The sequence below is a fragment of the uncultured Ruegeria sp. genome (assembly GCF_947504215.1).
GTDB lineage: Bacteria > Pseudomonadota > Alphaproteobacteria > Rhodobacterales > Rhodobacteraceae > Ruegeria.
On sequence record NZ_CANNGO010000008.1, the window covers coordinates 115,344 to 171,884 of the forward strand.

Here is a 56,541-nt window from a genome sequence, read left to right on the forward strand (position 1 = left end):
CTGTTGCCCCTGATCGAGGGCACGACTGTATCCACCAAACACGGCGCGGTGAAAACTGACCACATCCTGTTTATTGCGTCGGGCGCGTTTCACATCGCCAAGCCGTCGGACCTGTTGCCAGAACTTCAGGGCCGTTTGCCTATCCGGGTCGAGCTTCGGGCGCTGACTGAAGAGGATTTCGTGCGTATCCTGACGGAGACCGACAATGCCCTGACCCGTCAATATACGGCCCTGATGGGCACCGAAAAGGTCACCGTTGATTTCACCAAGGATGGCATCGCCGCGCTGGCACGCATTGCGGCCGACGTAAACCAAAGCGTTGAAAACATCGGCGCACGTCGACTGTACACGGTGATGGAGCGTGTTTTCGAAGACCTGTCCTTTGCTGCACCCGACAAAGCAGGGGCGGAAATCACCGTCGATGCGCAGTTTGTTAGTGACAATCTGGGTGAATTGACCAAATCCGCTGACCTGAGTCGTTACGTTCTGTAACCAAACCAGCCAGAATTCGCTGCTTTATCGCAAGCGTTCACGTGTTGTCACTGGACGCGGTGCAGGAAATCAATAGCGTAGCGCAACGACACTCCGAGGTCTGATTGTGCTGCGCTATTTTATTATTCTCCTGACTGCTGTTACCTTGACTGCTTGTGTGGATCGCTCGATTTCCGAAACCGTCCCAAGCGCGCTACGGGTTGGAACACCCGAAACGGTCTTTGCCGTGACGTCGCGCGCGCGCGAACCGGATGGGTCATACGGGTATCGCAGGGCAGAGCAGCTGCGGTATCTGGAGATGACAGTGTCAATTCCGCCGTCTCATACCCCGGGGACCCTGAAATTCTCTTACGCCGACCCGAATCCAGACAAACAATTTGTCTTGGCCGATGTTAACGAGTTTTCCGGCCCGCAAGATCTCCGGAAACGGCTGACAGGTGTGAAAGAAGTCACCATTTTTGTTCACGGGTACAATGCAACTCAGACCGAAACCGCGTTTCGGGCTGCTCAGTTGGCTCATGACATCGGAATTCCCGGGTCGATCCTGATTTATTCCTGGCCAAGTCAGGCGCGCGGAATTGGCTATGCTTATGATCTGGACAGCATGTTGTTTGCGCGGGACGGGTTAGAGCGCACGATCCGCGAGCTAAAAGCGATGGGGGTGACCCATGTGAACGTTCTGGCGCATTCCATGGGTGGCGCCCTGACAATGGAAATGATGCGTCAAGCAGAGCTGCGGAAACCTGGCTGGTCCAAACGTAACATTGAAGGCGTCATTCTGATTTCGCCGGATCTGGACGTAGATCTGTTTCGAACGCAGATGGACAGCATCAAAAACCCTCCGGATCCGTTTGTTGTGATGGTGTCAAAAAAGGACAAGGTCCTGAATATCTCGGCCCGGCTGCGCGGCACTGCTGACAGCAAAAGGTTGGGCAACATAGACTCGATTGAGCAACTGGAAGACTACCCGATCAGCGTGATCGACACGACCGCGTTCAACAGCGATGCTGGGTCATCGCATTTCGTTGCAGCGACGTCGCCTGCGCTTTTGTCCATCCTCAGCTCTGTTCGGCGCGTCAACAACACCTTCGGACGCGACCGACCGGGGGTGAAAGCCCTGGTTCCAGCGACCGAAATCAATACTGACGGCGCCACAGAAGTCGTATTGACCGAGACGGGAGCGGCACAGGTCACCTCTCCGTGACACAGTTTCACCTGCGCCAATACCTGCGCCAAAATGCAACCTGGCTTGGCGCAGGGGTTTTGCTGACCTTTCTGTCCAGCTTTGGTCAGACGTTCTTTATCTCGATCTTCGCGGGTGAAATCCGGTCAGGGTTTGGGCTAAGCCATGGCGCGTGGGGTGGGCTTTATACGTTAGGTACAACCGTTTCGGCCATTGTCATGATCTGGGCCGGCGGGTTGACCGATGTCTTTCGTGTACGTGTCCTGGGGCCGATTGTTTTGGCCGGTCTGGCGCTGGCAGCCGTTGCCATGGCGCTGAATTCCTGGGTGGTTCTGCTGCCTGTTGTCATCTTCTTATTGCGTCTTTTTGGCCAGGGGATGAGCACACATCTGGCCCTCGTCGCAATGGCGCGCTGGTTCACAGCCACGCGCGGCAAAGCCCTTTCGATTGCGGCAATCGGATTTGCGATTGGTGAGGCGCTGCTGCCGCTCGCCTTTGTGGCTGCAATGGTTTTTCTGGATTGGCGCTGGCTGTGGATGTTTGCTGCCGGCATCACCCTTCTGGGTATCCCTGTATTGATGCGTTTACTGCGACAGGAAAGAACACCGCAAAGTCTGGCCGACAAATACTCGTCCACCGGCATGCAGGGCCGTCACTGGACCCGGCGTGAGGCTTTGTCCCATCCGCTGTTCTGGTTCATTGCGCCCTCAGTGCTGGCGCCATCCGCCTTCACCACCGCGTTCTTTTTCCACCAAGTCTATCTAGCCGAAGTTAAAGGCTGGCAACATATCCAGCTGGTCGCCCTGTTCCCCATCTTCACCGCCGTGTCACTGCTTTCGATGTTCGCCGCGGGATGGGCTTTGGACAAATGGGGCACTGCACGCATAATGCCGTTCTATCAGCTGCCCTTTGCCATGGGCTTTGTCACTCTGGCGATGTCGACCACGATCAGCGGCGCCATGGTCGGGTTGGTGTTTCTGGGCCTGACCGTCGGGGCAAACAACACGTTACCCAGCGCCTTTTGGGCCGAGTTCTACGGTACGCGGCATATTGGGTCGATAAAGGCGCTGATCACGGCGGTCATGGTACTTGGGTCAGCCATCGGGCCGGGCCTGACCGGTATTCTGATTGATTATGGCGTTTCGCTCGACACCCAGTTCCTGTGGATCGGGGCATTCTTTCTGCTGGTGTGCCTGTTAGTGTGGATCGGGGTGACCCGTGCCGCACGTACTCTCTAACGAGTGCGCCGCAAATAGACGTAGTAAGCGCCGTCGCCGCCATGGCTGATATGGGCAGGCGAAACCTGCATCACCGCCTGCGCCAATGGGTGCAGAGACAGCCATTTCGGCACCTGATTGCGCAAGACGCCACGCGGCGTTGGAATCGGCCCGGGCTCATCCCGGTCTTTTCCCTTCCCGGTCACCACCAGAACCAAGCGCTTGCCCTGTGCCTGCGCATTCAAGATGAAGCGGATCAGCGCCGGATGGGCCGTATCAACCCGCATACCATGTAGGTCAAGCTTGCCTTCGGGCTTCAGCTTGCCGCGTTTCATCCGATTGAACGCCTTGACATCCATCTGAACCGGCGCCGCTCTGAGCGTTTCGGTTACTGAAGGCTTGAGGCTGTTCCCGGATGGTTTTGCGCGGTGGTTTTGCCCCAGTTCGAATGCGTCAATCCGGGGTTTCGGACTTTTCTTTGGCTTTGGCTTGGGTAGGGGTGTTGGATGAACAGCCTGCGGGATTTCAGGGTGCAACCGTTCCGCCTTTTGCGCGACCTTCCGCCAAAGCTCCACCTCTTCAACCGTCAGTTTGCGCCGGGTCATCAGAATTCATCCGGCAACAAGGCGTAAGCGCGTTGTATCGGCAACAAAACCACCATTCGGCCCGGATCTTTCAATTGTCCAGCGGCCTGACCCGCTTCATCTCCAGTACCGAAAAAGATATCGGCCCGCTGGGCGCCCTTGATGGCCGATCCTGTATCCTGGGCGATCATCAACCGGCGGATCGGGTCTTTGCCATCCTTTTCCACCCAGACCGGTGCGCCAAGTGGCGTAAAAGCCGGGTCGGCGGCAATGCTGCGCATCGTGGTCACGGATCGGTTCATCGCCCCCAACGGCCCGAATTCCGGCGCCACCCATGTGACTTCGCGGAAAAACACATAGGACGGGTTGTGAAATAGCAGCTCTGCGCCGGCCTCGGGGTTCTTGCGCACCCACGCGCGGATCATCTGGGCGCTGACCTCATGCGCGCCTAAGATACCACGCCGAACCAGCTCGACCCCGATTGAGCGATAGGGGTGTCCATTTGCGCCGCCATATCCGACGCGCAAAGCGCCGCCATCTGGCAAGCGCACACGGCCCGAGCCCTGAATTTGCAGAAAGAACAGTTCGACCGGATCATCGACCCACGCAATCTCTAACCCGCGGCCCTGCATCGCATCGCCAGTCAGAATGTCACGGCGGCTGAGCCATTGCCCGGCTTCGCGGGCCTCGGGTGGCATCTTGTAGATCGGGTATCTGAACTGATCCGAACGCGATCTGGACCCATCAAGTTCTGGTTCGAAATATCCGGTAAACAGCGCGTCATTCCCGTCCTCAACCAGAACAGGCCGGAAAAACAATTCGAAAAATGAACGGGCGGCATCGGCTTCATACGACCGGGCCGCACCACAAAGCGCCCGCCAATCTGGCCCAGCCAGATCACCACATGTGTTCAAAAAAACCGAAAGGGCTGCCCCGTGATCGTCGGCAGCCCAGCCATCAAGATCTTCGAATGACAGGATAGAGCGCGTCGCCTCTGCTCCGGCGGCGCTGGCAGAGGTCATGACACCCACCAATAGTAGCGACCGGAGCGTTGCAATCATGCGTCCGTGGCAACAAGCAGCCAGTTTGGATCGTCCTTGCCCATTACTCGGGCAAAGGTCCAGCTGTCCTTTTGGCGTTTGATCGTATTGGGGTTGCCTTCGATGATATCACCACCGCGATCACGCACGACCGATGTCAGTTCGCCCACAAAGCGCATGGTGATTTCCGCCTGATTGGTGTCCTTGTCGAATTTTGCATCCGACAGTGTGGTTTCGCGCACACCCACAAATTCAGCTTCGATTGTCAGGCCCTGATCTTCGCGCGCGGAAACAACCGATACGAAGGTGTCGAACACCTCTTCTGACAGGAACGGCTGAATCTCGTCAAGATTTCCCTTCTCGAAGCCCATCACGATCATCTCATAAGCGCCGCGCGCGCCCTGCACGAATTCTGTGACGGAAAAACTGGGCTCGACGCGCTTCATCGCAGCCAAAGTCTGGGCCTGATCGCTGTCTTCGGGCACATGATCCGTAATGTCATGATCCGGACCACCTTCAATGACTTCGAAATCGCCACGGGATTTGCTTGCATTGGGCTGCTGTTGCAACGGTGGTTTTTCGAAACCTTCGCGCGTGCCCAAAACGCTTCTCAGGCGGAGGATCAGGAAAACAGCAATGCCAAGTAGCACCAAAAGCTGGATCATGGGGTGGTTGCTCATTTCATTCTCTTTTCAGCGCCGAGACTTTGTGTACACGGCCTCATGCCACTATGTAGGTGACAGTTGGTGGCAAGTCCACAGCCCCAGCTATGAGAAAGGATAGCGCAAATGTACCTGTTCTTGGCATTTTTGTTGGTGCCTATCATCGAAATCGCTCTGTTCATTCAGGTTGGCGGGTTGATCGGTCTTTGGCCTACGCTTGCGATTGTAGTCCTGACAGCGGTTTTGGGCACCGTTCTGGTTCGGACACAAGGTCGCATGGCACTGGGACAATTGCAGCGTTCATTTGCCGAACTTGATGATCCGACCGAGCCGCTTGCCCACGGCGCCATGATCCTGCTGTCGGGGGCATTGCTGCTGACGCCGGGCTTTTTCACAGACGCAGTTGGGTTTGCCCTGTTGATCCCGGGCTTCAGGATGGCGGTTTTTCGCTATCTGAAATCCAAAGTCAAAGTCACTCAGTTTCAGATGGGTCCAGGCCCTGGCTTTCAAAACACCAAGGCCCCGTTTGATCGGGATGGCGTGATTGACGGAGAATTCACCGAGGTTCGGCCCAGAAAAAACCCTTCAAAGCCGTCCAAATGGGTAGAAGGCCCGCCCGAGCATTGAGGTGTCGCGCCCAACTTGCTAAGCAGTGGCGATTTTTACATTTGGAGTAGATCCATGGCCGAAGAAAACGCTGCAGAAAACACTGCGGCACCATCCGCCCCGCAGGTTCAGATGCGTGTTTTGGGGCAGTTCATCCGGGATATGTCGTTTGAGAACGTGATGGCTCAAAAAGGCGTGTCCGGCGATGTTCAGCCCGAAATCGCCGTTCAGGTGAACCTTGATGCCAAGAAGCGCCCGACCGATAATCAATACGAAGTGTCGATCAAGCTGAACCTGAAATCTAAGGCCAAAGGTCTGGAAGACGTGCTGTTCCTTTGCGAGCTTGACTACTGCGGTCTGTTCCACATCGAAGGTGTGCCAGAGGATCAACTGCATCCGTTCCTGATGATCGAATGCCCGCGGATGTTGTTCCCATTCCTGCGCCGCATCGTCAGCGATATTACCCGTGACGGTGGCTATCCGCCGGTCAATCTGGACAATATCGACTTTGTCAGCCTGTATCGCAATGAGCTGGCGCGCCGCCAGGCGCAGCAGGCGCAAAGCGCTGACGCTTAAGGTTTTGACCCGCGCCTGACCGGATCAGGCGCGGGTCCAAAGGGCGTTTTCGCCCAGCTTCTCAACAAAAGTCTCATGCGCTGCTTGCTCATCTTCGGTAATTCGGGATGGCAGTGCCGTTGCGCGTGGGGATGGTCGCCAGTCATCACCGCCACCTGCGGCCGTCGAGCCCGATGCAGACAGGCCAAAATCGGGTTGCCGCCCGCCGATCAGCTCCAGATACACCTCGGCCAGAATTTCAGAGTCGAGCAAAGCGCCATGCAATACCCGGTTCGAGTTATCGATGTTGAACCGTCGGCACAGAGCATCCAGCGACGCGGGCGAGCCCGGAAAGCGTTTGCGCGCAATCGCCAGCGTGTCGAGCGCCTGATCCATCGGCAGCGGCGGCAGGCCCATCCAGCCAAGTTCGGCGTTCAGGAACTTCATATCGAACGACGCATTGTGGATCACCAGTTTCGCGTCGCCAACAAAATCGCGGAATCCCTGACCCACTTTGGCGAAGACTGGCTTGTCTTTCAGGGTCACCTGACCTTTTTCAATCGGGCGCGGTGGCTCCAGAAGGTCGGGTCCAATGCCGTGAACACCAAACGCCTCCTCGGGCATGGATCGTTCCGGGTTGATATAGACATGATAAGTTTCGCCGGTGGCCACGTGGTTCCACAGCTCAACCGCGCCGATCTCTACAATCCGATCACCGCTTTCGGGGTCAAATCCCGTGGTTTCGGTATCGAGTACAATCTCACGCATCTGCCAATCCCGCCCGTATCTGCCTGACCACATCCTGCACCTGTGCGCGGGCATGGTCCAGCGTGTCGGTGACAATCACATAATCCGACCGCGCAGATTTTTCGTCATTTGGCATCTGTTTGGCTCGGATCTGTTCAAACTGTGCCTCGGTCATCGTTCCACGCTCCATCACACGGCGCGTCTGCTCCTCGGCTGGGATCGACACGCAAGCCACGGCGTCCATTGCCGCGTCACCCCCAGTTTCAAACAACAGTGGGATGTCAAACACCAGAATATCTGCGGTCGTGCTGTCGCGAAATGCGGCCCGATCTGCAGCAACCAGTGGATGCACAATCGTTTCAATGGTTTTCAAGGCTGTCGGATCACCTGAAATAATCTGCTTTAGCGCGTCCCGGTTCACGGCACCATCCGCGACCGCAGACGGAAAGGCGGTTCTCATGGGCTCAACCGCTGCGCCACCTTTTGAATACAGCCGGTGAACGGCATCATCCGCATCCCAAAGCGCACATCCTTCGTCGACAAACATTTGTGCTGTGGTGCTTTTGCCCATTCCAATGGACCCAGTCAGACCCAAGGCGAAGCTCATGCTAAAGCAGCAGCGCGGGTGTCTGCGTCTACGTCAGGGCGAATTCCAAACCAGCGCTCGAATCCAGGTACGGCTTGGTGCAACAGCATTCCCAATCCGTCGACCGTGGTGCATCCAGCATCGTCAGCTGTTTGCAAAAGACGCGTTTTCAAAGGGGTGTAGACCAAATCGGTGACCACAGCACCGGGCTGCAATCCATCCAACGGCACCCGCAATTCCGGCTGGCCCTGCATGCCCAAAGATGTTGTGTTGACCACCAGCTCTGCGTTTTCAATCACATTACCTGCCTGAACCCAATCGACCACTCTAATGCGCTGGCCGAACTCCTCTTTCAAATGATCCGCTCGGGCCCGAGTTCGATTGGTCAGCAGTATTTCCGGAACTCCGGCATCCGCAAGGGCCTGCAAGACAGCACGCGCCGCGCCTCCGGCGCCAAACACAACGGCCGGGCCGTCCGAGGCGCTCCAGTCGGGCGCACCGCTGCACAGGTTTTCCATGAATCCGTATCCATCCGTGTTGTCGGCATGAATTGACCCGTCGTCACGAAACACCAGCGTGTTCGCAGCGCCGATGACCGTCGCCCTGTCCGACGCGTGATCGGCCAGCCGCAACGCAGCCTCTTTATGTGGAACCGTAACGTTTGCGCCGACAAAGCCCGCCTTTGGCAATGTTCGCAAAACGGTCTCGAGATCTACCGGAACCACGTCCATTGGAACATAATGCCCCGGCAAACCATAGGTTTTCAGCCAATGACCATGCAGCTTGGGTGAGCGCGAGTGCCCAATGGGATGCCCAATCACACCAGCCAGCGGAACCCGAGTGTCCGTCATTGATCAATCACCCCTTTGACAGCCAGAAAATTTAGCAGCTCCAGTAAAGGCATACCCAAGACGTTAAAATAGTCCCCGTCAATGGTGGCGAACAGGCGCACGCCTTCTTCCTCCAGCTTGTAGGCCCCGACAGCATGGCGGATGCTGTCCCAATTCCGCGCGACATAATCGTTCAGATATGCATCGGAACTGGCGCGCATGCGAAGACGTACCTGGCCAACATGCCGCCAGACCGGTTCACCATCCTGATAGATCACCGCAGCTGATAGCAGCATGTGCCGCTTGCCCCGCATCATCTTAAGCTGCGCCAACGCCTCTTCTCGCGTATCGGGCTTTGACAACAATCGGCCCTCAAAATCCAGAACCTGATCGCACCCAAGAACCATTGGCCCCGGGTTCTTGTCACTGATCCTGCGCGCCTTCATTTCTGCCAGCGCGTCCGCAACATCGCGGGGCGGGGCATCCTCTGCCAACAGCGCGCGTTTCATGGTATCCTCATCTACGCGCGCGATCTGAACGGTATGAGGCACCCCTGCGTTTTCCAGCAGCTGCGTTCGGATTGAAGACCCTGATGCCAGGATGATGGGGACAGACATGTGGACAACCCCGTGCGCAAATCATTGAGAGTTCTGGGGTGCTTTTTATGGTTTTCCGGTTGACACGCAACCCTGGGAGTCTCGCGTCAGACTTCCCCGAGTCGCCCTAAAAAAGTCCAGCAGGGACAAGAATAACTGTGACAAAAGGAACAACTCAAGTTTCCGGAATTACCCAGAGAGTTATCCCCACTAGAGTGATGATATTTTCGTTATAAGTACTTGTTTTAATTGTGTTAAATTTTGTATTAACAGAATCACTTATGATGGAAAAGATTCTGTCCACCTGGGGAAAATATAGGTGTAAAAAAGTAATCCACTGATTCCGGCCTCCCTACAAAACCATCATCCTTTTTCTTTTCTTATATTTTTATTAGGTAGGTCCCGAACAAAGCCGAGAACCAAAATGACCGATCTTCTTTTCACGCTGTACCCATGGGTGAAGTCGCTTCATATCATGGCCGTCATCTCGTGGATGGCTGGTCTGTTCTATCTTCCCAGATTGTTCGTCTATCACGTCGAAAAAGCGCAGTCCGTCGATGGGGCGCAAGAGATTTTCTTCGAAATGGAGCACAAGCTGCTGCGCGTGATTATGGGACCCGCAAGTATCGTGGCCTGGGTGTGCGGATTGATCATGGTCTTTACTCCCGGCATCGTCGGCTGGGACTATAGCTGGCCCTGGGTCAAGGGCGCAGCTGTGATCGGCATGACGTGGTTTCATCATTGGCTGATGGCACGGCGTAAAGACTTCTTAGAGGGGCGTAACACGCTCACAGGGCGTCAGTACCGCATGATGAACGAGGTTCCGACCGTCTTGATGGTAGTGATCGTTCTGGCCGTGATATTGAAATTCTGAGGCCTGTTTGACTCCGACCGCTTTGGCGCTTATGAAAGGCGCAACACGCCCGTCCGGGCGGCGTATCTTCCAAGTTGAAATTCCATTCTGGTGCCGCGATCCCTGCGGCCGAGGTCCGTATCATAATGACTACTGAATCCCTGAATCTGGCTGATCTGAAAGCCAAAAGCCCCAAAGACCTTCTGGCCATGGCCGAAGAGCTGGAAATCGAAAACGCCTCGACCATGCGAAAAGGCGAGATGATGTTCCAGATCCTCCGCGAACGCGCGGATGAGGGCTGGGTCGTGGGCGGCGACGGTGTGCTTGAGGTTCTGCAGGATGGGTTCGGCTTTCTGCGGTCGCCCGAGGCGAACTATCTGCCCGGCCCGGATGATATCTATGTCTCTCCGGATATGATCCGCCTGCACTCGCTGCGCACCGGTGACACGGTCGAGGGTGATATCAAAGCACCTGATGAGAGTGAGCGCTATTTCGCGCTAACCAAAGTTACCAAGATCAACTTTGAAGAGCCCGAGAAAGCCAAGCACAAAGTCGCTTTTGACAACCTGACACCGCTGTATCCGGATGAGCGTCTGAAGATGGAGATCGAAGATCCGACCATCAAGGACAAATCGGCCCGCGTGATTGACTTGGTCTCACCCATCGGGAAAGGCCAGCGGTCGCTGATCGTGGCACCTCCACGGACCGGTAAAACGGTCATCCTGCAAAATATCGCTCATTCGATCGAACAGAACCATCCGGAGTGCTACCTGATCGTTCTGCTGATCGACGAACGCCCGGAAGAGGTGACCGACATGCAGCGTTCGGTGAAGGGTGAGGTTGTTTCTTCTACCTTCGACGAACCGGCGACGCGCCACGTGGCCGTGTCTGAGATGGTGATCGAAAAAGCCAAGCGTTTGGTCGAACATAAACGAGATGTTGTTATTCTTCTCGATTCGATCACAAGACTTGGTAGAGCTTTTAACACAGTAGTCCCATCTTCGGGTAAAGTTCTGACCGGTGGTGTGGATGCAAACGCCCTGCAACGACCCAAGCGTTTCTTTGGTGCGGCACGGAATATCGAAGAGGGTGGTTCGCTGACCATCATCGCCACCGCTCTGATCGACACTGGTAGCCGGATGGACGAAGTGATCTTTGAAGAATTCAAAGGCACCGGTAACTCGGAAATCGTGCTGGATCGCAAGATCGCAGACAAGCGCGTGTTCCCTGCGATCGACATCCTTAAATCCGGTACCCGGAAAGAGGACCTGCTGGTCGATAAGGGCGATCTGGCCAAGACCTTTGTCCTACGCCGTATCCTGAACCCGATGGGCACCACCGACGCGATTGAGTTCCTGTTGTCCAAGTTGAAACAGACCAAGACGAACGGTGAGTTCTTCGATTCGATGAATACCTGACATAGGTCTTAACCGACGCGAGGCCTTCGAATGGATACGATCTTCGCCTTGGCCAGCGCGCAAGGCAAAGCCGGAGTGGCTGTCATTCGCTTGTCTGGCCCGCGCGCGCATCATGCTGCAGCCACCCTTACTGGCGGAGAGTTGTCTGCCAGAGGTATGAAACTGTGTACGCTTCGTGACCCGTCTGGGTCACGTTTAGATGATGGGCTGGTTCTGACCTTCCAGGCACCCGCAAGCTTTACCGGCGAAGATGTGGCCGAACTGCAGATCCACGGAAGTACGGCTTCAGTAAACGCGGTGCTGCGGTGTCTGTCCGAGGCGGATGGCCTGCGCTTGGCAGACCCCGGTGAGTTCACACGTCGGGCCTTGGAAAACGGGAAGATGGATCTGACGCAGGTCGAAGGACTTGCGGATCTGATTGACGCCGAAACTGAGGCGCAGCGGAAGCAGGCCCAGACCATTCTTGCCGGTAAGCTGGGCGGGCTGGCGGAACGATGGCGACGCGATTTGATACGTGCAGCCTCTCTGTTGGAAGCGGTCATCGACTTTGCTGATGAGGAGGTTCCAGCAGATGTGACACCCGAAGTACATGATCTTGTATCGCGTGTCATGACCGATCTGAAACGCGAGGCGGCCGGTGTTAAGATAGCCGAACGGATCCGAACCGGGTTTGAAGTTGCCATTGTTGGTTTGCCGAATGCAGGAAAATCCACATTGTTGAATGCATTGGCCGGGCGTGAAGCGGCGATTACATCTGAATACGCGGGAACGACCCGGGATGTCATCGAAGTTCGAATGGATCTGGCGGGATTGCCGGTGACTTTGTTGGACACGGCAGGATTGCGGGACACCCAGGACTATGTAGAAAACCTGGGAATCGAGCTGGCCAGAAAGCGCGCCGAGGCGGCAGACCTTCGGGTGTTCTTGACGGAATCACCAAAGGAACTGGGTGTTCCAATGCAAGACGGTGACATCCAGGTTTTGCCCAAAGCAGACCTGCGAGCAGAGTCAGACGGTGGCATCTCTGGTAAGACGGGGCAGGGTATCGATACGCTGATATCCCAGATTTCGTATATACTTGGTCATAGATATACTAGCCATGGTATCGCCACACGCGAACGTCATCGTGTTGCGATTGTTAAAGCTGTGGATGCTCTTGGATCAGCAATGGCGGTTCTGGAATCAGGCCCAGACTTGTATGATATCGCAGCGGAAGAGCTGCGAACTGCGATCCGGGCCCTTGAATCTCTGGTCGGAAGAATAGATGTCGAAACCCTGTTGGATGAAATCTTCTCCAGCTTTTGTCTCGGTAAGTGAGGAGTGTTTCACGTGAAACATTCGAATTTCGATGTGGTCGTGATTGGTGCAGGTCATGCGGGCACCGAAGCTGCGCATGCGGCCGCGAGAATGGGTGCGGCCACCGCTCTGGTAACGCTGTCGGCGGCAGATATCGGTGTTATGTCCTGTAACCCGGCGATTGGCGGACTGGGAAAAGGGCACCTGGTGCGAGAGATTGATGCACTGGATGGTGTCATGGGCCGAGTTGCGGATCGTGCGGGTATCCAATTTCGCTTATTGAATCGCCGGAAGGGACCTGCCGTTCAAGGACCGCGCACGCAAGCGGACCGGTCGTTGTACAAGGCAGCGATGCAAAAGGAAACGCAGGGCCAGGAACATCTTTCGGTGATCACTGGCGAAGTCGTTGATTTTCTGATGGATAGTGATCGCGTTGTAGGAGTGAAGCTAGGCGACGACTCAGAGATTCCGGCACGTGCTGTCATCCTGACATCCGGCACCTTTCTGCGCGGCGTTATCCATATCGGCGACATTTCTCGCCCGGGTGGCCGTATGGGGGACCGCCCCTCTGTCAAGCTGGCCGAGCGTCTGGACAGCTATAAACTTCCCATGGGGCGGCTCAAAACTGGTACTCCACCGCGTCTGGACGGCCGAACAATTGACTGGTCCGATCTGGCTCGTCAGGACGGTGACGACGAACCGACACTGTTCTCGTTCCTTTCCACATCGGTTATTGCGCCGCAAATCGCTTGCGGAATCACACACACGAACGAACGCACACACGAAATCATCGAAAAGAACCTGGCCAAATCTGCGATGTATGGCGGTCATATCGATGGCGTAGGGCCAAGATATTGTCCTTCGATCGAAGACAAGATCGTTCGGTTTGCCGACAAGGACTCTCATCAAGTCTTCCTCGAACCCGAAGGTGTCAACGATCATACGATTTACCCAAACGGTATTTCGACCTCTTTGCCACAGGATGTTCAGCTAGATTATGTGCGCTCGATCAAAGGGCTTGAAAAAGCTGATATTCTGCAACCAGGATATGCCATTGAGTACGATTATGTAGACCCGCGCGTGCTGACCGCGTCCTTGTCGCTGCCAGAGATCCCGGGACTATATCTTGCGGGTCAAATCAACGGAACAACAGGATATGAGGAGGCGGCGGCCCAAGGTATGGTAGCTGGCCTGAATGCGGCGCTCGAAGTCCGTGTCCGCGAGCCTGCTCACTTCACCCGGGCGGACAGCTATATTGGCGTTATGATCGATGATCTGACGACACGTGGTGTTGCTGAACCTTACCGCATGTTCACCTCTCGGGCCGAGTTCCGCCTGTCGTTGCGCGCGGACAATGCCGATCAACGCCTAACACCACTTGGCCTGAATCTGGGGTGCGTAGGCGCGACCCGACGATCTCATTTTGAAAAGAAAATGCACCAACTTGATGCAGTAAAATCAAGACTGACCGACCGAACTTACACACCAAAAGAGGTGCGGTCCGCAGGTATTAATATCAATCAGGATGGGAATCGTCGCGACGGTATGGCGATCCTGGCATTCCCGGATGTTTCTTTTGATGGGTTGCTGCCTTTGATTCCTGATCTTCACGATGTTGAACCAGGAATCCGCCTGCAAGTCGAGCGTGATGCATTGTATGCGAATTATATTGCCCGACAACAAAGGGATGTCGACGCAATGAAACGCGACGAAGCTTATGTAATCCCGCGAGCATTTGACTATTTCGCGCTGGATGGATTGTCATCCGAGATGAAGCAAAAGCTTTCTCAGGCCAAGCCAGAGAACATCGCGCAGGCCAGTCGGGTGGAGGGGGTTACGCCAGCCGCCCTGACGCTGGTTCTTGCCAAGCTTCGCAAAGAAGCCAGGCGCGCATGACACCTGAGCATTCTCTTTTTGAGGATTTGAATGTTTCACGTGAAACATTTTCCCGGCTTATAACATATGTCGATTTGATAAATCGCTGGAATCCGAAGATCAATTTGGTCTCTCGAAACAGCTTGTCTGATATCTGGGAGCGTCACATCCTTGATTCCGTTCAGGTTTACAGATGTGCTGATGAATTTCGAAGTTGGGTGGACCTTGGCAGTGGCGGCGGTTTCCCGGGTATGGTTTGCGCCATAATGGCAGCTGATGAATCGCCGCAAGCCCGTTTTTCGCTTGTAGAAAGCGATCAAAGAAAATCCGCGTTCCTACGCAGTGTTGCGCGGGAATGTGGCCTTGATTGCAAAGTCATCTCCAAGCGAATCGAGGCCGTTGATGGGCTGGACGCAGATATCATATCAGCCCGGGCTTTGGCAGATCTGCGCACGTTATTGTCTTTTTGTGACAGGCATTTAAGTAAAAATGGGACAGCTTTGTTGCCGAAAGGCGCAAACTGGAAAAAAGAGCTAGGTGAAGCGCGCGAGGAATGGAATTTCGACGCGGAGCCGATTACAAGTTTAACTGAACCCCAGGCCGTTATCCTTAAGATCAAAGGAGTATCACGTGGTTGATCTGTCTCGTCCTTCAGGGCCTCGTATTATTGCGGTAGCCAATCAGAAGGGCGGGGTTGGAAAAACGACGACGGCGATCAATCTGGCAGCCGGTTTGGCTGAAGCTGGCTGCAGGGTTTTGGTGGTTGATCTTGATCCACAGGGAAACGCATCAACCGGCTTGGGTGTAGAGGATCGGGATTGGACCACTTATGATCTGATCCTTGATGACGCGCCGCTTGAGGCGGTTGTACAGGAAACGGAAATCGGCGGCTTATATGTTGTTCCGGCGACTGTGGATCTGAGCTCGGCTGATATTGAGCTCATTTCGAATGAAAAACGCAGCTATCTTTTGCATGATGCATTGCGCCAAACCGCAATCGATCCATTTGAGCTGGATTTTGTCCTGATTGATTGCCCGCCATCGCTGAACCTGTTGACCGTGAACGCAATGGTCGCGGCCCATTCCATACTGGTTCCGCTGCAAAGTGAATTCTTTGCTTTGGAAGGGCTTTCGCAACTCATGCTCACGATTCGAGAGGTGCGGCAGACCGCAAATCCGGACCTGAGAATCGAAGGTGTTGTGTTGACCATGTATGACAACCGCAACAACTTGTCCCGCCAGGTCGAAAAGGATGCACGTGACAATCTGGGAGAGATGGTCTTTAAGACCAAGATACCCAGAAATGTGCGGGTCAGCGAAGCGCCGTCTTATGCGCTGCCAGTTTTGCAATATGACTCGGGCTCGCTTGGAGCGATGGCTTATCGGCATCTGGCACGCGAGGTCATGCACAAGAACAATAAAGCCGCCGCCTGAGCGGTAGTGAGGAGGGCGACGTGAGCGCCAAAAAGACAAAACCAAGGGGCTTGGGGCGCGGGTTGTCTGCCCTAATGGCCGATGTCACGCAGGATTCCGAGGGGCGCTTGCCGACGACGTCGCGGCGCCCTGACCTGAATGTTCCGATTGAAAAGCTGCGCGCCAACCCAAACCAGCCACGCCGGACCTTTATGCCCGAGCAGCTAGATGAACTGGCTGCATCGGTGAAGGAAAAAGGCATCATTCAGCCTTTGATCGTCCGTTCAGTGGGTGGTGGCGCGTACGAGATCGTAGCGGGCGAACGGCGCTGGCGCGCTGCGCAAATGGCACAACTGCATGAAATCCCTGTAATTGTTCGTGAATTTGACGACACCGAGGTTCTGGAAGTCGCGATTATCGAAAACATTCAGCGGGCAGATCTGAACGCGGTGGAAGAAGCGGCAGGCTACAAACAGCTTATGGACCGCTTTGGCCACACTCAAGAAAAGCTTGCCGAAGCGCTGGGAAAAAGCCGAAGCCATATCGCCAACCTTCTGCGCCTGCTTTCGCTGCCAATGGATGTGCAGTCGTTCGTGATCCAAGGGAAATTATCTGCCGGGCATGCAAGGGCTTTGATCACCGCAGAGAATCCGTCAGAGCTGGCCAAGATCATCGTTCGCGATGGTTTGTCGGTGCGTGCGACGGAAAGCCTGGTTAAAAAACAGCAGCAAGGCGAAGTAAAGGGCCCAACACCTCGGCCCAGAAACCTGGATTCGGGGAAAGATGCGGATACGCGCGCCTTGGAAAAGGATTTGTCAGCCATCCTGGCGATGAAAGTGACAATCAATCACAAGCCCGGTACGGAAACGGGGCAGGTGGTGCTGACCTATGAAAACCTGGACCAGCTTGACGATCTTTGCGCCAAGCTCAGCCGTTAGGGCGGGTCCAGATAAAGACCATAACGCCCGACAAGACGATGGCCTGAATGATCAGTACGTGATTTGGCGCCGACATCACGACGGATAATCCAAACACGGCGGCAACGGAAACAGTTGCCGCTTTTTTTGCACCGGGTCGAATTGCGCCCGAGTTTTGCCAATCCTGGATCATTGGGCCAAATACCCGGTGGCTGAGCAGCCAATTGTGCAGCCTGGACGAAGAGCGGGCGAAAAAGAACGCGGCCAGTAAAAGAAAAGGGACCGTTGGCAACAGTGGTAGCACGATTCCGATCACGGCCAGTGCGACACACAGCAATCCCAGCGCGGCCCAAAGATAATGCATGCGCTACCCTAATAGCTCTCGGATGACAGCGTTCAGAAGAGCGCGCCCGTTCTTGGTTGCAATAAGCCTGCCGTCTTGATGCGTGATCATGCCCATTTCAGAAAGCTCATCAATTTTTGAAGCAGATAAAGAATCTCCTGATAGCTGCTCGAATCTATCTATATATAGACCTTCGGATAACCTCATACACATCATAAGGTATTCATTGGCCTGGTCCTGAGAAGAAAGTACGCTGCGTTCCTTTTCACCCGACCCTGAAGCAGCGGCAGTCAGCCACCCATTCGGAGACAGGTAGGTCTCGGTTGCAAATTTGCGATCATCTAACGTGATCCGGCCGTGTGCACCCGGCCCAATGCCGACGTAATCGCCATAGCGCCAATAGATCAGATTGTGCTGCGACTCGGCCCCGGGGCGCGCATGATTGGAGACTTCGTAAGCCGGTAACCCATGGGCTTCGCAAATATCTTGTGTGGCTAGATACATGTCAGCTGCACTGTCGTCTTCTGGCAGGCCGCGCAGTTTGCCAACGGCGTAGCGGTCTCCAAAGGCTGTCCCATCCTCAATCGTCAGCTGATACAGCGACAGGTGATCCACCGCCATGGACAGAGCTTCTGTCAACTCAGAGCACCAGGCATCCAGTGTTTGGTGCTGTCGTGCGTAGATCAGGTCAAAGCTGACGCGATCAAAGCAGTTGCGGGCAATGTCAAAGGCCGATCGTGCTTCGGCCACTGTATGAATGCGCCCCAACCGACGCAGATCATCGTCGTTCAACGCCTGAACGCCCATCGAAATCCGATTGACACCGGCGTCGCGATAGGCGGCAAACCGGCTGGCTTCGACGGACCCGGGGTTGGCCTCGAGAGTGATTTCCATGTTATTGGAGGGGCGCCAGAGTGCGCGGGCTTCATCAATTACCGCAGCCACGGTTTCCGGTGCCATCAACGACGGCGTACCTCCGCCAAAGAAGATTGTGTTCAATACCCGGTCCGGCGTTTCCGCTGCAGATCTCTTTAGCTCACTCAGATAGGATGTAAGCCATTGTTTTTGATTAATATTACGTGATACATGGCTGTTGAAGTCGCAATAGGGGCACTTGGCCTCGCAAAAGGGCCAGTGCACGTACAGGCCAAAGCCCCCGTTGCGCCAATCATCTGCCAAAACAGCCTTTCACGAACATCTCCATTGCGCGACCGCGATGGCTGATCTTGTTCTTTTCCCAGCGATCCATCTCGGCAAAGGTAATGTCGTGACCGTCGGGGACAAACATTGGGTCATAGCCAAACCCATCTTTACCGCGAATAGGCCAGACGAGGTGGCCGGGGGCGATGCCCTCGAACACTTCGTCATGGCCGTCGGGCCATGCTAAAACCAATGTGCTACGGAACTGTGCGGTACGCGGATGCGCTGCGTTCCTGGCTTCAAGTTCGTTGTGGGCACGGGTCATCGCCATCAGGAAATCCCGGCCATTGCCGGTTTCGGCCCAGTCAGCGGTGTAAACGCCCGGCGCGCCGTTCAGCGCATCGATGGTGATCCCGGAATCGTCCGACAGGGCAGGCAGGCCGGTGGCCTTCGCAGCGGCATGTGCCTTGATCCGGGCATTGCCGACGAAAGTATCCTCGGTTTCCTCCGGCTCGGGCAAGTTCATATCACCAGCACCAACAACACTTACGCCAAAAGGCTCAAGCAGATGCGCCACTTCCTCAAGCTTGCCGTTGTTATGCGTGGCCACCAACAGCCTGTCCCCGTCGAACTTGCGGGTCATGCGGCGGCGGCCTTTTGCGCGGCAACCAATTCGCCGACGCCTTTTTCAGCCAGATCCATCAGTTGATTCATCTGATCACGGCTAAAGACCGAGCCTTCGGCGCTCATCTGCACTTCGATCAGCTTTTTTGTGCCGGTCATGATGAAGTTACCATCAACACCCGCTTCACTGTCTTCGGGATAGTCCAAGTCGAGCACTGGCTGACCGGCATAGATACCGCAGGACACGGCAGCCACCGGATCGACCAGCGGGTCCGAAATCACATCACCTGTTTTCATCAATTTGTTCACCGCCAGACGCAGCGCGACCCAGCCGCCGGTGATCGAGGCACAACGGGTGCCGCCGTCGGCCTGGATCACATCGCAATCCACGGTGATCTGACGCTCACCCAGCGCAACCCGGTCCACGCCCGCGCGCAAGGACCGGCCGATCAGTCGTTGGATTTCCACAGTGCGACCACCTTGCTTGCCACTGGCTGCTTCGCGCCGCATTCGCGTGTTGGTTGCGCGGGGCAGCATGCCGTATTCGGCAGTGACCCAACCTAGCCCTGACCCCTTGATGAACGGTGGTACGCGATCCTCGATTGTGGCGGTGCACAGCACATGAGTGTCACCCATTTTGATCAGGCAGGAACCTTCGGCATGTTTGGTGAAACCGGTCTCAATTGAAACCGCGCGCATTTCGTTTAGATCACGTCCTGAGGGTCGCATTGGAAATCCTTTGTTTGCTGGGTTGGGGATAACGCCCCGTAGCGTTACGATGCAACCCCGATTGACCTTTCGTATGCCTGCTATTTAATGACAATCCAGCAAGGGATTGCCGATGAGCGAAGCGAGCAAAATTCTGGACGAGATGAATGACCGGTCCCGCGAGGTGTTCCGGCTGATCGTCGAAAGCTATCTGGACAGCGGCGAACCGGTCGGCAGCCGCACCTTGACGCGCACCCTGTCGGAAAAGGTCAGCGCCGCGACCGTGCGCAATGTCATGCAAGATCTGGAGTTTCTGGGGCTGCTCGACAGCCCTCATATCAGCGCCGGCCGAATACCAACCCAGCAGGGACTGCGGATGTTCGTGGATGGGTTGCTGGAAGTCGGAGATCTGGGCGCGGACGATCGTCAAAAGCTGGACGACACGCTTGGCGGCAATGCCGGTGATGTTGGCGGAATGCTGGATCGGGTTGGATCGGCCCTGTCACACGTGACACATGGGGCGTCCCTTGTTCTCACGCCCAAGCAAGAATCCGAGATTAAGCATATCGAGTTTGTTGCACTTGCTCATGATCGCGCTTTGGTGGTTTTGGTTTTTGCTGACGGGCACGTGGAAAACCGCCTGTTCACCCCGCCACCCGGCCAAACGCCAAGTTCCATGCGCGAGGCGGCGAATTTCCTGAACGCGCTGATCGAGGGTCGGACCCTCAGCGAAGTACGTCGTCAGATGCAAACCCAGATAACAGCCCGCCGCCAAGAGATCGATGTCCTGGCCCGCGAAATGGTTGATAGCGGAATGGCGGCCTGGGACGGAGATGGATCAGATTCCGCTCGCCTGATCGTCCGGGGGCGGGCGAATCTGCTGGGTGATCCGGGTGAAGCAGAGGAGTTGGACCGTATTCGTACGTTGTTTGACGACCTAGAACGCAAGCGTGACATTGCCGAATTCCTTGAATTGACCGAAGAAGGTGAAGGTGTGCGCATTTTTATTGGGTCTGAGAACAAACTTTTCTCACTTTCGGGTTCCTCTTTGGTGGTGTCTCCATATATGAACGCTGATCGTAAGATAATCGGTGCGGTCGGGGTCATCGGGCCCACACGTCTGAATTACGGACGGATCGTGCCGATCGTGGATTATACGGCGCAACTGGTTGGCAAGCTGATATCCGACCGGAGCTAGAGGTTAAGAAATGGCAGAGCCCAAGAACGAAGATTTTCTGGACGACATCGCAACCGCCGAGGCGGAAGAGCTGGCGGATGAATTTGCAGAAATCAGCGATGACGCGCTGGAGCTTGATGAGCTGCGCGCCGAGCGCGATGAATATAAAGACAGATTCATGCGCGCGCTGGCGGACGCTGAAAACGCCCGAAAGCGGGGCGACAAGGCGCGTCGGGATGCTGAGCAATATGGCGGATCGAAACTGGCGCGCGACATGTTGCCGGTTTACGACAACATGAAACGCGCCCTGGAAGCCGCGACCGACGAGCAGAAAGAAGTCGCTGGCGCCCTGCTGGAAGGCGTTGAACTGACCATGCGCGCCCTTAAGGACGTGTTCCAAAAACATGGGATCGAAGTGATCACACCCCAGGTCGGCGATCGGTTTGATCCAAATATGCACGAAGCGATGTTCGAAGCGCCTTTGCCCGGTACCCGTGCCGGAGACATTATTCAAGTGTCGGCCGAAGGCTTCATGTTGTACGACCGTCTGCTGCGCCCGGCGCAGGTTGGCGTGTCATCCATGCCTGCAAGCTGATTGGCTTCTTGAAGCCAAGCCTTCGGCGAGAGTATTTTTGAAAAGATGAAGGGGCGGTCAGGGTTTGGCCGCCTCTTTCAATTTGTAGATCAGGTCGAGCGCTTCGCGTGGGGACAGCTCATCCGGTAAAATGTCATCCAGCATATCCGTGACGGGTGACGATTTAGGTGTCGGGGGCGGTGGAGGCGCTGCGGCCGAAAACAGGGGCAGGTCATCGATCAATGCCTTTTGCTTGCCGCCCTCTCGTTCGGTTTTTTCCAACTGGTCGAGAACAATGCGGGCGCGGTCGACCACGGAAGCAGGAAGGCCAGCCAATTGGGCCACCTGAACCCCATAGGACCGATCAGCGGCCCCTTTGTGGACTTCATGTAGGAAGATGACCTCGCCTTCCCACTCCTTAACGGTAACGGTGGCGTTTTCGACGCCCTCCAGCTTTCCGGCTAGCGCTGTCAGTTCGTGGTAGTGGGTGGCAAATAGGGCACGGCATTGGTTTGCCGCGTGTAGATGTTCCAGCGTGGCCCAGGCGATTGACAGGCCGTCATAAGTGGCCGTTCCGCGACCGATTTCATCCAATATGACCAAAGCGTGCTTATCAGCCTGATTTAGGATCGCGGCTGTCTCGACCATTTCAACCATGAAGGTTGAGCGTCCCCGTGCCAGGTCATCCGATGCGCCGACACGGCTGAATAACTGGCTGACAACACCGATATGCGCCTGCTCTGCAGGAACGTAGCTGCCCATTTGGGCGAGCAGTGCGATCAGTGCATTTTGGCGCAGGAAGGTTGATTTACCGGCCATGTTCGGCCCGGTTAGAAGCCAGACGGCAGATCCTGCGTCCGTACTTAGATCACAGTCGTTGGCGACGAAGGCATCACCGCTTTGCTGGCGCAGCGCGTGTTCGACGACCGGATGGCGCCCACCCCGTACGTCAAATGCACGCGAAGCGTCGACATGCGGACGGCACCAGTTTTCACCCCGCGCCAGATCGGCCAGTGCAGCGGTCAGGTCCAGCTCAGCTAACCCGCGGGCGGCTTGGTTCAGATGTGCTGCTCTGGCTAAAATCTCGCCAGAAAGCCTTTGGTAGAGCCGTTTTTCGATTTCTAACGCCAGATTTCCTGCATTCAGGATACGCGTTTCGATCTCAGACAGTTCTACCGTTGTGAACCGCACTTGATTGGCGGTTGTTTGGCGGTGGATATAGGTTTCACTGAACGGTAGGTTCAGCATTTTTTGCGCATGCGTTGCCGTGGTTTCGATAAAATAGCCCAGCACATTGTTGTGCTTGATTTTCAGCGAAGTGATGCCGGTGTCTGCTGCGTATTTCTGTTGGAAGCCAGCGATGACCGAACGGCCCTCGTCGCGCAATGTGCGGGCCTCGTCCAGTTCGGCGTCAAGGCCGGGGGCAATGAAACCGCCATCGCGGGTCAGCAAAGGGGGTTCGGCCACGAGCGCTTCGTCCAGCAGAGCCAGAAGATCATCGAATCCAACTAGCTTTTGCACGGCGGTCGCGAGCAAGACCGGCAGATCGTGATCAGAGCAAAGCGCCGCAATGGCAGAAGCCTGCGTCAGGCCATTGCGAATGGCGGCCAGATCACGCGGGCCGCCGCGGTCCAGCGAAAGGCGGGACAGGGCGCGGTCTAAGTCAGGGGTTCTGCGCAAGGCTTCGCGCAGGTCCGACGAAATCAGGCTGTCTTCGGCGGCAAATGCAACCGCGTCCAGTCGCCCGTTGATGATATCCAGACTGCGCGATGGGCTGGATAAGCGCTGCTCCAGCAAGCGTGCGCCGCCCGGTGTGACAGTGCGATCCACCACAGACAGCAGCGACCCAGCGCGACCGCCTGATAGCGACCGGGTCAGTTCCAGATTGCGCCGTGTGGCGGCATCGATCTGGACAACGCGGTCCTCGGATTCTTTCAGTGGCGTTTGCAGCAGGGGCAGTTTGCCTTTCTGCGTAATCTCGAGATAGTCGATCAGCGCGCCCATTGCGGATACTTCGGCGCGACTGAAATTCCCGAATGCGTCCAGAGCGCCCACGTGAAACAGCCCGCAAATGCGTTTTTCTGCCGCCGTGCTGTCGAAGCTGGCGCGTCCCACTGGAGTCAGCGAAATGCCGAGATCGCGAACTGGTTCCTGCAAGGTTTGCTCGGACCCATCGGCCACAATCAACTCGGATGGCGCCAACCGTGCCAACTCAGGGCTTAGCCGAACCGAGGTCAATGACATCACGTGAAACGCTCCGGTTGAGATATCGGCCCAGGCCAGCGCGGCGTCCTCCCGAACTTCGGAATACGCGGCCAGAAAGTTATGCCGCCGCGCCTCTAGCAGAGCGTCTTCGGTCAGTGTGCCAGGGGTGACCAAACGCACAACATCCCGCTTTACGACCGATTTAGAGCCTCTTTTTTTTGCTTCAGCGGGGCTTTCCATCTGCTCACAAACAGCCACACGAAACCCTTTGCGGATCAGCGTCAGCAAATAGCCTTCGGCGGCATGAACCGGCACGCCGCACATCGGAATGTCGTCACCATTGTGCTTGCCGCGCTTGGTGAGGGCGATGTCGAGCGCCTCGGCGGCGTTGACCGCGTCTTCAAAAAACATCTCGTAGAAATCGCCCATACGGTAGAACAGCAGGGCGTCTGCATGGGCTTCTTTGATCGCGAGATATTGCGCCATCATCGGCGTGACTGTGGACAAGGCTTATCCCTTCAGGCGTATTCCGGTCGCGACCTTACAAACCCACTATCCGCTGTGAAAGGTGAAAACGTATTGTCGTTGAGGCGCGCACCGGCCTGCGCTATGACGCATCAGCCCCGAAGTCATGGAAACGACCTGTCAAATGCCCAAAGCGAAGATAACCAAAGAAGAGGCGCTGGCCTTTCACCTGGACCCAACCCCCGGCAAGTGGGAGGTGCAGGCCACCGTTCCGATGACCACGCAGCGGGATCTGTCGCTGGCCTACAGCCCCGGTGTCGCTGTTCCATGTGAAGCAATCGCGGAAAACCCCGAAACGGCGTATGACTACACCAACAAAGGCAATCTGGTCGCCGTGATCTCAAACGGGACGGCGGTTCTGGGCCTTGGCAACCTAGGGGCGCTGGGCTCGAAACCGGTGATGGAAGGTAAATCGGTTCTGTTCAAGCGGTTCGCTGATGTGAACTCGATCGATATCGAGCTCGACACCGAAGACCCGGATGAGTTTTGCCGCGCCGTGCGGCTGATGGGACCCACGTTCGGCGGTATCAACCTCGAAGACATCAAGGCGCCTGAGTGCTTCATTATCGAACAGCGCCTGAAGGAAGAGATGGATATTCCCGTCTTCCACGATGATCAGCACGGTACGGCGGTGATCTGTGCGGCCGGATTGCTGAATGCGCTGCAGATCTCGGGCAAGAAGATTGAAGATGTGAAAATCGTTCTCAACGGTGCGGGCGCTGCTGGGATTGCGTGTATCGAACTTCTCAAGGCGATGGGCGCGCGGCATGAAAACTGCATCGTTTGTGACACCAAGGGTGTGATCTATCAGGGCCGAACCGAGGGAATGAACCAGTGGAAATCGGCCCACGCTATCTCCACTGAATTGCGCACCCTGGAAGAGGCAATGAAGGACGCGGATGTGTTCCTAGGCGTGTCGGTCAAGGGGGCCGTAACGCAGGATATGGTTGTCTCGATGGCCGACAACCCGGTCATTTTTGCGATGGCCAACCCTGATCCGGAAATTACGCCAGAGGAGGCGCACGAGGTCCGCGTTGATGCGATCGTCGCCACGGGCCGCAGTGATTACCCCAACCAGGTGAACAACGTGCTGGGCTTTCCGTACCTGTTCCGGGGTGCGTTGGATATCCATGCCCGGGCCATCAATGATGAAATGAAAATCGCCTGTGCCCATGCGCTTGCGCGGCTTGCGCGCGAGGATGTGCCGGATGAGGTGGCTATGGCCTATGGCAAATCGCTGACTTTTGGTCGCGACTATATCATTCCGACGCCGTTTGATCCGCGCTTGATCCACCGTATTCCACCCGCAGTGGCTAAGGCTGGTATGGATACCGGGGCCGCGCGGCGTCCGATTATCGATATGGATGCCTATGAGCTGAGCCTCAAATCCCGCATGGATCCAACCGCCAGCATCCTGCGCGGCCTGAACGCCCGTGCCCGCGCGGCACAAAGCCGGATGGTCTTTGCCGAGGGCGATGATCCCCGCGTGCTGCGTGCAGCGGTGATGTACCAGCGCTCGGGTTTCGGGAAAGCTTTGGTTGTGGGCCGTGCCGATGACGTCAAAGAAAAGCTTCAGGCAGCGGGGCTGGGCGATGCCGTGCGCGAACTTGAAGTTGTGAATGCGGCAAACACCACGCATCTCGAGACGTATAAGGAATTTCTATATAAACGGTTGCAGCGTAAGGGCTTTGACCACAAAGATATCCATCGGCTGGCAGCCCGTGACCGGCACGTGTTTTCGTCCCTGATGTTGGCCCATGGGCATGCAGACGGGCTGGTGACCGGCGCCACCCGCAAATCGGCACATGTTCTGGATCGAATCAATCATGTGTTTGACGCAGACGCGGTCCATGGCGCCGCAGGTGTAACGGCGTTGCTGCACAAGGGCCGGATCGTTTTGATCGGCGACACGCTGGTGCACGAATGGCCGGATGAAAATGATCTGGCCAATATCGCCGAACGCGCCGCCGCCGTTGCACGCCATATGGGGATCGAGCCGCGCGTCGCCTTTGTCAGCTTCTCGACTTTTGGCTACCCGGTCTCCGAACGGGCCGAGAAGATGCACGTTGCACCGACGGTCCTGGACGCCCGGGGTGTTGATTTTGAATATGAGGGTGAGATGACGGTGGATGTGGCGCTGAATGTCGATCAGCAAGAAGCCTATCCTTTCTCGCGCCTGACCGGTCCTGCAAACATCCTGATCGTGCCCGCGCGGCATTCGGCATCGATTTCAACGAAACTGATGCAGGAAATGGGCGGGGCCACGGTCATCGGGCCGATCCTGTCGGGGATCGACAAGCAGATCCAGATTTGTTCGACCGGTTCGACGGCAAATGACATTCTGAACATGGCCATCCTGGCCTCCTGCGATATTGAGTAAGCCATGACGATCTGGAACCTCGGCTCGATCAATGCGGATATGGTTTATGCTTTGCCGCACTTACCTGCACCCGGAGAAACCCTGGCGGCCAGTGGGCTGGACCGGTTTTTGGGGGGCAAAGGCGCCAATATGTCGGTCGCCGCTGCACGGGCGGGGTCCCGGGTCAGCCATATCGGAGCCGTGGGTACGGATGGGCGCTGGGCAAAGGATCGCCTGACAGAATATGGCGTCGACACACGGTACATTGCCGAGGTTGAGGTTCCCACAGGCCACGCAATCATTGCCGTAGACGCACATGGTGAAAACCTGATCATCCTTTTCCCGGGCGCCAATCACGCGCTGGACACAGCGCAGTTGGGGCAGGCGCTGGCCTCAGCCAATACCGGCGATCTGTTGGTTTTGCAGAACGAAACCAATGCGCAGGTCGAAGCGGCGCGATTGGGGCGCGAGATGGGTTTGACAGTCTGTTACGCCGCAGCGCCGTTTCAGGCGCAGTCGGTTCAGGCCGTTCTGCCTTATCTGGATTTTCTAATCCTAAATGAGGTTGAGGCTGAGCAGCTGCATCAGGACACTGGCCTGGACGCAAAGGATCTGCCCGTTCGGCATGTGATTGTGACCCTGGGCTCCAAGGGCGCACGGTATCTGCAACAGGGATGCGATCCGCTCGAATTTGCCGCACATAAAGTGCAAGCCGTGGATACGACTGGCGCGGGCGACACCTTCACGGGATACGTTCTGGCTGGCATGGACCGGGGTATGCCAATGGAACATGCAATTGCACAGGCGAACCGTGCTGCGGCCCTGATGGTCACGCGGCACGGCACCGCTGATGTCATTCCGGATTTACGAGAGGTGCGCGACGCGCAGTTCGACTAGGACCCGGCGAAAGGCGCAGCGTTTCCCCAAAGCTGTTTGACCCGTGCATCCCGTCCGCAAGCCTGGCGATAGGCTTTATAGGCTTTTTTCTGACGTTTTGGACCAAACCGGGTAAACACCAGTTTTTCACCTTTGTAGTAATCCTGATGGTAAGCCTCGGCCGGGTAAAAGGTCGATTGCTGCAGGATCGGGGTCACGACGGTCTGGTTCAAAGCCGCTTGCGCATTGGCTTTTGCTGCCTCTGCCTGGGCTTTTTCGCCTGTGTTAGAGACGAAAACAGCAGTGCGGTAGCTGTCGCCCCGATCGCAGAATTGGCCGCCTGCATCGGTGGGATCGACCGACCGGAAGAACATGTTCAGCAGCGTTTCACGTGACACACGGGCCGGATCGAACGAGATCTGGACGGCTTCATAGTGGCCCGTGCCCCCTTTGGTCACTTGGTCGTAGGTTGGGCTGGCGGTTGTGCCGCCCGTATAACCGGATACCGCCCCGATTACGCCGGGGACGGATTCGAAATCGGATTCAACACACCAAAAGCACCCGCCCGCCACGGTCAGCGTTTCTGTTCCCGCAGCTGGCGCTGGTTGGGCACGCAACAGGGCAACAAAGACAATCAGTGCAAACAACAGGGTGGGTTTGATGCAGTCGTGATACACAGTCCGTGTCATGGCAAGTCTCCTTCCTGGATCAGCGTGGCCCGACTCCGATCGACTTGCAATTGGCTGAAATGGTTTGTCACGCGCTGGTGAGACGAGTTTATCGCCAGCGCAGCGGTGATGGATTTTAACCCAGCAACTGTCCCAGTTTCATCGCAACACCCATGTTGCCCGAAACCTTAAGTTTGCCCAGCGCCACGCCGGTCATCGGGTTCAGCTTGCCTGTCAACAGCTTGGTGAGGTTGTCTTTGGAGAGGCGAATGGTGCAGTCTGCATCCCGATCCTGTGTCGAGGCCTGATTATCCGCCAAAACGATCACGCCATCCTCACCACAATCGAATTTCAACGACCCGTCAAAGGTCTTGCCATCCAGCCCCTTTTGAATGCCGTTGGCGATGTCCTGAAGCATGATCTTTGTCCTTTCGCTGTTGACGCATGCGTAAAGACAAAATCTCGGCTGCGGCAAGAGTGACCCAACGGGAACTTGCATGTCACCTAACTGAAAAAGAAAACCCCGGCAGCGTATCCGCGTGCCGAGGCAGTGTTTTGGTCTAAAGCGTTGACTACTTGGCCAGACGCTTGTCCCGTGCCGCCAGCAGCTTCAGGCGCAGTGCGTTCAGCTGGATGAACCCGGCGGCGTCTTTCTGATCATAGGCGCCGGCGTCTTCCTCAAAGGTCACATGCGCCTCGGAATACAACGAATGATCAGACCAGCGACCCACGGTCGAGGCCAGACCTTTGTACAGTTTCACGCGGACGGTGCCGGTGACGTGCTCCTGAGACTTATCGATGGCGGCTTGCAACATCTCACGCTCGGGCGAGTACCAGAAACCGTTATAGATAATTTCGGCATATTGCGGCATCAGCTGGTCTTTCAGATGCATTGCGCCGCGGTCCATGGTGATGGATTCGATGCCACGGTGCGCTTCCAGCAGGACTGTACCGCCAGGTGTCTCGTAGATACCGCGCGACTTCATGCCCACAAACCGGCCTTCGACCAGATCCAGACGGCCAATGCCGTGCTTGCCGCCGTATTCGTTCAGCTTGGTCAGAATGGTCGCGGGGCTCATTGCTTCGCCGTTGATGCTGACCGCGTCGCCTTTCTCGAAACCGATTTCAATGAATTCGGGTTCGTTCGGCGCATCCTCGGGGTGGACGGTGCGCTGATAGACGTAATCGGGCGCCATATCGGCTGGGTCTTCCAGAACCTTACCCTCGGACGAGGTGTGCAGCAGGTTGGCATCGACCGAGAACGGCGCTTCGCCGCGTTTGTCTTTTGCAATTGGGATCTGGTTGGCTTCGGCAAACTCCAGCAGACGGGTGCGGCTGGTCAGATCCCATTCGCGCCACGGCGCAATCACCTTGATGTCGGGGTTCAGCGCATAAGCGGCCAGTTCGAAACGCACCTGGTCGTTGCCTTTACCTGTCGCGCCATGGGCCACGGCGTCCGCGCCGGTGGCTTCGGCAATCTCGACCAGACGCTTTGAGATCAGAGGGCGGGCGATCGATGTGCCCAGCAGGTACAGACCCTCATACTGCGCGTTGGCGCGGAACATGGGGAAGACGAAGTCGCGGACAAACTCTTCGCGGATGTCCTCAATATAGATGTTCTCGGGCTTTATCCCCAGCAGTTCGGCCTTCTTGCGGGCAGGGTCAAGCTCTTCGCCCTGACCAAGATCGGCGGTGAAGGTCACGACCTCACAACCATACTCGGTCTGCAGCCATTTCAGGATGATCGAGGTATCAAGGCCACCGGAATAGGCCAGAACAACTTTCTTGGGCGCGGACATCTGACTTCCCCTTATTCGTAAGACGATTGGCCCCTAACGGGTTTTGTTTCCGGGGGCAAGTTGTGTGGATTGACGCAGGGCAGGAATTGGGGTGAAACGGACGGATAGAGAACAAAGAATACCTGAGGGCGGGTTAAATGCTGGGCTGGAAGATTTTCGCGCATTCGGTGCGCATCGTATTTCGTAATCTGCGTGAGGCGCTTCAAATCGGTCTTGTGCCCAGTGTAGCAGCAGCTGTCTTTAGCGCAGTTGTTTCGAGCTTTACTGACCAAGGCACCGCCACAGAGACTGGGTCATTGTTGTCCACGTCGCCAGAAGACGCATTTCTTCTGTTTGGAACAGCAGTAATGAGTTTCATTGTCACGCTTTGGATTTTCGTCGCTTGGCATCGATTTGTGCTGCTTGAAGAGTATCCGACCGGCTGGATTCCTGGGTTCAAGGCCGATCGTTTTTTCGACTATGTTGGATACACTTTTCTGTTGATCGTGATTTGCGTGATTTCTGCGGTAGGGTTTTCGATGCCTGTTGTGCTGATCGTCAGCTTACTTTCCACGACAATCCCTGTTCTGGGCAGTCTCGCGCAGTTTCTGCCGCTGATCATAGTTATTCTTGTCTATGTCACGTTCCTAAGGCTTGGTACGGTTTTACCCGCGGCGGCGATTGGTGCGCCATTCGGATTAAAGGCTGCAAAAAATGCCACGTCTGGAACCAATGGCACATTGATTGTCACCGCAACTACCATGCTGATCGTCCAGGGTGTTTTTGGGGTGATCCTCTTTCAGTCGTCTCAGCTTTTACCGATTGTCGGCATTGCGAGCCAAACGATTATCGGCCTGATCATATCGCTGGTGAATGTCAGTGTCCTGACCACGGTGTATGGAATCTATGTCGAAAAACGCGAGCTGACCTGATCCTCGTACACATATGTATTCCTTGCCCTTTCGGCGGGGATACGACAGTGAGACCGATATGACCGATTTCATGACCCGCGCCCGTGCCGCTGAACAGGCGATGCGTTCTGTTTTTCCTGCAACTCCAATGCAGCGGAATGCACATTTGTCCGAGCGCTACGGGGCCGATATCTGGCTGAAGCGTGAAGATCTGAGCCCGGTTCGGTCTTACAAGATTCGCGGTGCCTTCAACGCTATGCGCAAGCAGACAGGGCAGGATCTGTTCGTTTGCGCCAGTGCGGGTAACCACGCCCAGGGCGTCGCGTTCATGTGCAAGCATATGAACGTCCGGGGTGTGATCTTCATGCCCGTTACGACACCACAACAGAAAATCCAAAAAACCCGCATCTTTGGCGGCGACAGTATCGAGATCCACCTGACTGGCGACTATTTCGATGATACGCTTGCCGCCGCTCAGACATGGTGCGCCGAACAGGGTGGGCACTTTCTGTCTCCGTTTGATGATGCAGATGTGATTGAAGGGCAGGCCTCGTTGGCTGTCGAACTTGAGGCGCAACTGGGCGCGGCTCCTGATCATATCGTGTTGCCGGTCGGAGGAGGGGGTATGTCCGCGGGCGTTGCGACATGGTTTGGTGATCGCAGTCATTGCCTGTTCGTGGAACCTGCTGGTGGCGCGTGTTTGCGCGCGGCCTTGGCCGCCGGGCATCCCGTAGCACTGGATCATGTCGACACTTTTGTTGATGGTGCTGCGGTGGGTCGGATCGGCGAAAAGCCCTTTGAGTTGCTGCGCGATCGCCATTTGTCGGATGTGTTGACCCTGTCCGAGGACCGTATCTGTACCACCATGATCGAAATGCTGAACGTCGAAGGCGTTGTACTGGAACCCGCAGGCGCGCTGGCGATTGAGGCGGTGGGCGATGTTCAAAGCTTTGTGCGCGGTAAAACCGTGGTTTGCGTTACCTCGGGCGGCAATTTTGATTTTGAGCGGTTGCCGGAAGTGAAAGAACGGGCTCAGCGCTATTCGGGCGTTAAGAAATACTTCATCCTGCGCCTGCCACAGCGCCCCGGCGCCTTGAAAGAGTTTCTGGGCATTCTGGGCCCCGAGGATGACATCGCCCGGTTCGAATACATGAAGAAGTCAGCGCGCAATTTCGGGTCGGTCCTGATTGGGATCGAAACCCGCAAGCCCGAAAACTTCATGCGCCTGTTTGCTCATCTAGATGATGCGGGCTTTACCTATACTGACATCACCGAGGATGAGACACTGGCGCAGTTCGTGATCTGAGATCAGGTCAGGTTTGCGGCAAGATTAGCCTGGAACACTGACTTTGACGCATCATACGCGGCCAGAATTGCGGACAAATCGACGTCCATGCTTTTGCCTGCGGCAGCGCTGCGTTCTCCATCCTGACACAGTTTCGAGAACTGATCGAACCCAAGGCTCAGCGCGCTGCCTTTAAGGAAATGCAGGTTTTGCTCAAGCTCGCGCCGCTCAGTATCCGTGTGCAGGCGTGTGATCACTTCCTGAACTTCGTCCAGAAATATCTCGACGACCTCACCGAACTCATCCGCGCCAACTTCGTCCCGCAATTGTTTGACTCTGGGCCAGTGGATCATGGCCATTCTCCTGAATCGGATTGCGCATATCCGTTGGTACTGTGCGCCCGGTAAATAGCTGGTTAAGCGTAGTGAATTTCTTTAGCTGCGGGCTTTCACCGGATGTTAAACTCCACAGGACTAGGCTCGTCATGTTCGCGAAAATGACACAGCGTAGGGGTTGTTGGGTGCAAGGGGTGAGGCTCGAGCAGGCCAATTCAGATTTGGACTTCGGCGCAATCCGAAAGGTGCTGGTCGTCGATGACAGTCGCCTTCAGCGTCGTATTTTGGTCGCATCCCTCAAGAAATGGGGATTTGAGGTGATCGAAGCGGACAGCGGCGACGTCGCGCTTTCCATGTGTTCCGATGATCCGCCCGACCTGGTCCTGAGTGACTGGGTGATGCCGGGGATGAGTGGGCTGGAATTCTGCCGGTCGTTTCGGGCCTTGGATACAAAGCAATACAGCTATTTCATCCTCCTGACATCAAAGAGCGAAAAGCAAGAGGTCGCACGCGGGCTGGATGCTGGCGCGGATGACTTTCTGATAAAACCGCTTGAGGCGGACGAGCTGCGCGCGCGCATTGCGGCAGGCGCCCGCATTCTGGATATGCAGCGCGAGCTTTCTGAAAAGAACCGGATCATCGAATCCGCGCTTGAAGACCTCAAGCTGGCCCATGATGCGATCGACAAAGATCTGATGCAGGCCCGAAAGATCCAGGAATCACTGGTGCCCGAGTTGACAAGACAGTTCGGAAAATCGCAGGTCAGTTTGTTGCTGAAGCCTTGCGGGCATATTGGCGGTGATTTGGTGGGCATGTTCTCTCCGGGTGAAAACCGGTTGGGGTTCTACAGCATCGATGTGTCTGGTCACGGCATCACATCAGCAATGATGACGGCGCGCTTGGGCGGGTACCTGTCGAGCAGTCATTTTGATCAGAACGTGGCGATGGAACGGCGGTTCAGCAAATTCTACGCACTTTTGCCGCCCGAAGATGTCGCTGACACACTCAACTCGCGACTAATGGCTGATGAGGGGATCGAAGAGTATTTCACGATGGTCTATGCCATCGTCGATTTGCGCAACGGGCATTTGAAAATGGTCCAAGCCGGGCACCCGCATCCTTTGGTGATGCGTCAGGATGGCAACGCTGAGTTTTTGGGCGATGGCGGGTTGCCCGTCGGGCTGTTGCCGGATGTCTCTTTTCAGCAGGTACAAACACAGCTGCGTCCCGGCGACAAGCTCTTGCTATACTCGGATGGATTCACGGAATGCCACCTTGAGGGCGGCGGGATGTTGGACGAAGACGGGCTGCGCGAAATGGCATTGGAATGCGCAGCGGGCCCGGGTGGGCCTGAGTTTCTCGATGATATGTTCTGGCGATTAACGCAGGTGATGTCCCCTGATGATGGCATGGGCGATGATGTGTCTGCCGTGTTGTTTGAATATAACGGGCCCTAAAGCCCTGTAAGGTGAAGACCGGCGAAATGCCGGTCACCGTCATTGCCCAACAGCTCGACCGCGTCGGCGCTATGCATCCAAAGCGCCTCGTGAAACGCCTCGGTCGGTGGGCCCATGCTGCGAACCGGGCGCGCGCGATAGATCAGGCAGATCTTCTCGGCCCACAGGTCGTATTCCGGCATATAGGTAAAGCGGCGAAATGCGCCGACACGGCGGGGTGCTGCAACCGACCACCCGGTTTCCTCAAAAACTTCGCGATGTAGGGCCGCAACAGGCGATTCGCCCGGATCAATACCTCCGCCGGGCAGTTGTAGATCGGGGCCTGGTTCGGTCTGGCACGTCAGCAAAAGATGACGTCCGCGCGGCAGCAAAGCGTAAACTCCGACCCTTCGTTTGTATGTCCGCCCCGGCTCTGGGGTTTCACCGAACCGCCTGATCATGTATGGCCCCTTAAAACCAAATCTGTTCGACCTATATGGTTGCGGTATGCCAACCCGTGGCGTGTAAGGAAACCCCATGTCTCTTGGAACGAAAATCGCGTGGGACGATACCGTCCTGCCCTTTCAACTTGATGTACCGGATATGCGTGGCCGCGTGGCCCGGCTGGATGGTGTGCTCGACGGCATTCTGAAGCAGCATGATTATCCGGAAAAAGTCGAAGCGTTGGTGGCCGAGATGGCCCTGCTGACTGCATTGATTGGCCAGACCGTATCATTGCGCTGGAAGCTGTCGTTGCAGGTGCAGTCCAAGGGCGCCGTGCGCATGATCGCAACCGATTACTACGCGCCGCAGGCCGAGGGCGAGCCCGCCCGCATTCGCGCCTATGCCAGTTTCGACCCCGACCGCTTGACGGACGGCGCGCCGTTCGATCAAGTCGGCGAAGGGTATTTCGCCATCATGATTGATCAAGGCGAAGGCACGCAGCCGTATCAGGGGATCACACCTTTGGCCGGTGGGTCGCTGAGCGCCTGTGCCGAAGCGTATTTTGCGCAATCCGAACAATTGCCGACACGATTCTCACTGAGTTTCGGCAAATCCACCGAGCCCGATGTCGGAGAGCATTGGCGCGCCGGCGGGATCATGCTGCAGCACATGCCAAAGGCCTCGCCTTTTGTGGCGTCAAATGAGGGTGAGGGCGAAATCCTGTCTGCCGAAGATCTGGTTGATGGCGAAGAAGGCGAAAACTGGGGCCGGGTCAACATCTTGCTGGACACGGTGGAGGATTTGGAGCTGATCGGGCCGTCGATTGCGCCGACCGATCTGCTTGTGCGCTTGTTTCACGAAGAACAGCCGCGGGTCTACGACGCCCAATCGGTGCAGTTTGGCTGTACCTGTTCAGAAGATCGGGTGCGCCAAAGCCTGTCGATTTACTCGGCCAAGGACATCGAAAAGATGACCACGCCCGAAGGCGAAGTCACCGCCGATTGCCAGTTCTGCGGGTCACATTACGTGCTGGATCCTGCGACTGTTGGGTTTGATGCCGAAGACGCCGAAGGTGCATGACCCGTCTGAACAGATCCGGGCGGCCCTGCGCCGCCCCGGTCACGGCTCCAGCGATTTTGACCTGAACCTGGAAACCGTTCTTCCGCTCGGACGCAAACTGCGTCCGGCAGGTGTGCTGGTACCAATTTCCGTCGTCGATGACGTGCCACGACTGATCCTGACCAAACGGTCTTCGGCCCTGAAACATCATCCCGGTCAGATCGCCTTTCCCGGCGGCAAGCAGGATGAGGGCGATGTTGATGTCACCGCAGCAGCATTGCGTGAAGCACAGGAAGAAATTGGCCTGCCGAGCGATCTGCCCGAGGTACTGGGATTCCTGCCGACGCATGAGACAGTGACGTCGTTTTCCGTAACACCAGTGGTGGCCATTCTGCGCCACTCATTCCAGGCGATACCTGAGCCCGGCGAGGTGGACGAGGTGTTTTCGGTTCCACTCAAGCATATCCTGGACCCGTCCAATTATGTGGTAGAGTCGCGCAGATGGCGTGGCCAGCGGCGAAAGTACTTCACAGTGCCATTCGGCCCCTATTACATCTGGGGCGCAACGGCCCGCATATTGCGGGGATTGGCGGCGCGGGTGAGTGAATGAAGCAGATTGATGAGCCCTGGGTCTCGGAGCAGTCCACTCAAAAGGTATGTGCCGCCCTGACTGCGGCGGGCAGCCAGGCCTTGTTTGTCGGTGGCTGCGTGCGCAATGCGCTGCTGGGTGTGCCGGTCCGAGACATCGATATTGCCACAGATGCGCTGCCGGATCAGGTGGTTGCGTTGGCAAAAGACGCAGGGCTTAAGGCGATTCCAACCGGAATTGAACACGGCACGGTCACGATTGTCAGCCACGGTATCCCGCATGAAATCACCACTTTCCGCCGCGATGTGGAAACCGATGGCCGCCGAGCCGTCGTAGCCTTTTCTGACAAGGTCGAAGAAGATGCGGCGCGTCGCGATTTCACCATGAACGCGATCTATGCGCAGCCCGATGGGGCAATTCTGGACCCGTTAAACGGCTTACCGGATCTCGAAAAACGCCATGTGCGGTTCATCGGCACCGCTGCGCATCGTATTCGCGAAGACTATCTGCGGTCGCTGCGTTACTTCCGCTTTCACGCCTGGTATGGCGATCCGGATGCCGGGTTTGATCCTGATGCGATGGCCGCAATTTCCAAAAACCTGGACGGGTTGGCGTTGCTGTCACGCGAACGCGTTGGGGCAGAGCTGTTGAAACTTTTGGCCGCACCTGATCCTGCGCCATCTGTTGCCGCAATGCGCAGCACCGGGGTTTTGGCGCAACTGCTTCCGGGTGCGGATGATCGGGCCTTGGGCCCATTGATCCATCTTGAACAGGCGTCCTCGACCGAACCCGATCCTGTGCGCCGGCTGGCCGCGATGGTGACGTCTGAGGACGCAACAACGCTTCGACTTAGCCGGTCGCAATTGCAACGCCTTACCCGCATGCGGGATGAGGCGCAGGCGACAACAAGCGTTGCTGAACTGGGATACCGCTACGGCGACGAGGGCGGGTTGCACGAAACCTTGCTGCGTTGCGCGTTCTTTGAGCAACCCTGGACCGAAGACCTGAGGCAGGCCTTGCATTCAGGCGCGTCAGCCCGTTTTCCGATCAAGGCCAAAGACTTGATTCCTGAGTTTTCCGGTCCGGCGCTGGGCAAGAAACTGGCCGAGCTGGAAGGGCGTTGGATTGCATCGGGCTTTACCCTGACCCGCAAAGATTTGCTGGGCGGTTAGCACGAAGTCTCAAAAGGGGATGACAAATCAAATCGAGTATGGTTACTTGCGCCTGTCACTTGATTTGGAGGGAGGCATGCGAATGTATTACGGGATCTGGTTCGGCTAAAGCCGGAACGCTCGACCCGTAGGGGTGGTGTTCTGGCGCCATCTTTCTTCGCACGTCCTATTTATCTTGCTCAATTGGAGCATCCTCCATGTTTCGCTATTTCGAAAACCTTGTAGACCCTTTTGTCGCCTATACGGAATCTGACACACCACCAACGCGGCTGTGGCCGTTCATGCTGGATTACTCACAGCCCTTCATGAAGGTCTTTTTCTGGGCCGGGCTTATTTCCATCATCGTGGCAGGCGTTGAGATCGGACTGATCTATTACATGGGCCGCGTTGTCGATCTGCTGGGCGGCACGCCGACCGAAGTCTGGCAAAACCACGGAACCGAACTGCTGTGGATGGCCGCATTTATTCTATTGTTGCGACCCATCCTTCATCTGGTCGACGTCCTGTTGTTGAACAACACGATCCTGCCGAACTTTGGCACGCTGATCCGCTGGCGCGCGCATAAACACGTGCTGCGTCAATCGGTTGGTTGGTTCGAAAACGACTTTGCAGGCCGTATCGCCAACCGGATTATGCAGACGCCACCAGCTGCGGGCGAAGTGGTGTTTCAGGTCTTTGACGCGATTTCATTCTCGCTTGCTTACCTGATCGGCGCGGCGATTCTGCTGTACGCGGCAGATGCGCGCCTGCTTATTCCGCTGCTGATTTGGTTCGCGTTTTATGCTGCGCTGGTGCGGTGGACCGTAAAACGTGTTGGACCGGCCTCGCAGGCGGCCTCTGATGCACGCTCGACCGTGACGGGTCGTGTAGTGGACAGCTATACCAACATTCATTCGGTTAAGATGTTCGCCCATAACGCGCAAGAATTGGACTATGCGCGCGAAGCGATCGAGGAAACGCGCCGCACATTTCAGGTCGAAATGCGGATCTTCACTGTCATGGATGCTGTTCTGGTCACCCTGAACGGCCTGCTGATAGTTGGTGTTGTGGGTTGGGCGATTTATCTGTGGATGCAGGGCAGCGCGACCGTAGGTGTGGTCGCCGCTGCAACTGCGCTGACGCTGAGGCTGAACGCCATGACCGGCTGGATCATGTGGGCGCTGACCAGCTTCTTCCGTCAGCTCGGTATTGTGGCTGAAGGGATGCAGACGATTGCGCAACCTGTCGATTTGCTGGACGCCCCGGCTGCCAAGCCTCTGCGCCTGACAAACGGCCAGATCGAAATCCGCGATTTGTCGCATCATTACGGGCGCGAAACCGGTGGTCTGGATCATATCAACATGATCGTTCAGCCGGGCGAAAAGATTGGCCTGATCGGTCGGTCTGGTGCTGGTAAATCGACCCTCGTGAAACTGCTCTTACGGTTTTACGACGTTGAACGCGGCGCTATCCTGATTGACGATCAGAACATCGCACAGGTCACTCAGGACAGTCTGCGCAGTCATATCGGTATGGTTCAGCAGGACAGCGCATTGTTGCATCGCTCGGTTCGGGACAACATTCTATATGGCCGTCCTGATGCCACTGAATTGCAGATGATCACAGCGGCGAAACAGGCCGAGGCGCATGAGTTCATCCTTGACCTGCAGGATCCTGAAGGGCGCACCGGCTACGACGCGCATGTGGGGGAACGCGGCGTAAAGCTCAGCGGTGGTCAAAGGCAGCGGGTGACGCTGGCGCGGGTGATCTTGAAAGACGCCCCGATATTGTTGTTGGACGAGGCAACATCCGCCCTAGATTCCGAGGTTGAAGCGTCAATTCAGGAAACCCTCTACGGCATGATGCAAGGTAAAACCGTGATCGCCATTGCCCACCGGCTCAGCACTATCGCACAGATGGACCGCATTCTGGTGATGGATGGGGGCCGCATCGTGGAAGAGGGTGCGCATTCCGAGCTGTTGTCGCAGGGCGGCCTTTACGCGCAGTTCTGGGCGCGGCAGTCTGGCGGCTTCATGAATCCGGAGGCCGCTGAATGAGGGTTGCCGACCTCATAAACCCATTCAACAACATCGAAACGCCCCCACCGCAGACTTTGGGGGCGTTCATTCGCTGGAGCTTATCCGGCGCGTGGCCGATGCTGTTTATTGCGGCGTTCTTCTCGGCAACCGCTGGGGCGATGGAGGCGGGAACCGCCTGGATCCTCGGTTGGGTGATCGATGTGGCGACTTCCAGCGGGCCTGAGGACTTTCTGACCGCAGGAAACATGTGGATGATCTTCGGCGCAGTGGCGTTTTTCATGGTGCTGCGACCCATCCTGTTTGGGCTGTCGTCGCTGTCGAACAACTACATCGTCATGCCTAACATCCCGCCATTGGTTCTGGCCAAGTTGAACCGTTGGACGCTGGGCCAGTCCGTGACCTATTTCGATGACGATTTCGCGGGCCGGATTGCTCAGAAGCAGATGCAGACCTCGAACGCCATGGCCTCGGTCGTGTCGGAAACGATTAGCGCAATTGTCTTCGCTTTGGCGTCACTTTTGGGCTCTTTGCTTTTGTTAGGGTCTATTCACCCGTTGGTGATGTTGCCGTTTGCGGCCTGGCTTGTGGTGTATTTCTTGCTGGTGCGGTGGTATCTGCCGCGCATCCGCAAACGATCGGCAGAACGGGCCGGGGCGCGTGCGATGGTGTCAGGACAGGTGGTCGATGCGATCACCAATATCAAAACCGTCAAACTGTTTGCCCATGCGAATTTCGAAGATCAGGCTGCGCGGCACTCGATGGTCGAGCTGCGCGAAAGATCGCTGGATTTCGGCAAACTATCGGTAAGCTTCCGATTTATTCTGATGACGCTTGCCGGGATTCTCCCAGTCCTGTTGCTGGGCGCAACGCTTTGGCTGTGGCAAGCCGGCAGTGCAACTGCTGGCGATATCGTTGCGGCCGGTGCCGTTTCGATCCGCATCGCGCAAATGACAGGCTGGGTCAGTTTCACGCTGATGGGTCTGTACGCCAATGTCGGAGAAATCGAGAACGGCATGAAGACGCTGGCCAAGCGCGACCGAGTCGAAGACGCATCACAGGCCGGCGAGCTAAGCGTTACCGAAGGCAGCATCAGTTTTGACGCTGTCAGCTTTGCCTATGGCCGGGATGTTGGCGGTGTCACAGACCTGAATATGACCGTAAAGCCGGGTGAGAAACTGGGTATCGTCGGTGCTTCCGGTGCCGGGAAATCAACCTTGGTTTCGCTTTTGTTGCGGCTCTATGAGGGGGAAAAAGGTACAATTAGCATCGATGGGCAGGATGTGTCACATGTGACGCAGGACAGCCTGCGCCGCCAGATCGGCATGGTCACGCAAGAAACAGCGATGTTCAATCGCTCGGCCCGCGAGAATATCCTCTATGGTCGCCCTGACGCCCGAGAGGCTGAGATGGTCGAGGCGGCCAAAAAGGCCGAAGCGCATGAGTTCATCCTCAGCCTTCAGGATGCGCATGGTCGCACCGGATATGATGCGCATCTGGGAGAACGTGGAGTGAAACTCAGCGGCGGTCAGCGTCAGCGGATCGCATTGGCCCGCGCCATTCTGAAGGACGCGCCGATCCTGGTGTTGGACGAGGCGACATCAGCGCTGGATTCCGAGGTCGAGGCATCGATTCAGACCGCACTACACCGGGTGATGCAGGGCAAGACGGTTCTGGCCATTGCGCACCGTTTGTCGACGCTCAGCGAGATGGACCGCATTGTCGTGTTGGACCATGGACAGATCGTGGAAACCGGCACCCATGATGCGTTGTTGGAAAAAGGCGGGCTATACGCTCGGTTCTGGCATCGTCAATCGGGCGGGTTCATTCAGGCGGAAGCTGCCGAATAAGGGTTTTGTTGCGGGTAATCCCCCGGTATCAGGCCAGCTATGACGCAACAATTCACCATAAACCGCCTTGGGCACCAGGGCGATGGCATCGCGGATGGCCCAGTCTATGCGCCGCGCACCCTGCCAGGTGAGGTGGTCAGCGGCACGCTTCTGGATCAATTCCTGACTGATATTCGGGTGGATACGCCTTCCGACCAGCGGGTGAAGGCGCCGTGCCGTCACTATAAGGCGTGTGGCGGATGCCAGCTGCAGCATGCGTCTGATGCGTTTGTTGCAGATTGGAAAGTCGACATCGTCCGCAACGCGCTTGCGGCACAAGGGTTAGAGGCGACTATGCGCCCGATCCACACGTCGCCGGAACGATCTCGTCGCCGCGCGACGATCACTGTGCGTCGGACGAAGAAGGGCACGCTGGCCGGTTTTCATGGACGCGCTTCGGATACCATCACAGAAATTCCCGATTGCCATCTGTTGGACCCGGCCCTGATTGCCGCGATTCCAGTGGCCGAGGCGCTGGCCGTGTTGGGCGGCAGCCGAAAGGGGGCTCTTGCCGTTACCCTGACCCTGTCCGAGGGCGGTTTGGATGTGGCCGTCAAAGGTGGCAAGCCACTGGATGGACCTCTGGAACTGGCGCTGGCGCAGGCCACGGAGAAACATGCGCTCGCGCGGCTCAGTTGGGATGGCGAGGTGATTGCCATGCGCCACGCCCCTGTTCAACGGTTTGGAGATGTCACGGTCGTGCCCCCGTCGGGCGCGTTTCTGCAAGCAACCAAAGACGGCGAACAGGCTCTAACATTGGCGGTTTTGAAGGCTGTTCAGGGCGCTAAGCGAGTTGTTGATCTGTTTTCCGGCAGCGGTACGTTCTCTCTCCCATTGGCAAAAATGGCGGAAGTCCACGCAGTTGAGGGTGAAGCTGCCATGACCCAAGCCTTGGATAAGGGATGGCGCCGGGCGCAAGGCCTCAAGCGTATAACGACAGAGGCGCGGGATCTGTTTCGCCGTCCGTTGATGCAGGATGAGTTGAACTCCTTTGATGCTGTTGTTCTGGACCCGCCGCGCGCAGGGGCCGAAGCGCAAGTGGCCGAATTGGTTCAGGCGCAACGCCCGGTGATTGCCTATGTCTCGTGCAACCCGGTGACCTTTGCGCGCGACGCCAAATCCCTTGTCGATGCAGGATATACTCTTAAATGGGTACAGGTTGTTGACCAATTTCGATGGTCGTCACATACGGAACTTGCCGCGCGGTTTGTGCTGAACCCCGGATCTTGAGCAGACAGGAGAGAGCGAGACATGGGGTTCAATCAGCGCTTGCTGGCCATCATCGAAGCGCCAGCCTTCGGGCGGTTCATTACCGGTGTCATTATCTTCAATGCTGTGTTGCTGGGGATGGAAACGTCGCCCACGCTGATGGCACAAGCGGGCCCATTGATCGTATTTCTGGACAGCGTTTGCCTGGGCATCTTTGTTGTCGAGATCGGGATCAAGCTGATCGCCACCGGCCGCAGGTTTTTTTCCAGCGGCTGGAACATCTTTGACTTTCTGATCGTCGGGATTGCGCTGATCCCGGGGGGCGGGGGGCTGTCCGTATTGCGGGCCCTGCGCATCCTGCGGGTGCTGCGTGTCATTTCCGTCGCGCCACGTCTGCGCCGCGTGGTCGAAGGTTTTATCTCGGCCGTTCCGGGTATGGCCAGTGTGTTCCTGCTGATGGCAATTCTCTTCTACATCGGTGCGGTGATCTCGACCAAACTGTTCTCGCAATCTTTCCCCGACTGGTTCGGTGACCTTGGGCTGTCGGCCTATACCTTGTTCCAGATCATGACGCTGGAAAGCTGGTCGATGGGCATCGTCCGCCCGGTGATGGAGGTGTATCCTTATGCCTGGTTGTTTTTTGTCCCATTCATCATGGTCACGACATTTGCGGTGGTGAACCTGCTGGTCGGCCTGATCGTAAATTCGATGCAGGATGCCCATCATGCCGAAGATGAGGTGAAAACAGATGCCTACCGGGACGAGGTAATTGCGCGACTTGAAATCATCGAACGCCATTTAATTGAGCAGTCGAACATCAAAAAGTGATTTCAGTTTTTATTTTTTTTGGCATAATAACCGAAAAAAAGAAGCAGGCAGTGAAAAATATGGATCGTCGAGTATTTGGATTGGGTGCTATGGCAACGCTGAGCCTTTCGGCTTGTGCCTCAGCTGGCCCGAGAATTTTGACTTACAATGGGCCCGAGGTTACCTCGCTTGTTGTAAACAAGGGATCACGCAAACTCTATCTTCTTCATCATGAGCAGGTCCTTCGGGAATATGATGTTGATTTGGGGTTTGCTCCGAACGGCACGAAGATAAAACGCGGTGATGGTCGTACCCCGGAGGGCACGTATCTGATCGATCGCCGAAATCCCCGAAGCCGATATCACCTGTCGCTGGGAATCTCTTATCCGGACTCGCAGGACATCGCTTTGGCGAAAGCTGCAGGTGTTGATCCGGGTGGCGATATTTTCATTCACGGACAGCCCAATCTGCGGTCTGAGTTCAAGCGCGCGAAAAAGACGCCGGATTGGACAGCGGGCTGCATCGCGGTGAAGAACGACGAAATTGAAGAGATCTATGCGATGGTCAATCGCGGCACGCTGATCACCCTGCGCGCATAGGGTTTTACGACTGCGGCCGCCATGGGCCGACTCCAAATTGCAAATAGTCGCGATGGTATGCTTCGGCTGAGAGCGCCTCGAGTTGTTCGTCGTAAATCTGTTCCAGCTTATAGGGCATGTCTTCCGGGCAGACCTCTGGTTCGGGTGGGTTTGTATGACCCATTGAACGGGCGAGCGCGGGCAGGGCCGTTCCCAACTCCTCTTCTCGCAGGATCAGATCTGGCATGGCGAACCCCGACATCCCCTCGATCACCAAAGACTGACTGCACCAGGCTCCGTCCACGCGGATCGGCGTCTGACTATCCAGGTTGTGGCGCAGAAAGGTCAGAAAGGCAGCAAATGCCTCATAGTGCTGGTCGAGGGAATAGTTGTTGTCTCGCACTTGTCCCGGGATCGGCAATTTGAACCGATTGCGCAGCGTGTGTCGGATCACTTGATAGCTGCCCGGTCCCTTGTTCAGAATACGGGTACAAAAGGCGGTGTGCGCCCGAGCCAACGGGTGACGCAGAACGGTGAATTTGCGGTGCCCCGTTTGGGATTGCATCCATGCGCGGGTTTGCTTGCGATTGCGATCAGTGATCAGATCGTCAGGGTGGGTTTCGTCCAGTTTCGCCAGCCAATCCCTGATCACCGGCTCAACACCGCTGCGGATGGGCAGATACATAAGTGGGGTTTTGGTCGCAGCCACATAAAGTACCGCTGCCGGACCGCGCCGGGGTTCAAAATTCGGGGTGCGGTACAGGTTGAACCAATCCACTCCAATCAGCGATTGTTCCATATCGTCCGGATTGGTCACCTTTGACAAAGGCGGGGCCGGGTTTTGCGGCTTTAGCGTATCGTCCAATTGATCCAGACGCCCTTCAACACCCAACCACCCAGCCAACCCATTCAGGACATTCAGCTGGTTCAGATCGTCGTAACCGATGTAAAACGCGGTCTGGCCGGATTTCTGCAGGTGGTTTAGCAGAAACTCCTGATGGCGCTGCAGGTTATCGAGATAGCCTGCAAATTCTTCGGGATCAAATTCAACCTGCGCGTCCAGACGGCGTTTGATGTTCTTCAGTTGCCACTGTTTGGTCTCGCGCGCAATTTTCAGCGAAAGATAGCTGTCCAGCGGATTGCGGGTCAGTATGATCTTGCCGCATTTAGGATCGTTTAGCGCAGGCTCAAGAACCCGAGGATCGTGATCCTGGAAATAGCGGAAGCCGTTCAGGCATCCCGGGGCTGACCGAATGGCGTTGATCAGTTGTGTTGGGTCAGTGTCGCGTTCAGCCAGCGAAACACCCAGCAGGTCTTCGGATTTTAGTCGGCCGATGAAATGTGGGTTGAACGCCTCACCATGGCAGATAATGCCGTCAATCGCATTCAGATTGGCTTCCAACAGGTTCGAGCCAGTGCGCATTGCGGCCAGAACGATGAAGTAGTCGAACTTGGCTGACATCGGCGATCACTGCACCAGATAGGGTTTGCGGTAGGGTTTGGTCTGGGTTCCGAACACATCATCGGCGGGGAAATCACCCATCAGGTACGGGTGCATTCCCTGGTTCTTCAGGTTCTGAAGGAACTGACCGAACCCGGACAGGTCGACCATCGTCGGAGCTTCGGTCAGGTGGCTTGCCTGCTGTGTTCCGATTTCATCGATAATGCTTTGCAATGGCTCCATCGGGGATTCGATGAACTCTGCCAGGGTCCAGCTGCGCATCCGGGCTTTGGTCCAGACCGAGGTCAGAATCTCGAGTTGTTTGGATTCGATCTGCTGCAGACGGGCGGCTTCGGTTCTGATATCTGCGAAATTCATGTTTGATCTGAACAGGTCAATTGCCCAGGCCCCGGTGATCACCGAAATCTGGGCGTTTTTGTCCCGCGCCAACAACCAGTTGATGTCTTGAGTGTCGGCTGGTCCGAATTGAAAACACTGGCGTTCACCGCGCGTGTTCCAGATCAGGTTCGACAGAAACGCAGTCGGGTTGTAATCGCGCAGGGTCGCGCTATCGGTGAGCGCACCGTTGATGATGGTTTCACCTTGCGCAAACTCGGCCCGGTCGGGGCCGAACAAATGTCCGTGGACCTTGGCGCCGGTAGTGTCTGACAACCAGGCTTCGAATCCTTCGAACACTTCGGAAAAGCCCTGAAATACGCAATACGGGGATGAGGTCAGGCCGTTTTCGCTGCCATGCCTGGGAAAGCGGCTTTGCATGTACAAACCATCGCGGCCATGGGTTCGTCGTTCAACGGCCTTGGCGAACACCCGGTCGATCTTGCCGGGATTGGGCTCGGCTGGTTTCATTGCTCCGGCCTGATCAGTCAGAAAGGACTGATACAACCGATCCGCGCGCCACCAGATTTTCCGGGCGACAAAGCAATCCGACCGGCGCAGCAGCTGCAGATGATCATCATAGAAAATATGCGGCCGCCCTTGATAGTCGAATTTGGACAGAGTCAGCGATCGGCTTTCGATATGGGTTGAATACAGACGCGCCAGAGTTTGAAAGTAGCTTTCATCCGGGATCCAGACGTGCCGAAAATATGCGTCATAGATTTTGCGCTTCGGGTCCTGCAGGACCGCCGACAGTGTTTGTCGGGTCAGGCACCACCACTGGCTACCCATATGCGGCATCAATCCTTCGGGTATCCGTCGGCCGATGCCCAACGCGCGTTGCAATTTGACATATGTGTCAAACAGTTTGCGATGCTTGCGCCACGAAAACGGGAAGCGCAGCGTGAAACGTTCGTGATCCAAGCCACCGATGGTCCAGCTGACGTCAGCGGTTGTTGCGCTTTCGATAAAGTCGATGCGGGGCCGGTCGGCAAGATAATCGATCAGTTCCTGAACTGGGCGCAAGGGCAGGCAGGCACCCGAGGACAAGAACACGTGACGGACATCAGGATAGGACTCCAGCAGCAGCTCGGACGCGCATTGCGAGGCGGCGACGATGCCCCAGCCACCCCAGTCGCAGATATGGCGGTCCGAGAATACAATCAGCGGATTGTCTCCGCAAGACGAGACAAATTTGGAATAAGCAACATCCGCCACTTTGCGATCGACATGGATCACGACCGGGCACCCGGCTGCAGTCCAGTGTCGCGCCACCTGTTCTGCGCGATCCAATGCTGTATGTACCAGCATGACGATGCCAAGACTGCTCATGCCCAGTTTCCTTTTGACATGAGACCCAGAATCTCTAGCTGCCGCCAGTTGAGGAACTTCTCTGAACAGGTGCACCAGAAAACGGGCTTACCCTCAAGCTGCTGCGCATAGGCTTTGTATTCGCCGGACCCACGGTAGTGTTCTCCGCGCTGCAGCTCCTCATGCGCCTTGTCGCCCAATGTGTTGATCAATTTCGCATGCAGCAGCGCGCCGCTGGTTTTCTCTCCGCCCCACTCATCGTAGACTTGGTTCAGGCCGCGCGGTAAAAGCGAATGAGTTGAGCTTACATAGACATAGCGCCTATCCCATTTGACCAGTGGGATTTTGTTCAATGCAGGCGCTTTGGCCGGAGTCTCTTGAAAAAACACACGTGCCCTCGGCCCACCCTGAATCCAAAGATTTTTGTAAACTGGATTCTTTGTGATCGTGTAGTTTCCTGCATCAAACCAGCGCGCGATATCAAATGGGTTTTGTCCTTCGGTGTAAGGTTCCGCGTCCACTGGCCCCTGCGGATACATGTCGATCAACATGGTGCCAAAGCTGCGCACGGCGCAGCCGTCCAGCCAGTCGGTCAGGGCGCGGATCGGTCGTGTATCGCAAAACGGATAGATAAAGAACTCATCCGGATCGACGGTCAGAACCCAGTGCCCATGCGCATATTTCCGAAGCAGATAGTTTGACCAGTCCAAACCATAAGACGCTTTCTTGTAGCTGGTCTTTGTGCGCCAGACCGAGACATCCGGCTGCGCTTGCAGAAACTCAAAGCTGCCGTCATCACTATCATTGTCGACAAACAGAAAGTGATTGATGCCCAGTTTGCGATAGTAATCCAGAAGATAGGGCAGGCGGATCTTTTCGTTGCGGATGACACTCATCAGCAGAATATCGTCCGAACGGATCGCTGCGGTGTTGGTGCTGGCCGGCTTCAACTCGCGTCGTTTTTTGACACATCGCAAAATACGGCGCTTGCGCCGCAATCTCATTCGATATGATCCCCATAGGCTCACGCGACTGCCCAACCTTTTGTATAACGCGAGCGTTCCCCGGGTCTGCCAAGACGTGTTTGGCACCAGGGTCTTGCCGGTTTATGCCATTTTTGCATCTTGCAAAGCAATGGATTTAAAAGCCGTTAGTGACGGGCATGGTTTTTATGCCCTTGTTTTCTGTGATCATTCCCAACCTCCGGCGTTCATCAGGCCCATTTGCTGCAACTGTGCCCAGCCTGTGTATTCAGTGGAGTTTGGGGTCCACATGTCCGGGGAGTTAATTATCTCATCATAGTATGGCCCGAACTGGTCCGGATCGTGAAAGTGCTGTCGTCGCCGTTTCTCGATTTTAGACTTTTCGACAATTTCCGGCAGAAACTTTGTATGTAGCAAAACGCCGGACGGTGTTTCTCCTCTGGGCCCGTCATAGGCGGCATTCAGGTTTCGGGGCAAAACCGAATGACAGGAGTTCACGAAAGCATAGCGGCACGACCACCGCACCAACGGGATTTTATTCAAGGTCGGAGAGCACTGTCGCACCTGCGTAAAGAACATGCGTTCGCGCACACCGCCTTGCACCCAAAGATTGCCCGCTGGACTTTGCCGCTGTGTGCGATACGGCCCGGCATCGAACCACTTCAGAACTTTGGCCGGGTCGGTTTCGGGATCATAAGCTTGGGACCCCAGTGGACCTTTGGGGTACAGATCCAGCATCAACGCGCCAAACGCCGCGCGCCCCTGCTGATCCAGCCAGGCGGTCAGATCGTGCAGAGAGCGGTGGTCGTGATTTGCGTAGATCAACAGCTCATCGGCATCGACCATCAGGTTCCAGTGTCGGCTACCGTACCGCATCTGCAGCCCGGTCAGCCAGTCCAGCCCATACCGGGACGCACGATAGCTGGCATGCGTCCGCCACAGTGAGACATCCGTCTGATCCAGAAGATACTCGGTTGATTGATCGTTGCTGCCATTGTCCACGATCAGAAAATGGTCGACTCCTAACCGGCGATAGTGGCGTAAAAACCAGGGCAAGCGGGTGATTTCGTTGCGCAGCGTCGTAAAAACCAGTATGTCTCCACGCTCGATTGTGTTGGTTCGATCCATCAGGCAGGACAGCTGCTTTTGGCTGCGCCACGATCTCCAGAGCAGACGACGACGTTTCCAGCGCAGGCGGTACTTCTGCCCCCATCCGATTTGGGGGAGCATCTGTGCCGCGTTGCTGGTCACAGGATCCTCATTTCTCGTAGTGGCCGTTCTGGTGCCAGCGCCAAGCATCTGAGATCATAATCTCTAAGGTAGAGCGTTTGGGATTCCAGCCCAGTTCGGTCTCGGCGCGCAGCGAGCCTGAAACCAGCTTGGTGCAATCACCTGCCCGCCGGGCACCGACGGTATAAGGGACCGGGCGATTGGTCACGGACTTGGATTGTTCGATGACCTCGAAAACCGAAAACCCGGAACCGGTGCCCAGATTGAACACCCGGCTGTCCTTGCCTTGTTCCAGCCAATCCAGCCCAAGAACATGGGCATCCACCAGATCACAGACATGCACATAATCGCGAATGCAGGTGCCGTCCGGCGTTTCGTAGTCCGTGCCGAAAACGGTCAACCCATCCCGTTTTCCGTCAATTGCATCCAGCATCAATGGAACAAGATGAGTTTCGGGTCGATGGAATTCGCCGACCTCGCCATCCGGGTCCGCGCCTGCGACGTTGAAATAGCGGAAGATCACATGGCGCAGACCATGGGCGGCCTCGAAATCGCGCAGGATATCTTCGATCGCCCGTTTTGAGGCCCCATAGGCGTTCAGCGGGTGTTGCGATGTGGTCTCATCCAGCACAACATTGTCATGCTCGCCATAGGTGGCGCAGGTGGACGAGAATACAAAGTCCAGACATCCCGCAGCAACCGCGGCCTCGATCAATGTCAGGGAACCGGTAACGTTATTCGACCAGTACTTTCCGGGCTCTGCCATAGCCTCGCCCACCTGGCTAAGGGCTGCAAAATGCATCACCGCCACCGGCTGATGTTTGGTAAAAACCTCGTCCAGTCGCGCCCGGTCCATCAGGTCGCCCTGTTCGAACGGGCCGAATTTCACCGCATCCTGCCAGCCGGTGATGAGATTGTCATAGGTCACCGGGGTATAGCCTGCCTGCGACAACGCCTTGCAGGCATGTGATCCGATGTAGCCAGCGCCACCGGTTACGAGAACAGTCTTCATATGTCGCCCATAGAGTCAGAGTTGAAGGTTGCTATGCCATCGCAATAGCGAACGTCAGGGGGAAAAGCGGTCAATCCAGACCCATATCTGCCATCATAGCCTCAATTTTAGGCACATCTTGGGGGTTGTTGAGCTCCCAGAACTGACGGCCCTTGGCCTCAACCTCGACGCACAGAACCTTGCGGCCGTTCTCCATGAACCGCAATTGTTCCAGCCCTTCCAGCTGCTCCAGTGGCCCCACCGGCCAATCCGGATAAGACTCCAGTGCGTCCGGGCGGTACGCGTATACGCCGACATGATGAAAGACAGGGGTTGGATCGTTGCCCGCATAGGTTTGCGCCGTGAACGGAACAACTTCTTTCGAGAAGTACATTGCGCTATGATCACTGGCAAAAACAGCCGTCGTGCCACCAACACGGTCATGTTTGCGGTCGTTCAAAAGACCTCTCAGCGCATCTCCGTCGCAGCGCAACACAGGTGTTGCCACACCCGCATCCGGCGCGGCGCGCAGACCCGAGATAAGGTCTTCGACAAACCAATGCGGCGTCAGCGGAGCGTCGCCCTGCAGGTTGACCACGATGTCATACTTGGCGCCCAACACGCTATGAGCTTCGGCACATCGTTCGGTGCCATTGCCACAGGCCTCGGATGTCATCACAACCTCGGCCCCGAACGCTTCGGAAACCTCGCGGATGCGATGATCATCTGTGGCAACGACCACCCGATCGACGCCGGACACGGATTTTGCCGCGCGCCACGACCGTTCGATCAGCGTCATCGCAGTGCCGTTTGCACCTGTCAAAGGCACCAGAGGTTTGCCGGGATAGCGGGACGAGGCATAGCGGGCGGGAATGGCAAGCAGTACGGACATCAGGCTTCCTTCAGGTCTACACCTGGGGCGTAGGCGATGAAAAACGGGTTTGCATACCCGTCTTTGCCATAAGTAAGGGCAGAATGATCATCAAAACGCACCACCTTGCCGCCCGCACCGGCCAGCACAGCATGACCAGCGGCAGTGTCCCATTCCATTGTACGCCCAACGCGGGGATAGATGTCAGCCTCACCAGTCGCGATCAGACAGAACTTGAGCGAAGAGCCCGCGCTCTTGCTGTCCTGAACCTGATATTTGTTGATGTAGTCATCGGTCGCTTGATCGCGATGAGATTTGGACGCCACAACCAAAAGCGCCGAATTGTCAGGATCCGACACGGATATCGGCGTAACCGTACCCGGTTGATCCTTGTCCAATGCGCCGGTTTCCTCGACAGATTGGCCATCGGCCTGAGTATAGAACATGCGGTCGCGGGCAGGGGCGTAAACAACGCCTCGGGTTGGCACGCCGTTTTCAACCAAAGCGATGTTCACCGTGAAATCGCCACGTCGGTTGATGAACTCTTTGGTACCGTCCAGAGGATCCACGATCAGGAACGTATCGCCCTTTTCAGAATGCGAGGCGGCCTGTTCTTCGGTCACCAGCAGAATGTCAGGAAACGCGACACGCAAACCGGCGGAAATCAGGGCATCAGCAGCTTCGTCTGCCTCGGTCACTGGGCTGGAATCGGATTTGACTTTGACGTCAAAATCATCCGACTGGTAGATTTCCATGATCTTGTCGCCCGCTTCCAGGGCCAAACGTCGGATGACGGGAATGAGGGCGTCATAGGTCACAAAAATGCTCCGTTCCTGTGGTTTGTTGATCCAAACTCATGACGGACTTATGATGCGCCGGTTACCGAACGGCAAGATATTCATGCCAGATTAGGGACAACAAGCAGGGAAGACGCGTCGCGTGTTTTATTTCAAGCGGAACCAAACGCTGCTGGGCGGCGCATTCACAACGATGGAACTGGTGTTCCATGCGGTGGTGCGCAGTGTACGTTCCCAGCATGCGAACGCGGTCATGGCGATCCTGATCAACATCATGCAGGTGGTGGTGATGGCGCTGATCTTCTATTTGATCATGTCATTCATGGGCACGCGGGTTGCCAAGATCCGGGGGGAGTTCATTCTTTACATCCTGTCGGGTGTTTTCCTGTTCATGATGCATGTCCAATCAGTCGGTTCCATCTCCGGGGTTAAAGGGGTCAATAACCCGATGATGCTGCATTCCCCAATGAACGTCATGGTCATGATTCTGGCGGCTGCGTTTGGAACGCTTTACAAGCAAATGATGTCTATCCTGGTGATCCTGTTTGTCTACAGTGTCACCGTCAAACCGCTCGAGATTCAGGATCCTGGCGGCGCGTTTGCAATGTTGATCCTGTCGTGGTTCACAGGATGTGCAGTTGGTCTGGTGTTCATGGCGCTCAAGCCGTGGCTTCCAACCTTCTCGTCTATGGCCAGCAATGTTTACCGACGTCTGAACATGGTGTTCTCCGGAAAGATGTTCGTCGCCAATGCGCTTGGCGGCGGAATTCTTATGATGTTTGCCTGGAACCCGCTGTTCCACATCATCGATCAGTGCCGCGGGTTTGTGTTTCGCAACTACTTTCCACGCAACACCAGCTGGGAATACGCCCTTTGGGTTGGAATCGCGCTGCTGATGATTGGCCTGCTAGGCGAGTTCTTCACCCGCAAGCACGTCTCGCAAAGCTGGAACGCCCGCCGCTAATGCGCCACCCTGAGCGTCAGGTTGATCCTGCCACCCTTGGGCAGCAGCTTTGATGATCCGTGCCGGATTCGATCCACGCCGTGATATGCCAACCTCGCGGGCCCGCCCATGATTACGACGTCCCCTGAATTCAGCCAGATCGATTCGGTCTTACCTCCACGCGTGGTGTTGCCGATGCGGAACAGCGCATCGTCGCCCAGAGAAATCGACAATACCGGCCAGGAAAAGTCCGCCTCATCCTTGTCCTGATGCAGCCCCATTCGGGCACCTTCACTATAGTAGTTGATCAGGCAGCAGTCCGGGTCACGTTCAGCGCTGGCCAGTTCGTGCCAGATGTTCAGAACCGACTCGGGAATTCCCGGCCACGCGCCACCTTTGGGGTGGTGCGTTTGATATCGATACCCGGATCTGTCCGTGACCCAACCAACCGCGCCCGCCGAGGTCATGCGCACGGACATTTCCTTGCCTGACGGGGTCATCGGTCGGAACAAGGGTGCGGCTTTCAGAATCGGTCGCAGGTCTTCGATCAGCTGAGCTTGTGCCGCCGTATCCAGATAGCCTTTTCTGATATCAAAACCGCGCAAAAGCAGCCGTGCCATCCCAGATTTCCCATTCCTTACCGAAACCTTGCGGAAAAAGGCCGCAGATTTGCGAAAACCTGCATTTCTGAACGCTTGCAGGCCCCTGTTCCCGCCCTTATATACGCCGGGACGCGCGATGGTGTAGTGCTGTCGCGCAAACCAGATCGGGACCGGATGCCATAACGGGTCCGGACCTCGAGACATCGCCTTGAAGAGAAAGGGATTGAACATATGGGAAAAGTAATCGGTATTGACCTCGGCACCACCAACTCGTGTGTGGCCATCATGGACGGCTCTCAGCCAAAGGTCATTGAAAACGCAGAAGGGGCGCGGACCACGCCCTCGATCGTCGCCTTCACCGAAGATGAGCGACTGGTCGGTCAGCCTGCAAAACGTCAGGCGGTCACCAACCCCGACAATACGATTTTTGGCGTCAAGCGCCTGATCGGTCGTCGTGTGGATGATGCAGAAGTCGAAAAAGACAAGAAAATGGTGCCATATGCCATCGTCAATGGTGGCAACGGCGACGCGTGGGTCGAAGCCCGCGGTGAAAAGTACTCCCCAAGCCAAATCTCGGCCTTCACTCTGGGTAAGATGAAGGAAACCGCTGAGAGCTATCTGGGTGAGGAAGTCACACAAGCCGTCATCACCGTTCCGGCCTATTTCAATGACGCCCAGCGTCAGGCCACCAAAGACGCAGGCAAGATCGCCGGTCTGGAAGTCTTGCGGATCATCAACGAACCGACAGCTGCCGCCCTGGCCTATGGCCTGGACAAGGAAGAAACCCAAACCATCGCGGTCTATGACCTTGGTGGTGGTACCTTCGACGTGACCATTCTGGAAATCGATGACGGTCTGTTCGAGGTCAAATCGACCAACGGCGACACCTTCCTGGGTGGTGAAGACTTTGACATGCGCATCGTCAACTACCTGGCGGACGAGTTCAAAAAAGAACACGGTGTCGACCTGTCTGCCGACAAGATGGCCCTGCAGCGTCTGAAAGAAGCTGCCGAAAAAGCCAAGATCGAACTGTCCTCGACCTCGCAGACCGAAATCAACCAGCCGTTCATCTCGATGGGTGCCAACGGCCAGCCGCTGCACATGGTCATGAAACTGACCCGTGCCAAGCTGGAATCTCTGGTTAGCGATCTGATCAAGAAATCGATGAAGCCTTGCCAGGCTGCGTTGAAGGACGCGGGCCTGTCGGCGGGCGACATTGATGAGGTTGTTTTGGTCGGTGGTATGACCCGGATGCCGAAAGTCATCGAAGAGGTCACCAAATTCTTCGGCAAAGAGCCCCACAAGGGCGTGAACCCAGACGAAGTTGTTGCCATGGGCGCCGCCATTCAGGCCGGTGTTCTGCAAGGCGACGTCAAAGACGTGGTTCTGCTGGACGTGACCCCGCTGTCGCTGGGGATTGAGACGCTGGGTGGCGTGTTCACCCGCCTGATCGACCGCAACACCACGATCCCGACCAAGAAGTCTCAGGTCTTCTCGACCGCCGAGGACAACCAGAACGCCGTGACCATCCGCTGTTTCCAGGGGGAACGCGAAATGGCTGCAGACAACAAGATCCTGGGTCAGTTCAACCTTGAAGACATCCCGCCAGCCCCGCGTGGTATGCCCCAGATCGAGGTGACGTTTGACATCGACGCCAACGGTATCGTCTCGGTTTCGGCCAAAGACAAAGGCACCGGCAAAGAGCAGAAGATCACCATCCAGGCATCGGGTGGTTTGTCGGACGAAGATATCGACAAGATGGTCAAGGACGCCGAAGACAATGCCGAGGCGGACAAAGAACGCCGCGAGCTGATCGAGGCGAAGAACCAGGCGGAAAGCCTCATCCATTCGACAGAAAAGTCGATGGAAGAGCATGCCGATAAAGTCGACCCAACCACCATCGAAGCCATCGAGCTGGCGATTGCCGCGCTGAAGGACGAGCTGGAAACCGAGAATGCCGACAAGATCAAGTCGGGCATTCAGAACGTTACCGAAGCTGCCATGAAGCTGGGTGAAGCCATCTATAAGGCACAAGCCGAAGAGGGTGATGAAGAACCTGCAGCGGCGGATGAAGCCCCGGGCGCAGACGACATTGTCGACGCCGAATTCGAAGATCTGGACGACGACAAGCGTAACTAACGGGCAACCGTGCCATTTCGGGCCGGTCCGGTTACCGGGCCGGCCCGATTACGTTGAGACATAAGGAAACACTGATGTCAAAACGCGACTACTATGATGTGCTCGGCGTGTCCAAGGGCGCATCGGCGGACGAGATCAAGAAAGGCTTTCGTACGAAAGCCAAAGAGCTGCATCCCGACCGCAACAAAGACAACCCGGATGCTGAGGCGCAGTTCAAAGAAGCGAACGAGGCCTATGACATTCTGAAAGACGCCGAGCGCAAGGCGGCTTATGACCGCTTTGGCCACGCGGCTTTTGAAAACGGCATGGGCGGCGGGGGCCGTCCCGGAGGCGGCTTTGGCGGGCAGGGCGATTTCTCCAGCGCTTTCTCAGACGTGTTCGACGACCTGTTTGGCGATTTCATGGGCGGTCAACGTGGCGGTGGTGGCGGACGCCGTGCCGCGCGCGGGTCTGACCTGCGCTATAACCTGCGCGTCACGTTGGAAGAGGCCTATACCGGCTTGCAAAAGACCATCAATGTGCCTGCTGCCGTGGCCTGTTCGGCCTGTGAGGGCTCGGGTGCCGAAGGCGGCGTAGAGCCGACAACCTGCCCAACCTGTTCAGGCATGGGGAAGGTCCGTGCCCAGCAGGGCTTTTTCACCGTCGAACGAACTTGCCCAACTTGTTCGGGACTGGGTCAGATAATTAAAAACCCCTGTAAATCCTGTCAGGGCGCCGGCCGCGTCGAAAAAGAACGCGCCCTGTCGGTCAACATCCCAGCTGGCGTCGAAACCGGAACTCGTATCCGACTTGCGGGTGAGGGTGAGGCCGGAATGCGCGGTGGCCCTCCGGGCGATCTCTACATCTTCGTCGAAGTGTCCGAGCACAAACTGTTCGAGCGTGACAGTGTGAACCTGTACTGCCGCGTGCCGGTCAGCATGGCCAAGGCTGCTCTGGGTGGGTCTATCGAAGTGCCCACCATCGATGGCGGCCGTGGCCGTGTTCAAATCCCGGCGGGCAGCCAGTCAGGTCGCCAGATGCGCCTGCGGAGCAAGGGCATGCCCGCCCTGCGCGGCGGCGGTGTCGGCGACATGTTGATCGAGCTTGCTGTCGAAACTCCGGTCAACCTGACCAGCCGCCAAAAAGAACTGCTGCGCGAGTTTGATGATCTGGGCGAAGACAACCATCCGGAATCCAACAGCTTCTTCTCGTCTGTGAAGTCTTTTTGGGATGGCATGAAAGGCTAAAGCGTTTCTGAGCGCGGGGGTTTTTGCCCCCGCAG

Annotated in this window: 55 protein-coding genes (1 of these 55 cut by a window edge); 30 read left to right on the forward strand and 25 right to left on the reverse strand. The window is 56.4% G+C overall.

The genetic code is table 11. The annotated features are described in order from the left end of the window. The 3 genes from hslU to Q1B21_RS15105 form a co-directional block, all read left to right on the forward strand. Positions 1-492, forward strand: partial view of an ATP-dependent protease ATPase subunit HslU gene (hslU, locus tag Q1B21_RS15095; protein ID WP_299081214.1) — the 3' end only. It extends 816 nt beyond the left edge of the window; 492 of the gene's 1,308 nt are visible here — the last part of the coding sequence; the start codon falls outside the window, past its left edge; its stop codon occupies positions 490-492. A gap of 106 nt (positions 493-598) precedes the next feature. Continuing rightward, positions 599-1,696 carry an alpha/beta fold hydrolase gene (locus Q1B21_RS15100; protein ID WP_299890579.1) on the forward strand — a complete coding sequence of 366 codons (1,098 nt, stop codon included), beginning with the start codon at positions 599-601 and terminating at the stop codon, positions 1,694-1,696. Beyond that, positions 1,693-2,913 (forward strand): MFS transporter, encoded by a 1,221-nt coding sequence (locus Q1B21_RS15105; RefSeq protein WP_299890581.1) that lies wholly within the window; start codon positions 1,693-1,695, stop codon positions 2,911-2,913. Before Q1B21_RS15100 ends, Q1B21_RS15105 begins: the two co-directional genes overlap by 4 nt. Here the strand turns inward: Q1B21_RS15105 and Q1B21_RS15110 are convergent. From Q1B21_RS15110 to Q1B21_RS15120, 3 genes are read right to left on the reverse strand one after another with little or no spacing between them, the layout of a single operon-like run. Beyond that, positions 2,910-3,497, reverse strand: coding sequence for a Smr/MutS family protein (locus Q1B21_RS15110; RefSeq protein ID WP_299890583.1), 588 nt, complete (start codon positions 3,495-3,497; stop codon positions 2,910-2,912). The genes Q1B21_RS15105 and Q1B21_RS15110 overlap by 4 nt on opposite strands. Beyond that, the gene (locus Q1B21_RS15115) at positions 3,497-4,537 is read right to left on the reverse strand and encodes a murein transglycosylase A (protein ID WP_299890585.1); all 1,041 of its coding nucleotides are present in this window, start codon (positions 4,535-4,537) and stop codon (positions 3,497-3,499) included. The genes Q1B21_RS15110 and Q1B21_RS15115 overlap by 1 nt, the downstream gene beginning before the upstream one ends. Next, positions 4,534-5,196 (reverse strand): Tim44/TimA family putative adaptor protein, encoded by a 663-nt coding sequence (locus tag Q1B21_RS15120; RefSeq protein ID WP_120633028.1) that lies wholly within the window; start codon positions 5,194-5,196, stop codon positions 4,534-4,536. The genes Q1B21_RS15115 and Q1B21_RS15120 overlap by 4 nt, the downstream gene beginning before the upstream one ends. A gap of 108 nt (positions 5,197-5,304) precedes the next feature. Here Q1B21_RS15120 and Q1B21_RS15125 point away from each other — a divergent pair, with 108 nt between their 5' ends. After that, a complete protein-coding gene (locus tag Q1B21_RS15125) occupies positions 5,305-5,805 on the forward strand; it encodes an FxsA family protein (RefSeq protein ID WP_299890587.1) in 501 nt (166 codons plus the stop codon). Between the two features lie 54 nt (positions 5,806-5,859). Beyond that, entirely contained in the window at positions 5,860-6,360 is a 501-nt protein-coding gene (gene secB, locus Q1B21_RS15130; protein WP_298935867.1) for a protein-export chaperone SecB, read from the forward strand. Positions 6,361-6,384: 24 nt separating this feature from the next. Here secB and dnaQ read toward each other — a convergent pair whose 3' ends face one another. From dnaQ to Q1B21_RS15150, 4 genes are read right to left on the reverse strand one after another with little or no spacing between them, the layout of a single operon-like run. Next, positions 6,385-7,107 (reverse strand): DNA polymerase III subunit epsilon, encoded by a 723-nt coding sequence (gene dnaQ, locus Q1B21_RS15135; protein ID WP_298935868.1) that lies wholly within the window; start codon positions 7,105-7,107, stop codon positions 6,385-6,387. Further along, positions 7,100-7,693 carry a dephospho-CoA kinase gene (gene coaE / locus Q1B21_RS15140; RefSeq protein ID WP_298935869.1) on the reverse strand — a complete coding sequence of 198 codons (594 nt, stop codon included), beginning with the start codon at positions 7,691-7,693 and terminating at the stop codon, positions 7,100-7,102. Before coaE ends, dnaQ begins: the two co-directional genes overlap by 8 nt. Further along, complete coding sequence (locus Q1B21_RS15145) at positions 7,690-8,523, reverse strand: shikimate dehydrogenase (RefSeq protein ID WP_299890590.1); 834 nt, start codon at positions 8,521-8,523, stop codon at positions 7,690-7,692. The genes coaE and Q1B21_RS15145 overlap by 4 nt, the downstream gene beginning before the upstream one ends. Continuing rightward, the gene (locus tag Q1B21_RS15150; protein WP_299890592.1) at positions 8,520-9,119 is read right to left on the reverse strand and encodes a nucleoside triphosphate pyrophosphatase; all 600 of its coding nucleotides are present in this window, start codon (positions 9,117-9,119) and stop codon (positions 8,520-8,522) included. Before Q1B21_RS15150 ends, Q1B21_RS15145 begins: the two co-directional genes overlap by 4 nt. 403 nt (positions 9,120-9,522) lie before the next feature. Between Q1B21_RS15150 and Q1B21_RS15155 the strand changes: the two genes are divergently transcribed. The 7 genes from Q1B21_RS15155 (at position 9,523) to Q1B21_RS15185 (ending at position 16,891) form a co-directional block, all read left to right on the forward strand. Then, a complete protein-coding gene (locus Q1B21_RS15155; RefSeq protein ID WP_299081184.1) occupies positions 9,523-9,972 on the forward strand; it encodes a CopD family protein in 450 nt (149 codons plus the stop codon). A 125-nt stretch (positions 9,973-10,097) separates the two neighbouring features. Beyond that, positions 10,098-11,369, forward strand: coding sequence for a transcription termination factor Rho (gene rho, locus Q1B21_RS15160; protein WP_298935873.1), 1,272 nt, complete (start codon positions 10,098-10,100; stop codon positions 11,367-11,369). A gap of 30 nt (positions 11,370-11,399) precedes the next feature. Continuing rightward, complete coding sequence (gene mnmE, locus Q1B21_RS15165) at positions 11,400-12,686, forward strand: tRNA uridine-5-carboxymethylaminomethyl(34) synthesis GTPase MnmE (RefSeq protein WP_299890595.1); 1,287 nt, start codon at positions 11,400-11,402, stop codon at positions 12,684-12,686. A 12-nt stretch (positions 12,687-12,698) separates the two neighbouring features. Continuing rightward, positions 12,699-14,561 (forward strand): tRNA uridine-5-carboxymethylaminomethyl(34) synthesis enzyme MnmG, encoded by a 1,863-nt coding sequence (gene mnmG, locus Q1B21_RS15170; protein WP_299890597.1) that lies wholly within the window; start codon positions 12,699-12,701, stop codon positions 14,559-14,561. Further along, the gene (gene rsmG / locus Q1B21_RS15175) at positions 14,558-15,178 is read left to right on the forward strand and encodes a 16S rRNA (guanine(527)-N(7))-methyltransferase RsmG (RefSeq protein ID WP_299890599.1); all 621 of its coding nucleotides are present in this window, start codon (positions 14,558-14,560) and stop codon (positions 15,176-15,178) included. The genes mnmG and rsmG overlap by 4 nt, the downstream gene beginning before the upstream one ends. After that, the gene (locus Q1B21_RS15180; protein WP_298935878.1) at positions 15,171-15,974 is read left to right on the forward strand and encodes a ParA family protein; all 804 of its coding nucleotides are present in this window, start codon (positions 15,171-15,173) and stop codon (positions 15,972-15,974) included. Before rsmG ends, Q1B21_RS15180 begins: the two co-directional genes overlap by 8 nt. A gap of 20 nt (positions 15,975-15,994) precedes the next feature. Beyond that, positions 15,995-16,891 (forward strand): ParB/RepB/Spo0J family partition protein, encoded by an 897-nt coding sequence (locus tag Q1B21_RS15185; protein ID WP_299890601.1) that lies wholly within the window; start codon positions 15,995-15,997, stop codon positions 16,889-16,891. Here Q1B21_RS15185 and Q1B21_RS15190 read toward each other — a convergent pair. Genes Q1B21_RS15190 through rph form a run of 4 tightly spaced genes read right to left on the reverse strand, consistent with a single transcriptional unit; the run spans position 16,881 to position 19,706 of the window. Beyond that, the gene (locus tag Q1B21_RS15190) at positions 16,881-17,234 is read right to left on the reverse strand and encodes a YbaN family protein (RefSeq protein ID WP_299081172.1); all 354 of its coding nucleotides are present in this window, start codon (positions 17,232-17,234) and stop codon (positions 16,881-16,883) included. The genes Q1B21_RS15185 and Q1B21_RS15190 overlap by 11 nt on opposite strands. Positions 17,235-17,237: 3 nt before the next feature. Continuing rightward, positions 17,238-18,392: a radical SAM family heme chaperone HemW gene (gene hemW, locus Q1B21_RS15195; RefSeq protein ID WP_299890603.1), complete on the reverse strand. Its 1,155-nt coding sequence runs from the start codon at positions 18,390-18,392 to the stop codon at positions 17,238-17,240. Continuing rightward, on the reverse strand, positions 18,382-18,996 hold the full coding sequence (gene rdgB, locus Q1B21_RS15200) for an RdgB/HAM1 family non-canonical purine NTP pyrophosphatase (RefSeq protein WP_299890605.1): 615 nt from the start codon (positions 18,994-18,996) through the stop codon (positions 18,382-18,384). Before rdgB ends, hemW begins: the two co-directional genes overlap by 11 nt. After that, positions 18,993-19,706, reverse strand: coding sequence for a ribonuclease PH (gene rph, locus Q1B21_RS15205; RefSeq protein WP_298935883.1), 714 nt, complete (start codon positions 19,704-19,706; stop codon positions 18,993-18,995). The genes rdgB and rph overlap by 4 nt, the downstream gene beginning before the upstream one ends. A gap of 112 nt (positions 19,707-19,818) precedes the next feature. On the opposite strand from rph, the gene hrcA reads away from it, so the two are divergent. Both hrcA and Q1B21_RS15215 read left to right on the forward strand, forming a co-directional pair. Next, positions 19,819-20,883, forward strand: a complete 1,065-nt coding sequence (gene hrcA / locus Q1B21_RS15210; RefSeq protein ID WP_298935884.1) for a heat-inducible transcriptional repressor HrcA — start codon at positions 19,819-19,821, stop codon at positions 20,881-20,883. A 10-nt stretch (positions 20,884-20,893) separates the two neighbouring features. Continuing rightward, positions 20,894-21,457 carry a nucleotide exchange factor GrpE gene (locus Q1B21_RS15215; RefSeq protein WP_298935886.1) on the forward strand — a complete coding sequence of 188 codons (564 nt, stop codon included), beginning with the start codon at positions 20,894-20,896 and terminating at the stop codon, positions 21,455-21,457. Positions 21,458-21,514: 57 nt separating this feature from the next. Here Q1B21_RS15215 and mutS read toward each other — a convergent pair whose 3' ends face one another. Continuing rightward, positions 21,515-24,130 carry a DNA mismatch repair protein MutS gene (gene mutS, locus Q1B21_RS15220; protein ID WP_299890702.1) on the reverse strand — a complete coding sequence of 872 codons (2,616 nt, stop codon included), beginning with the start codon at positions 24,128-24,130 and terminating at the stop codon, positions 21,515-21,517. Positions 24,131-24,290: 160 nt separating this feature from the next. On the opposite strand from mutS, the gene Q1B21_RS15225 reads away from it, so the two are divergent. Together Q1B21_RS15225 and Q1B21_RS15230 are read left to right on the forward strand one after the other, a co-directional pair. Next, positions 24,291-26,546, forward strand: coding sequence for an NADP-dependent malic enzyme (locus Q1B21_RS15225; protein ID WP_299081167.1), 2,256 nt, complete (start codon positions 24,291-24,293; stop codon positions 26,544-26,546). Between the two features lie 3 nt (positions 26,547-26,549). Continuing rightward, positions 26,550-27,422, forward strand: a complete 873-nt coding sequence (locus Q1B21_RS15230; protein ID WP_299890609.1) for a ribokinase — start codon at positions 26,550-26,552, stop codon at positions 27,420-27,422. Here Q1B21_RS15230 and msrA read toward each other — a convergent pair. The 3 genes from msrA to Q1B21_RS15245 all read right to left on the reverse strand — a co-directional run bounded on the left by msrA (position 27,419) and on the right by Q1B21_RS15245 (position 29,868). Further along, positions 27,419-28,090: a peptide-methionine (S)-S-oxide reductase MsrA gene (gene msrA, locus Q1B21_RS15235; RefSeq protein ID WP_299890611.1), complete on the reverse strand. Its 672-nt coding sequence runs from the start codon at positions 28,088-28,090 to the stop codon at positions 27,419-27,421. The two genes, Q1B21_RS15230 and msrA, sit on opposite strands and share 4 nt — an antisense overlap. Positions 28,091-28,205: 115 nt before the next feature. Beyond that, positions 28,206-28,487, reverse strand: coding sequence for an SCP2 sterol-binding domain-containing protein (locus Q1B21_RS15240; RefSeq protein WP_299890613.1), 282 nt, complete (start codon positions 28,485-28,487; stop codon positions 28,206-28,208). Between the two features lie 154 nt (positions 28,488-28,641). Beyond that, positions 28,642-29,868: an argininosuccinate synthase gene (locus Q1B21_RS15245; RefSeq protein ID WP_299081157.1), complete on the reverse strand. Its 1,227-nt coding sequence runs from the start codon at positions 29,866-29,868 to the stop codon at positions 28,642-28,644. Positions 29,869-30,005: 137 nt separating this feature from the next. Here Q1B21_RS15245 and Q1B21_RS15250 point away from each other — a divergent pair, with 137 nt between their 5' ends. Next, positions 30,006-30,779: a hypothetical protein gene (locus tag Q1B21_RS15250; RefSeq protein WP_299890616.1), complete on the forward strand. Its 774-nt coding sequence runs from the start codon at positions 30,006-30,008 to the stop codon at positions 30,777-30,779. Between the two features lie 58 nt (positions 30,780-30,837). After that, complete coding sequence (ilvA, locus tag Q1B21_RS15255) at positions 30,838-32,064, forward strand: threonine ammonia-lyase IlvA (RefSeq protein WP_299890618.1); 1,227 nt, start codon at positions 30,838-30,840, stop codon at positions 32,062-32,064. Between the two features lie 2 nt (positions 32,065-32,066). Here the strand turns inward: ilvA and Q1B21_RS15260 are convergent, their stop codons facing one another. Further along, on the reverse strand, positions 32,067-32,396 hold the full coding sequence (locus tag Q1B21_RS15260) for an Hpt domain-containing protein (protein WP_299890620.1): 330 nt from the start codon (positions 32,394-32,396) through the stop codon (positions 32,067-32,069). A gap of 176 nt (positions 32,397-32,572) precedes the next feature. Here Q1B21_RS15260 and Q1B21_RS15265 point away from each other — a divergent pair, with 176 nt between their 5' ends. Continuing rightward, on the forward strand, positions 32,573-33,835 hold the full coding sequence (locus Q1B21_RS15265; protein WP_299890622.1) for a PP2C family protein-serine/threonine phosphatase: 1,263 nt from the start codon (positions 32,573-32,575) through the stop codon (positions 33,833-33,835). Here Q1B21_RS15265 and Q1B21_RS15270 read toward each other — a convergent pair. After that, entirely contained in the window at positions 33,832-34,275 is a 444-nt protein-coding gene (locus tag Q1B21_RS15270) for an NUDIX hydrolase (protein WP_298935898.1), read from the reverse strand. The two genes, Q1B21_RS15265 and Q1B21_RS15270, sit on opposite strands and share 4 nt — an antisense overlap. A 76-nt stretch (positions 34,276-34,351) precedes the next feature. Between Q1B21_RS15270 and Q1B21_RS15275 the strand changes: the two genes are divergently transcribed. From Q1B21_RS15275 to Q1B21_RS15310, 8 genes are all read left to right on the forward strand, one after another. Continuing rightward, positions 34,352-35,338 carry an Hsp33 family molecular chaperone HslO gene (locus Q1B21_RS15275; protein ID WP_299890624.1) on the forward strand — a complete coding sequence of 329 codons (987 nt, stop codon included), beginning with the start codon at positions 34,352-34,354 and terminating at the stop codon, positions 35,336-35,338. Further along, the gene (locus tag Q1B21_RS15280; RefSeq protein ID WP_299890626.1) at positions 35,313-35,927 is read left to right on the forward strand and encodes a CoA pyrophosphatase; all 615 of its coding nucleotides are present in this window, start codon (positions 35,313-35,315) and stop codon (positions 35,925-35,927) included. The genes Q1B21_RS15275 and Q1B21_RS15280 overlap by 26 nt, the downstream gene beginning before the upstream one ends. Next, positions 35,924-37,078 (forward strand): CCA tRNA nucleotidyltransferase, encoded by a 1,155-nt coding sequence (locus Q1B21_RS15285; protein ID WP_299890628.1) that lies wholly within the window; start codon positions 35,924-35,926, stop codon positions 37,076-37,078. The genes Q1B21_RS15280 and Q1B21_RS15285 overlap by 4 nt, the downstream gene beginning before the upstream one ends. A 197-nt stretch (positions 37,079-37,275) precedes the next feature. Beyond that, complete coding sequence (locus tag Q1B21_RS15290; RefSeq protein ID WP_299890630.1) at positions 37,276-39,114, forward strand: ABC transporter ATP-binding protein; 1,839 nt, start codon at positions 37,276-37,278, stop codon at positions 39,112-39,114. Continuing rightward, the gene (locus Q1B21_RS15295; RefSeq protein ID WP_299890631.1) at positions 39,111-40,943 is read left to right on the forward strand and encodes an ABC transporter ATP-binding protein; all 1,833 of its coding nucleotides are present in this window, start codon (positions 39,111-39,113) and stop codon (positions 40,941-40,943) included. The genes Q1B21_RS15290 and Q1B21_RS15295 overlap by 4 nt, the downstream gene beginning before the upstream one ends. A 39-nt stretch (positions 40,944-40,982) precedes the next feature. Beyond that, positions 40,983-42,212, forward strand: coding sequence for a class I SAM-dependent RNA methyltransferase (locus Q1B21_RS15300; RefSeq protein WP_299890632.1), 1,230 nt, complete (start codon positions 40,983-40,985; stop codon positions 42,210-42,212). Between the two features lie 21 nt (positions 42,213-42,233). Beyond that, positions 42,234-43,019, forward strand: a complete 786-nt coding sequence (locus tag Q1B21_RS15305; RefSeq protein ID WP_299890633.1) for an ion transporter — start codon at positions 42,234-42,236, stop codon at positions 43,017-43,019. Positions 43,020-43,078: 59 nt separating this feature from the next. Next, a complete protein-coding gene (locus tag Q1B21_RS15310; protein ID WP_298935907.1) occupies positions 43,079-43,597 on the forward strand; it encodes a L,D-transpeptidase family protein in 519 nt (172 codons plus the stop codon). A gap of 4 nt (positions 43,598-43,601) precedes the next feature. Here the strand turns inward: Q1B21_RS15310 and Q1B21_RS15315 are convergent, their stop codons facing one another. From Q1B21_RS15315 to cysQ, 7 genes are all read right to left on the reverse strand, one after another. Further along, positions 43,602-45,038, reverse strand: a complete 1,437-nt coding sequence (locus Q1B21_RS15315) for a sulfotransferase family 2 domain-containing protein (protein WP_299890634.1) — start codon at positions 45,036-45,038, stop codon at positions 43,602-43,604. Between the two features lie 6 nt (positions 45,039-45,044). Then, positions 45,045-46,745, reverse strand: coding sequence for a beta-1,6-N-acetylglucosaminyltransferase (locus tag Q1B21_RS15320; RefSeq protein ID WP_299890636.1), 1,701 nt, complete (start codon positions 46,743-46,745; stop codon positions 45,045-45,047). Then, on the reverse strand, positions 46,742-47,728 hold the full coding sequence (locus tag Q1B21_RS15325) for a glycosyltransferase family 2 protein (RefSeq protein WP_299890638.1): 987 nt from the start codon (positions 47,726-47,728) through the stop codon (positions 46,742-46,744). Before Q1B21_RS15325 ends, Q1B21_RS15320 begins: the two co-directional genes overlap by 4 nt. 186 nt (positions 47,729-47,914) lie before the next feature. Beyond that, positions 47,915-48,937 carry a glycosyltransferase family 2 protein gene (locus Q1B21_RS15330; RefSeq protein WP_299890640.1) on the reverse strand — a complete coding sequence of 341 codons (1,023 nt, stop codon included), beginning with the start codon at positions 48,935-48,937 and terminating at the stop codon, positions 47,915-47,917. Positions 48,938-48,965: 28 nt separating this feature from the next. Beyond that, a complete protein-coding gene (gene galE / locus Q1B21_RS15335) occupies positions 48,966-49,949 on the reverse strand; it encodes a UDP-glucose 4-epimerase GalE (protein WP_299890641.1) in 984 nt (327 codons plus the stop codon). A gap of 70 nt (positions 49,950-50,019) precedes the next feature. Then, complete coding sequence (locus Q1B21_RS15340; protein ID WP_299890643.1) at positions 50,020-50,820, reverse strand: 3-deoxy-manno-octulosonate cytidylyltransferase; 801 nt, start codon at positions 50,818-50,820, stop codon at positions 50,020-50,022. Next, a complete protein-coding gene (gene cysQ, locus Q1B21_RS15345; protein ID WP_299890645.1) occupies positions 50,820-51,617 on the reverse strand; it encodes a 3'(2'),5'-bisphosphate nucleotidase CysQ in 798 nt (265 codons plus the stop codon). Before cysQ ends, Q1B21_RS15340 begins: the two co-directional genes overlap by 1 nt. Before the next feature lie 121 nt (positions 51,618-51,738). Between cysQ and Q1B21_RS15350 the strand changes: the two genes are divergently transcribed. Continuing rightward, a complete protein-coding gene (locus Q1B21_RS15350; RefSeq protein WP_298935916.1) occupies positions 51,739-52,560 on the forward strand; it encodes an ABC transporter permease in 822 nt (273 codons plus the stop codon). Here the strand turns inward: Q1B21_RS15350 and Q1B21_RS15355 are convergent. Beyond that, complete coding sequence (locus Q1B21_RS15355) at positions 52,557-53,159, reverse strand: alpha-ketoglutarate-dependent dioxygenase AlkB (protein ID WP_299890647.1); 603 nt, start codon at positions 53,157-53,159, stop codon at positions 52,557-52,559. The genes Q1B21_RS15350 and Q1B21_RS15355 overlap by 4 nt on opposite strands. Positions 53,160-53,372: 213 nt before the next feature. Between Q1B21_RS15355 and dnaK the strand changes: the two genes are divergently transcribed. Together dnaK and dnaJ are read left to right on the forward strand one after the other, a co-directional pair. Beyond that, positions 53,373-55,280, forward strand: coding sequence for a molecular chaperone DnaK (dnaK, locus tag Q1B21_RS15360; RefSeq protein ID WP_298935919.1), 1,908 nt, complete (start codon positions 53,373-53,375; stop codon positions 55,278-55,280). Positions 55,281-55,354: 74 nt separating this feature from the next. After that, on the forward strand, positions 55,355-56,506 hold the full coding sequence (gene dnaJ / locus Q1B21_RS15365; RefSeq protein WP_298935920.1) for a molecular chaperone DnaJ: 1,152 nt from the start codon (positions 55,355-55,357) through the stop codon (positions 56,504-56,506). Positions 56,507-56,541 lie beyond the last annotated feature (35 nt).

Excerpts from the sequence above, each read along its gene's own strand:
- coaE (WP_298935869.1), bottom strand. The coding sequence starts at position 7,693 with ATGAGCTTCGCCTTGGGTCTGACTGGGTCCATTGGAATGGGCAAAAGC.
- Q1B21_RS15120 (WP_120633028.1), bottom strand. The coding sequence starts at position 5,196 with ATGAGCAACCACCCCATGATCCAGCTTTTGGTGCTACTTGGCATTGCT.
- msrA (WP_299890611.1), bottom strand. The coding sequence starts at position 28,090 with ATGACACGGACTGTGTATCACGACTGCATCAAACCCACCCTGTTGTTT.
- Q1B21_RS15325 (WP_299890638.1), bottom strand. The coding sequence starts at position 47,728 with ATGAGATTGCGGCGCAAGCGCCGTATTTTGCGATGTGTCAAAAAACGA.
- rph (WP_298935883.1), bottom strand. The coding sequence starts at position 19,706 with ATGCGACCCTCAGGACGTGATCTAAACGAAATGCGCGCGGTTTCAATT.
- Q1B21_RS15355 (WP_299890647.1), bottom strand. The coding sequence starts at position 53,159 with ATGGCACGGCTGCTTTTGCGCGGTTTTGATATCAGAAAAGGCTATCTG.
- Q1B21_RS15315 (WP_299890634.1), bottom strand. The coding sequence starts at position 45,038 with ATGTCAGCCAAGTTCGACTACTTCATCGTTCTGGCCGCAATGCGCACT.
- Q1B21_RS15260 (WP_299890620.1), bottom strand. The coding sequence starts at position 32,396 with ATGATCCACTGGCCCAGAGTCAAACAATTGCGGGACGAAGTTGGCGCG.
- Q1B21_RS15280 (WP_299890626.1), top strand. The coding sequence starts at position 35,313 with ATGCCGAAGACGCCGAAGGTGCATGACCCGTCTGAACAGATCCGGGCG.
- Q1B21_RS15330 (WP_299890640.1), bottom strand. The coding sequence starts at position 48,937 with ATGCTCCCCCAAATCGGATGGGGGCAGAAGTACCGCCTGCGCTGGAAA.
- Q1B21_RS15230 (WP_299890609.1), top strand. The coding sequence starts at position 26,550 with ATGACGATCTGGAACCTCGGCTCGATCAATGCGGATATGGTTTATGCT.
- Q1B21_RS15215 (WP_298935886.1), top strand. The coding sequence starts at position 20,894 with ATGGCAGAGCCCAAGAACGAAGATTTTCTGGACGACATCGCAACCGCC.
- Q1B21_RS15155 (WP_299081184.1), top strand. The coding sequence starts at position 9,523 with ATGACCGATCTTCTTTTCACGCTGTACCCATGGGTGAAGTCGCTTCAT.
- Q1B21_RS15190 (WP_299081172.1), bottom strand. The coding sequence starts at position 17,234 with ATGCATTATCTTTGGGCCGCGCTGGGATTGCTGTGTGTCGCACTGGCC.
- dnaK (WP_298935919.1), top strand. The coding sequence starts at position 53,373 with ATGGGAAAAGTAATCGGTATTGACCTCGGCACCACCAACTCGTGTGTG.
- Q1B21_RS15270 (WP_298935898.1), bottom strand. The coding sequence starts at position 34,275 with ATGATCAGGCGGTTCGGTGAAACCCCAGAGCCGGGGCGGACATACAAA.
- Q1B21_RS15115 (WP_299890585.1), bottom strand. The coding sequence starts at position 4,537 with ATGATTGCAACGCTCCGGTCGCTACTATTGGTGGGTGTCATGACCTCT.
- Q1B21_RS15310 (WP_298935907.1), top strand. The coding sequence starts at position 43,079 with ATGGATCGTCGAGTATTTGGATTGGGTGCTATGGCAACGCTGAGCCTT.
- galE (WP_299890641.1), bottom strand. The coding sequence starts at position 49,949 with ATGAAGACTGTTCTCGTAACCGGTGGCGCTGGCTACATCGGATCACAT.
- mnmE (WP_299890595.1), top strand. The coding sequence starts at position 11,400 with ATGGATACGATCTTCGCCTTGGCCAGCGCGCAAGGCAAAGCCGGAGTG.
- dnaJ (WP_298935920.1), top strand. The coding sequence starts at position 55,355 with ATGTCAAAACGCGACTACTATGATGTGCTCGGCGTGTCCAAGGGCGCA.
- secB (WP_298935867.1), top strand. The coding sequence starts at position 5,860 with ATGGCCGAAGAAAACGCTGCAGAAAACACTGCGGCACCATCCGCCCCG.
- Q1B21_RS15300 (WP_299890632.1), top strand. The coding sequence starts at position 40,983 with ATGACGCAACAATTCACCATAAACCGCCTTGGGCACCAGGGCGATGGC.
- Q1B21_RS15320 (WP_299890636.1), bottom strand. The coding sequence starts at position 46,745 with ATGAGCAGTCTTGGCATCGTCATGCTGGTACATACAGCATTGGATCGC.
- mutS (WP_299890702.1), bottom strand. The coding sequence starts at position 24,130 with ATGATGGCGCAATATCTCGCGATCAAAGAAGCCCATGCAGACGCCCTG.
- Q1B21_RS15125 (WP_299890587.1), top strand. The coding sequence starts at position 5,305 with ATGTACCTGTTCTTGGCATTTTTGTTGGTGCCTATCATCGAAATCGCT.
- Q1B21_RS15245 (WP_299081157.1), bottom strand. The coding sequence starts at position 29,868 with ATGTCCGCGCCCAAGAAAGTTGTTCTGGCCTATTCCGGTGGCCTTGAT.
- Q1B21_RS15295 (WP_299890631.1), top strand. The coding sequence starts at position 39,111 with ATGAGGGTTGCCGACCTCATAAACCCATTCAACAACATCGAAACGCCC.
- rsmG (WP_299890599.1), top strand. The coding sequence starts at position 14,558 with ATGACACCTGAGCATTCTCTTTTTGAGGATTTGAATGTTTCACGTGAA.
- dnaQ (WP_298935868.1), bottom strand. The coding sequence starts at position 7,107 with ATGCGTGAGATTGTACTCGATACCGAAACCACGGGATTTGACCCCGAA.
- Q1B21_RS15305 (WP_299890633.1), top strand. The coding sequence starts at position 42,234 with ATGGGGTTCAATCAGCGCTTGCTGGCCATCATCGAAGCGCCAGCCTTC.
- hrcA (WP_298935884.1), top strand. The coding sequence starts at position 19,819 with ATGAGCGAAGCGAGCAAAATTCTGGACGAGATGAATGACCGGTCCCGC.
- Q1B21_RS15240 (WP_299890613.1), bottom strand. The coding sequence starts at position 28,487 with ATGCTTCAGGACATCGCCAACGGCATTCAAAAGGGGCTGGATGGCAAG.
- Q1B21_RS15225 (WP_299081167.1), top strand. The coding sequence starts at position 24,291 with ATGCCCAAAGCGAAGATAACCAAAGAAGAGGCGCTGGCCTTTCACCTG.
- Q1B21_RS15250 (WP_299890616.1), top strand. The coding sequence starts at position 30,006 with ATGCTGGGCTGGAAGATTTTCGCGCATTCGGTGCGCATCGTATTTCGT.
- Q1B21_RS15340 (WP_299890643.1), bottom strand. The coding sequence starts at position 50,820 with ATGTCCGTACTGCTTGCCATTCCCGCCCGCTATGCCTCGTCCCGCTAT.
- Q1B21_RS15110 (WP_299890583.1), bottom strand. The coding sequence starts at position 3,497 with ATGACCCGGCGCAAACTGACGGTTGAAGAGGTGGAGCTTTGGCGGAAG.
- Q1B21_RS15145 (WP_299890590.1), bottom strand. The coding sequence starts at position 8,523 with ATGACGGACACTCGGGTTCCGCTGGCTGGTGTGATTGGGCATCCCATT.
- ilvA (WP_299890618.1), top strand. The coding sequence starts at position 30,838 with ATGACCGATTTCATGACCCGCGCCCGTGCCGCTGAACAGGCGATGCGT.
- Q1B21_RS15275 (WP_299890624.1), top strand. The coding sequence starts at position 34,352 with ATGTCTCTTGGAACGAAAATCGCGTGGGACGATACCGTCCTGCCCTTT.
- Q1B21_RS15150 (WP_299890592.1), bottom strand. The coding sequence starts at position 9,119 with ATGTCTGTCCCCATCATCCTGGCATCAGGGTCTTCAATCCGAACGCAG.
- Q1B21_RS15285 (WP_299890628.1), top strand. The coding sequence starts at position 35,924 with ATGAAGCAGATTGATGAGCCCTGGGTCTCGGAGCAGTCCACTCAAAAG.
- Q1B21_RS15290 (WP_299890630.1), top strand. The coding sequence starts at position 37,276 with ATGTTTCGCTATTTCGAAAACCTTGTAGACCCTTTTGTCGCCTATACG.
- rho (WP_298935873.1), top strand. The coding sequence starts at position 10,098 with ATGACTACTGAATCCCTGAATCTGGCTGATCTGAAAGCCAAAAGCCCC.
- rdgB (WP_299890605.1), bottom strand. The coding sequence starts at position 18,996 with ATGACCCGCAAGTTCGACGGGGACAGGCTGTTGGTGGCCACGCATAAC.